This window comes from Roseibium aggregatum (assembly GCF_017309185.1).
GTDB classification, from domain to species: Bacteria; Pseudomonadota; Alphaproteobacteria; order Rhizobiales; family Stappiaceae; genus Roseibium; species Roseibium aggregatum_B.
The window spans coordinates 55736-112370 of sequence record NZ_JAEKJZ010000009.1 but is presented as its reverse complement, the minus strand read 5'-3'; the positions used below and the strand labels follow the sequence as shown (position 1 = coordinate 112370).

General features: G+C 61.4%; 55 protein-coding genes and 1 tRNA gene (2 of these 56 cut by a window edge). 26 read left to right on the top strand and 30 right to left on the bottom strand.

Translation table 11 applies throughout. From position 1 onward, the window contains the following. Positions 1 to 218, bottom strand: the start of a protein-coding gene (gene cyoA, locus JF539_RS27015) for a ubiquinol oxidase subunit II (RefSeq protein WP_207144333.1). 916 nt of this gene lie to the left of the window's left edge; only the first 218 of its 1134 coding nucleotides appear in the window; the start codon lies at positions 216 to 218; the stop codon falls past the left edge of the window. A 444-nt stretch (positions 219 to 662) separates the two neighbouring features. Between cyoA and JF539_RS27010 the strand changes: the two genes are divergently transcribed. Next, complete coding sequence (locus JF539_RS27010) at positions 663 to 1994, top strand: MFS transporter (protein WP_207144332.1); 1332 nt, start codon at positions 663 to 665, stop codon at positions 1992 to 1994. Further along, positions 1995 to 2969: an NADPH:quinone oxidoreductase family protein gene (locus JF539_RS27005; protein WP_207144331.1), complete on the top strand. Its 975-nt coding sequence runs from the start codon at positions 1995 to 1997 to the stop codon at positions 2967 to 2969. An 82-nt stretch (positions 2970 to 3051) separates the two neighbouring features. Here JF539_RS27005 and xth read toward each other — a convergent pair whose 3' ends face one another. Next, on the bottom strand, positions 3052 to 3861 hold the full coding sequence (gene xth / locus JF539_RS27000) for an exodeoxyribonuclease III (RefSeq protein WP_207144330.1): 810 nt from the start codon (positions 3859 to 3861) through the stop codon (positions 3052 to 3054). 258 nt (positions 3862 to 4119) lie between these two features. Here xth and JF539_RS26995 point away from each other — a divergent pair, with 258 nt between their 5' ends. Both JF539_RS26995 and JF539_RS26990 read left to right on the top strand, forming a co-directional pair. Further along, positions 4120 to 4851, top strand: a complete 732-nt coding sequence (locus JF539_RS26995; RefSeq protein ID WP_207144329.1) for a glycoside hydrolase family 25 protein — start codon at positions 4120 to 4122, stop codon at positions 4849 to 4851. 141 nt (positions 4852 to 4992) lie between these two features. Continuing rightward, the gene (locus JF539_RS26990) at positions 4993 to 5433 is read left to right on the top strand and encodes an SH3 domain-containing protein (RefSeq protein WP_207144328.1); all 441 of its coding nucleotides are present in this window, start codon (positions 4993 to 4995) and stop codon (positions 5431 to 5433) included. On the opposite strand, the gene JF539_RS26985 is transcribed toward JF539_RS26990, so the two are convergent. Next, a complete protein-coding gene (locus tag JF539_RS26985) occupies positions 5427 to 5918 on the bottom strand; it encodes a CAP domain-containing protein (protein WP_207144327.1) in 492 nt (163 codons plus the stop codon). The two genes, JF539_RS26990 and JF539_RS26985, sit on opposite strands and share 7 nt — an antisense overlap. Positions 5919 to 6234: 316 nt before the next feature. Here JF539_RS26985 and JF539_RS26980 point away from each other — a divergent pair, with 316 nt between their 5' ends. Further along, the gene (locus JF539_RS26980) at positions 6235 to 7038 is read left to right on the top strand and encodes a response regulator (RefSeq protein WP_207144326.1); all 804 of its coding nucleotides are present in this window, start codon (positions 6235 to 6237) and stop codon (positions 7036 to 7038) included. A gap of 96 nt (positions 7039 to 7134) precedes the next feature. Here the strand turns inward: JF539_RS26980 and ccrA are convergent, their stop codons facing one another. Further along, positions 7135 to 8430, bottom strand: coding sequence for a crotonyl-CoA carboxylase/reductase (gene ccrA, locus JF539_RS26975; RefSeq protein ID WP_207144325.1), 1296 nt, complete (start codon positions 8428 to 8430; stop codon positions 7135 to 7137). Between the two features lie 386 nt (positions 8431 to 8816). Between ccrA and JF539_RS26970 the strand changes: the two genes are divergently transcribed. From JF539_RS26970 to JF539_RS26950, 5 genes are all read left to right on the top strand, one after another. Continuing rightward, entirely contained in the window at positions 8817 to 10805 is a 1989-nt protein-coding gene (locus JF539_RS26970) for a protein meaA (protein WP_207144324.1), read from the top strand. Between the two features lie 167 nt (positions 10806 to 10972). Next, a complete protein-coding gene (locus JF539_RS26965; RefSeq protein ID WP_207144323.1) occupies positions 10973 to 11353 on the top strand; it encodes a hypothetical protein in 381 nt (126 codons plus the stop codon). A 77-nt stretch (positions 11354 to 11430) separates the two neighbouring features. Further along, positions 11431 to 12162, top strand: coding sequence for a carbonic anhydrase (locus JF539_RS26960; RefSeq protein ID WP_209017629.1), 732 nt, complete (start codon positions 11431 to 11433; stop codon positions 12160 to 12162). A gap of 20 nt (positions 12163 to 12182) precedes the next feature. Then, the gene (locus JF539_RS26955; protein ID WP_207144322.1) at positions 12183 to 12686 is read left to right on the top strand and encodes a DinB family protein; all 504 of its coding nucleotides are present in this window, start codon (positions 12183 to 12185) and stop codon (positions 12684 to 12686) included. Positions 12687 to 12985: 299 nt separating this feature from the next. Further along, entirely contained in the window at positions 12986 to 13699 is a 714-nt protein-coding gene (locus JF539_RS26950) for a DNA helicase (RefSeq protein ID WP_207144321.1), read from the top strand. Positions 13700 to 13786: 87 nt separating this feature from the next. On the opposite strand, the gene JF539_RS26945 is transcribed toward JF539_RS26950, so the two are convergent. The 4 genes from JF539_RS26945 to JF539_RS26930 all read right to left on the bottom strand — a co-directional run bounded on the left by JF539_RS26945 (position 13787) and on the right by JF539_RS26930 (position 19174). Continuing rightward, a complete protein-coding gene (locus tag JF539_RS26945) occupies positions 13787 to 15502 on the bottom strand; it encodes a methyl-accepting chemotaxis protein (RefSeq protein WP_207144320.1) in 1716 nt (571 codons plus the stop codon). A gap of 293 nt (positions 15503 to 15795) precedes the next feature. Continuing rightward, the gene (locus tag JF539_RS26940; protein ID WP_207144414.1) at positions 15796 to 16830 is read right to left on the bottom strand and encodes an aspartate-semialdehyde dehydrogenase; all 1035 of its coding nucleotides are present in this window, start codon (positions 16828 to 16830) and stop codon (positions 15796 to 15798) included. Between the two features lie 365 nt (positions 16831 to 17195). Then, positions 17196 to 17942 (bottom strand): Asp/Glu racemase, encoded by a 747-nt coding sequence (locus JF539_RS26935; RefSeq protein WP_207144319.1) that lies wholly within the window; start codon positions 17940 to 17942, stop codon positions 17196 to 17198. Positions 17943 to 17959: 17 nt separating this feature from the next. Beyond that, entirely contained in the window at positions 17960 to 19174 is a 1215-nt protein-coding gene (locus JF539_RS26930) for a Xaa-Pro peptidase family protein (protein WP_328809329.1), read from the bottom strand. A gap of 160 nt (positions 19175 to 19334) precedes the next feature. On the opposite strand from JF539_RS26930, the gene JF539_RS26925 reads away from it, so the two are divergent. Together JF539_RS26925 and JF539_RS26920 are read left to right on the top strand one after the other, a co-directional pair. Continuing rightward, positions 19335 to 19667, top strand: coding sequence for an ArsR/SmtB family transcription factor (locus tag JF539_RS26925; protein WP_207144318.1), 333 nt, complete (start codon positions 19335 to 19337; stop codon positions 19665 to 19667). 20 nt (positions 19668 to 19687) lie between these two features. Beyond that, positions 19688 to 20185: an arsenate reductase ArsC gene (locus tag JF539_RS26920; RefSeq protein WP_207144317.1), complete on the top strand. Its 498-nt coding sequence runs from the start codon at positions 19688 to 19690 to the stop codon at positions 20183 to 20185. Between the two features lie 48 nt (positions 20186 to 20233). Here JF539_RS26920 and JF539_RS26915 read toward each other — a convergent pair whose 3' ends face one another. Continuing rightward, positions 20234 to 21433 (bottom strand): multidrug effflux MFS transporter, encoded by a 1200-nt coding sequence (locus JF539_RS26915; protein ID WP_207144316.1) that lies wholly within the window; start codon positions 21431 to 21433, stop codon positions 20234 to 20236. Positions 21434 to 21712: 279 nt separating this feature from the next. Here JF539_RS26915 and JF539_RS26910 point away from each other — a divergent pair, with 279 nt between their 5' ends. The 4 genes from JF539_RS26910 (at position 21713) to JF539_RS26895 (ending at position 26659) form a co-directional block, all read left to right on the top strand. Beyond that, entirely contained in the window at positions 21713 to 23926 is a 2214-nt protein-coding gene (locus JF539_RS26910) for an esterase-like activity of phytase family protein (protein WP_207144315.1), read from the top strand. Between the two features lie 259 nt (positions 23927 to 24185). Next, complete coding sequence (locus JF539_RS26905; RefSeq protein WP_207144314.1) at positions 24186 to 24965, top strand: tetratricopeptide repeat protein; 780 nt, start codon at positions 24186 to 24188, stop codon at positions 24963 to 24965. Between the two features lies 1 nt (position 24966). Continuing rightward, positions 24967 to 26466: a hypothetical protein gene (locus tag JF539_RS26900; RefSeq protein WP_207144313.1), complete on the top strand. Its 1500-nt coding sequence runs from the start codon at positions 24967 to 24969 to the stop codon at positions 26464 to 26466. Positions 26467 to 26515: 49 nt separating this feature from the next. Beyond that, positions 26516 to 26659 (top strand): hypothetical protein, encoded by a 144-nt coding sequence (locus tag JF539_RS26895; protein WP_207144312.1) that lies wholly within the window; start codon positions 26516 to 26518, stop codon positions 26657 to 26659. Between the two features lie 12 nt (positions 26660 to 26671). On the opposite strand, the gene JF539_RS26890 is transcribed toward JF539_RS26895, so the two are convergent. Further along, a complete protein-coding gene (locus JF539_RS26890; protein WP_207144311.1) occupies positions 26672 to 27988 on the bottom strand; it encodes a mechanosensitive ion channel family protein in 1317 nt (438 codons plus the stop codon). A 221-nt stretch (positions 27989 to 28209) separates the two neighbouring features. Here JF539_RS26890 and JF539_RS26885 point away from each other — a divergent pair, with 221 nt between their 5' ends. Continuing rightward, entirely contained in the window at positions 28210 to 28644 is a 435-nt protein-coding gene (locus JF539_RS26885) for a MarR family transcriptional regulator (protein ID WP_207144412.1), read from the top strand. 7 nt (positions 28645 to 28651) lie between these two features. On the opposite strand, the gene JF539_RS26880 is transcribed toward JF539_RS26885, so the two are convergent. Continuing rightward, positions 28652 to 29389 (bottom strand): SDR family oxidoreductase, encoded by a 738-nt coding sequence (locus tag JF539_RS26880; RefSeq protein ID WP_207144310.1) that lies wholly within the window; start codon positions 29387 to 29389, stop codon positions 28652 to 28654. A 93-nt stretch (positions 29390 to 29482) separates the two neighbouring features. Here JF539_RS26880 and JF539_RS26875 point away from each other — a divergent pair, with 93 nt between their 5' ends. Further along, positions 29483 to 30379, top strand: a complete 897-nt coding sequence (locus tag JF539_RS26875) for a LysR family transcriptional regulator (RefSeq protein WP_207144309.1) — start codon at positions 29483 to 29485, stop codon at positions 30377 to 30379. On the opposite strand, the gene JF539_RS26870 is transcribed toward JF539_RS26875, so the two are convergent. The 12 genes from JF539_RS26870 to tsaD all read right to left on the bottom strand — a co-directional run bounded on the left by JF539_RS26870 (position 30374) and on the right by tsaD (position 39944). Beyond that, entirely contained in the window at positions 30374 to 30793 is a 420-nt protein-coding gene (locus tag JF539_RS26870) for a VOC family protein (RefSeq protein ID WP_207144308.1), read from the bottom strand. The genes JF539_RS26875 and JF539_RS26870 overlap by 6 nt on opposite strands. A gap of 4 nt (positions 30794 to 30797) precedes the next feature. After that, positions 30798 to 31217, bottom strand: a complete 420-nt coding sequence (locus JF539_RS26865; RefSeq protein WP_207144307.1) for a hypothetical protein — start codon at positions 31215 to 31217, stop codon at positions 30798 to 30800. A gap of 93 nt (positions 31218 to 31310) precedes the next feature. Beyond that, entirely contained in the window at positions 31311 to 32423 is a 1113-nt protein-coding gene (gene leuB, locus JF539_RS26860) for a 3-isopropylmalate dehydrogenase (RefSeq protein ID WP_207144306.1), read from the bottom strand. A gap of 112 nt (positions 32424 to 32535) precedes the next feature. Next, positions 32536 to 33306: a sulfite exporter TauE/SafE family protein gene (locus JF539_RS26855; RefSeq protein ID WP_207144305.1), complete on the bottom strand. Its 771-nt coding sequence runs from the start codon at positions 33304 to 33306 to the stop codon at positions 32536 to 32538. A gap of 3 nt (positions 33307 to 33309) precedes the next feature. Next, positions 33310 to 34104, bottom strand: a complete 795-nt coding sequence (locus tag JF539_RS26850) for a helix-turn-helix domain-containing protein (protein WP_207144304.1) — start codon at positions 34102 to 34104, stop codon at positions 33310 to 33312. 225 nt (positions 34105 to 34329) lie between these two features. Then, a complete protein-coding gene (locus JF539_RS26845) occupies positions 34330 to 35502 on the bottom strand; it encodes a M20 aminoacylase family protein (protein WP_207144303.1) in 1173 nt (390 codons plus the stop codon). A 154-nt stretch (positions 35503 to 35656) separates the two neighbouring features. Next, positions 35657 to 36316 (bottom strand): class I SAM-dependent methyltransferase, encoded by a 660-nt coding sequence (locus tag JF539_RS26840; protein ID WP_207144302.1) that lies wholly within the window; start codon positions 36314 to 36316, stop codon positions 35657 to 35659. Between the two features lie 111 nt (positions 36317 to 36427). Then, complete coding sequence (locus JF539_RS26835) at positions 36428 to 36853, bottom strand: EVE domain-containing protein (protein WP_207144301.1); 426 nt, start codon at positions 36851 to 36853, stop codon at positions 36428 to 36430. Then, positions 36854 to 37144, bottom strand: a complete 291-nt coding sequence (locus JF539_RS26830) for a YciI-like protein (RefSeq protein WP_207144300.1) — start codon at positions 37142 to 37144, stop codon at positions 36854 to 36856. Between the two features lie 162 nt (positions 37145 to 37306). Beyond that, a complete protein-coding gene (locus JF539_RS26825) occupies positions 37307 to 38314 on the bottom strand; it encodes an NAD(P)H-dependent glycerol-3-phosphate dehydrogenase (RefSeq protein ID WP_207144299.1) in 1008 nt (335 codons plus the stop codon). Further along, positions 38301 to 38777: an NUDIX hydrolase gene (locus JF539_RS26820; RefSeq protein WP_207144298.1), complete on the bottom strand. Its 477-nt coding sequence runs from the start codon at positions 38775 to 38777 to the stop codon at positions 38301 to 38303. The genes JF539_RS26825 and JF539_RS26820 overlap by 14 nt, the downstream gene beginning before the upstream one ends. 96 nt (positions 38778 to 38873) lie before the next feature. After that, positions 38874 to 39944: a tRNA (adenosine(37)-N6)-threonylcarbamoyltransferase complex transferase subunit TsaD gene (tsaD, locus tag JF539_RS26815; protein ID WP_209017637.1), complete on the bottom strand. Its 1071-nt coding sequence runs from the start codon at positions 39942 to 39944 to the stop codon at positions 38874 to 38876. Positions 39945 to 40079: 135 nt separating this feature from the next. Between tsaD and hemC the strand changes: the two genes are divergently transcribed. Further along, the gene (gene hemC, locus JF539_RS26810; RefSeq protein WP_207144296.1) at positions 40080 to 41006 is read left to right on the top strand and encodes a hydroxymethylbilane synthase; all 927 of its coding nucleotides are present in this window, start codon (positions 40080 to 40082) and stop codon (positions 41004 to 41006) included. A gap of 3 nt (positions 41007 to 41009) precedes the next feature. After that, positions 41010 to 41726: a uroporphyrinogen-III synthase gene (locus tag JF539_RS26805; protein WP_207144295.1), complete on the top strand. Its 717-nt coding sequence runs from the start codon at positions 41010 to 41012 to the stop codon at positions 41724 to 41726. On the opposite strand, the gene JF539_RS26800 is transcribed toward JF539_RS26805, so the two are convergent. Further along, positions 41712 to 42452 (bottom strand): hypothetical protein, encoded by a 741-nt coding sequence (locus JF539_RS26800; RefSeq protein ID WP_207144294.1) that lies wholly within the window; start codon positions 42450 to 42452, stop codon positions 41712 to 41714. The two genes, JF539_RS26805 and JF539_RS26800, sit on opposite strands and share 15 nt — an antisense overlap. Here JF539_RS26800 and JF539_RS26795 point away from each other — a divergent pair. The 6 genes from JF539_RS26795 (at position 42424) to JF539_RS26770 (ending at position 49985) form a co-directional block, all read left to right on the top strand. After that, positions 42424 to 43725: a COG4223 family protein gene (locus JF539_RS26795; protein WP_209017628.1), complete on the top strand. Its 1302-nt coding sequence runs from the start codon at positions 42424 to 42426 to the stop codon at positions 43723 to 43725. The genes JF539_RS26800 and JF539_RS26795 overlap by 29 nt on opposite strands. Before the next feature lie 78 nt (positions 43726 to 43803). After that, positions 43804 to 45801: a heme biosynthesis protein HemY gene (locus JF539_RS26790; RefSeq protein ID WP_207144293.1), complete on the top strand. Its 1998-nt coding sequence runs from the start codon at positions 43804 to 43806 to the stop codon at positions 45799 to 45801. Between the two features lie 174 nt (positions 45802 to 45975). Next, a tRNA-Thr gene (locus JF539_RS26785) sits at positions 45976 to 46051 on the top strand. Between the two features lie 351 nt (positions 46052 to 46402). After that, the gene (locus JF539_RS26780; protein ID WP_207144292.1) at positions 46403 to 47998 is read left to right on the top strand and encodes a sensor histidine kinase; all 1596 of its coding nucleotides are present in this window, start codon (positions 46403 to 46405) and stop codon (positions 47996 to 47998) included. A gap of 18 nt (positions 47999 to 48016) precedes the next feature. Beyond that, complete coding sequence (locus JF539_RS26775; RefSeq protein WP_207144291.1) at positions 48017 to 48835, top strand: response regulator; 819 nt, start codon at positions 48017 to 48019, stop codon at positions 48833 to 48835. A gap of 325 nt (positions 48836 to 49160) precedes the next feature. After that, complete coding sequence (locus JF539_RS26770) at positions 49161 to 49985, top strand: hypothetical protein (RefSeq protein ID WP_209017627.1); 825 nt, start codon at positions 49161 to 49163, stop codon at positions 49983 to 49985. A gap of 70 nt (positions 49986 to 50055) precedes the next feature. On the opposite strand, the gene JF539_RS26765 is transcribed toward JF539_RS26770, so the two are convergent. The 6 genes from JF539_RS26765 to JF539_RS26740 form a co-directional block, all read right to left on the bottom strand. Then, positions 50056 to 50844, bottom strand: a complete 789-nt coding sequence (locus tag JF539_RS26765) for a crotonase/enoyl-CoA hydratase family protein (RefSeq protein WP_207144290.1) — start codon at positions 50842 to 50844, stop codon at positions 50056 to 50058. Beyond that, a complete protein-coding gene (locus JF539_RS26760) occupies positions 50841 to 51701 on the bottom strand; it encodes a hydroxymethylglutaryl-CoA lyase (protein ID WP_207144289.1) in 861 nt (286 codons plus the stop codon). The genes JF539_RS26765 and JF539_RS26760 overlap by 4 nt, the downstream gene beginning before the upstream one ends. Before the next feature lie 200 nt (positions 51702 to 51901). Next, on the bottom strand, positions 51902 to 53530 hold the full coding sequence (locus JF539_RS26755) for an acyl-CoA synthetase (RefSeq protein WP_207144288.1): 1629 nt from the start codon (positions 53528 to 53530) through the stop codon (positions 51902 to 51904). Beyond that, positions 53520 to 55514, bottom strand: coding sequence for an acetyl/propionyl/methylcrotonyl-CoA carboxylase subunit alpha (locus JF539_RS26750; RefSeq protein WP_207144287.1), 1995 nt, complete (start codon positions 55512 to 55514; stop codon positions 53520 to 53522). Before JF539_RS26750 ends, JF539_RS26755 begins: the two co-directional genes overlap by 11 nt. Beyond that, on the bottom strand, positions 55514 to 56029 hold the full coding sequence (locus JF539_RS26745; RefSeq protein ID WP_207144286.1) for an O-acetyl-ADP-ribose deacetylase: 516 nt from the start codon (positions 56027 to 56029) through the stop codon (positions 55514 to 55516). Before JF539_RS26745 ends, JF539_RS26750 begins: the two co-directional genes overlap by 1 nt. Before the next feature lie 3 nt (positions 56030 to 56032). Further along, positions 56033 to 56635: the final stretch of a carboxyl transferase domain-containing protein gene (locus JF539_RS26740; protein ID WP_207144285.1), read on the bottom strand. Its footprint extends 1005 nt past the window's final position; 603 of the gene's 1608 nt are visible here — the last part of the coding sequence; its start codon lies beyond the right edge, outside the window; its stop codon occupies positions 56033 to 56035.

The following is a 56635-nucleotide window of genomic DNA, read 5'->3' as shown; positions in this document are numbered from 1 at the left end:
TGATATTCCGCTTCCTCGTTGGAGGCTCTGTACTTGATGGCGAAAATGACCGTGAGAGCCATGACCGGCACGATGACGATCAGCATAAGGATCGTCGAATAGACGATCAGCTGCGCCTGTTGACTGGCAATGTCCCCGGCGGGGTTCATCACCACCAGATTGCAGCCGCCGAGAAAGGGGGATGCCGCCAAAAGGGGCACGAATTTGGAAAGTCTCATGTGATATCACCGCTGGACGGAGAGGTCTGGCTGAGCCTGGCCAGGACTTGCGCCTGGGTTGGCGCATCCGGCGGGGTAGCCTGATCGCAAGGTGGGACCACCTGCACGACGAGACGTACCGCGACCGCCGCAGCTTGACAAGGGTATATTGCGTCGCAGCATAATTAGAGCTGAAATAAATTCGTATATATACTTATAGGTGTCTTGCGAGTTCCGGTGCGCAGGCCATAGTGCAAGCTGAGGAAATCATGTTAGATTTTCCTTCCGGGGCTTCCATGCGCGGCGCCAGGGCGCAGCGGAACCCGACTGCGCGCGGGACGTTGGCGGGAGAGGAGACCCATCATCCGGCGTTCGCCGCAGGGCGCGGAACCTCGAAGACCGGCCGGAGTTCCGGTCACGCACAACCTTTCGTATGCAAAGTACGAAACGACACAGGGAATCCGAATGACCGATGCCACGAATGTCCAGGGTGGCTTTGCCCCGGGCGCCGCGAAACAACTCGATCTCGACGAGTACATCATCACCGTCGTCATGGCGCGCGTGACGGATCATTTCGGGTTCTTCGTTTACGCCTTCGCCTCCGTCCTCGTGTTCCCCGCGGTCTTTTTTCCGTCCCACGAGCCGGCCACCGCGGTCATGCTGTCCTTTGCCGTTTTCCCGCTGGCCTTTCTGGCGCGCCCCTTCGCCAGTCAGGCCTTCAAGCGCCTCGAACGCAGGATCGGACGGTCGGGCAAGATCACGCTCGCGCTTTTCATCCTCGGCGGATCGACCATGGCGATCGGCCTGCTTCCCAGCTACGAGACTGCCGGGGTGCTCGCGCCACTGCTCCTGATCCTCATGCGGATCGGACAGGGGATCGGCCTTGGCGGATCCTGGGACGGACTGACACTGTTGCTGCAGACCAACGCTCCGGAAAACCGCCGGGGCTGGTATGCCATGATCCCGCAGCTTGGCGCGCCGATCGGCCTGTGTGTCGCCGCGGCTATCTTCTACGTGCTGACCGGCTTCCTGACGGAGGAAGAATTCGTGAGCTGGGGCTGGCGCTGGCCGTTCTTCGCCGTTCTGGCGGTGAACGTCGTGTCGCTGTTCGCGCGGCTGCAGCTCATTCACAGCGCGGCGCACGAGATGTTCAAGGAAGAGGCGCTGCTGAAGTCGAGCCCCTTCTTCGAGATGCTGTCCGTTCACTGGAAGGACGTCTTGCTGGCCACCTTCCTGCCGCTTGCCAGCTACGCCATTCTGCACATGGTCACCGTGTTCCCGCTGGCGGTCGATTATCTGGAGGTGCAGCGGCCGATCTCGGACCTTCTTCTTCTCTTGTTGCTTGGAAGCGTGGTGTCGATCCCGTCCGTGGTCGTTTCCGGGGTGTTGTCCGACAGATTCGGCCGTCGCAGAATGCTTGCGATCGTCTCAGTCGCGATCGCCCTGTTCAGTTTCATCGTGACCAACCTGCTGGACGGCGGGGCGCTTTATGTCCTTGTGGGCTATGTCCTGCTCGGGTTGTCCTATGGACAGGCGAGTGCGATTCTGCCCAACCGGTTCCAGAAACAGTACCGCTACACGGCCAGTGCCCTTTCGGTTAACCTCTCCTGGATTTTCGGGGCGGCATTCGCACCGTTGGTTGCCCTTAGCCTGTCACTTAATTTCGGACTGGCTTTTGCCGGGGGCTACCTGTTGTCGGGCGCCCTGGTTACGCTTGCGGCCCTTGCGGTTCTCAGCTCACGCGAAAAGCGCGCCGCACGAACCGTTGCGGCATCACCGGACAACGGGAATTTTTGAGTGAAAGCCTGTCTTTGCAAAACCTTCGGCCCGCCCTCCAGTCTGACGGTTGAAGAGATCCCCGAACCGGCGCCCGCCGCCGGGGAAATCACCGTGCGGGTGAAGGCCTGCGCCCTGAATTTCTTCGATACGCTGATCATTCAGGGAAAATACCAGTACAAGCCCGACATGCCGTTTTCGCCGAGCGCGGAGTTCGCCGGTGTGGTCGAAACGGCCGGTCCCGATGTCACCGGTTTTCAGCCCGGAGACCGGGTCATGGGCTATATCCGCTGGGGCGCGGCGCGGGAAAAGGTCGTCGTCCGCGAACAGGATCTCGTCAGGCTGCCGGACGGCGTGTCTTTCGATATCGCCGCCGGCCTGACGGTAACCTACGGAACGACGCTGCATGCCTTCCGGGACCGGGCAAAGCTGAAACCCGGTGAGACCGTCGCCGTTCTGGGCGCGTCCGGCGGGGTCGGCCAGGCCGCGGTCGAGATTGCCGCGCTCATGGGGGCAAAGGTGATCGCCTGCGCATCGTCGGAAGACAAGCTCGCCTTCGCCCGCTCGCTTGGCGCGGAGCTGACGGTCGATTATTCCAGTGCGCCGCTGAAAGAAACCTTGAAAGATCTCACCGGGGGCAAGGGCGTGGACGTCGTCTACGATCCTGTCGGCGGAGAGCTTTCCGAACAGGCGCTGCGGGCTACCGCATGGGAAGGCCGCTTTCTGGTGATCGGTTTCGCCGCCGGCGACATTCCGAAAATTCCTCTCAACATCGTCATGCTGAAAGGCTGTGACGTGTGCGGCGTCTTCTGGGGCGAGGCCGCCAGCCGCGATCCGGACGGGCACCGGGCCAATATGGCTCAACTGCTTGAGTGGGTGGAGCAGGGCAAGCTGAAGCCGCATGTGCACGGTACGTATCCGTTGGAAGACATTTCCACCGCGCTGGAGGAACTCGCGGCCCGGCGGGTGCGCGGCAAGGTCATCCTGAGACCTTGAAGCCCTGGGGAGGGCGGTCAGGCTGCCGAGCAGTGAGCAGGCGCGCGCGTGGAGAAGGCCGTCTCCTCTGCCGAACCGGTTCTCAGACCGAGAATTCCGCGATGACCGGTGCGTGGTCGGACGGTTTTTCCCAGCCGCGCGCGTCGCGCAGAACCGACGTCTTCCTGATGTGCGGGGCAAGCGGCTCTGAAACCCAGACATGATCGAGGCGGCGGCCCTTGTCGGCGGCCGACCAGTCCTTCGCCCGGTAGCTCCACCAAGTGTAGAGCTTTTCCTCCATCGGCGTGAACTGGCGCATGGCATCCAGCCAGCCCCCGGTCTCGCGCACCTTTTCGAAAAGCTCCGTTTCCACAGGCGTATGGGAGACGACCTTCAAAAGCTTTTTGTGGGACCAGACGTCATGCTCATAAGGCGCGACGTTGAGGTCGCCGACCAGAACGGCCGGGCGCGCCGTTTCGTCACCCTTCAGCCAGTCCTGCATCTCCGCCATGAAGTCGAGCTTGTGGCCGAATTTCGGGTTGATCTCCCGGTCCGGTTCGTCGCCGCCTGCCGGTACGTAGAAATTGTGCAGTCTGAGGCTGGCGCCGTTGAAGGGCACGTCGACGGCTACATGGCGGCTGTCGCCGACATTGCAGAAATCGCGTTTTTCGATGTTGGAAAGCGGCAGCCGGGACAGGGTCGCAACACCGTGGTAGCCCTTCTGGCCATTGATGGCCATATGTTCGTAACCCGCCTTGCGGAATGCGTTTTCGGGAAAATTCGCGTCCGGGCACTTGGTTTCCTGCAGGCAGATCACATCCGGTGCGGTTTCCTCGATCAACTGTTCCACAATCGGCATGCGCAGACGCACGGAATTGATGTTCCAGGTAACGAGTTTCAGCCGGTCGGTCATAGTTGCCCTGCCAGGATCGTGTTTCGGTGAGCCGAGTCATAAGGATTCGGGTCTTGAGTGCAATCGAATTCGGCTGCGGTCTTCCGTGCGACCCGGCGAAGCCGTCTTTGATCCGCCGCAATCCCGCCCTAGTTCCAGTCGGAGGACCGGTCGTTACGTGTTTTTGCTGAGAAACCGTGAATTTGTCCACGTTCCGTTAGGAAATCCCGCGCATTTTGGGCGCGAGTGGAAAGTTTTTCTTAACCTGTCGAGGATGCTGTGCTGGAGCTGGTGAAATCGTTTTGCTCGGTCGTCGGGTTCGTTTTTCTAGGATCTTGTTCCGCCTATGATTTTCCGGATCCGACACCGGACGACTATGCCGTACACGGTATCGATATTTCGCGCTGGCAGGGCGATATCGACTGGCACGAAGTGAAACGTTCGGGCGTCGAATTCGCCTGGATCAAGGCGACGGAAGGCGGAGATCATGTCGATCCGCGCTTCCTCGACAACTGGATCGCCGCGCGCCAGGCCGGCGTGCCAAGGGGGGCCTATCACTTCTTCTATTTCTGCAGACCTGTGGAAGAGCAGATCGAGTGGGTTAAGGAAATCATTCCCGTCGACCCGAAGGCTCTGCCGATCGTGCTGGACATGGAATGGAACGCCCATTCCAAGACCTGCCAGAAGCGGCCGGGGCGAACCCATATTCACCGGGAAATGAAGCTGTTTCTGGATGAGATGGAAAAACACTACGGCAAGCGGCCGGTCATCTATTCCTCCGTCGATTTCCATCGGGACAGGCTGGTCGGAGCCTTCAAGAACGAGCAGTTCTGGCTGCGTTCCGTCGCAAGCTACCCGAACAATATCTACGAGCAGCGCAACGACTGGGTGTTCTGGCAGTATACCGCGGAAGGCCGGGTTCCCGGGATCAGGGGCGACGTCGACAGAAACGCCTTCTTCGGCACCAAGTCGCAGTTTCGCGACTGGCTCAACGGCAAGCTGAGGCGCTAGGCGAGCGGACAGGCTCTGCCCGGCGCCAGTGGCGGCGCATCGCATCGGGCGCAAGGTTCGCGCTGCGGCGGTGTTATATTTTTGCCATCATCTGTCCCCACACCTGTAACTCAACGGGATAGGGTTGTCGGAGTTGTCTGAATGTTGATCCGCTTGTCACTGGCGTTCATCGCACTTGGTTTCATGGGGTTCGCGTCCGCCGCCCAGGCCGCTGGACCTGCCATCGCCTATACGACGGCCGACCTGAACATGCGCACGGGTCCGGGAACCAACTACCCGGTCATCACCACGCTTCCGCGCAGCGCAGGAGTCACCGTTTTCGGCTGTACGGCCGACTACAGATGGTGTGACGCGGCGTTCGCCAACGTGAAAGGCTGGGTTTCCGGGCGCTATCTGGCCTATGGAGGCAACGGGGCCTATTACGGGCAACCCATTCCTCATGCCGGCACCTATATCGGCGTGCAGCGCTACTACCGGAACTACCCGATCTACGGCGGGCCGCGCATCGCCGTGCCGCCTTATCCCTACCGTCCCTACAACCCGGGTTACCCGCAGCGTTACTTCGAGCCGCGGGTCTACTGAGGCGCCGGCGCCGCCAGAACGAGCGACCAGAACACCTTGTGTTTTGTCGCCGGCGCGTAGGACGTCGCGATTCCGAGCCTTGTGGCGTCTTTCGTAAGAAGTACCTGATTGTGTTTGGGGGATTCCCGCCAGCCGGAGAAGGCCTCGGCGAAGGTCCGGTATCCGGCGCTGACATTTTCGGCCGCGGCGGTTTTCGGTTCGCCGATCGACGCCATACGGGTGGCCAGTTGCTGAGCGGGGGCAAGAGAGGCTTTGACGGTTCCCTCCGCCGCCATTGCGTCGGCCTGCGATTGCGCGATCCCCGTCAGGCGCGGATCCGGCGAAACCGGCGGCAGGCCGTTGTTGGCGCGGTACTGGGAAATCATCTGCGCCGCCGTGGCCGCGTCGACCTGAACCCCGGCACTTGCCTGATCCTGATAAAAGGGAGGGGTCTTGAAGCGTTCGCTCTGGCAGGCGGCGATCGTCAGGGTCGCGAGGGCGGCCATAGCCAGCTTTGCCCTGCGGGTGGCCGGTCTTGTCGTCGGAGCGGAATGTCGTGCCATAGCGGGCATGGGTGCAGGTCTGTCCGGGAAAGAGGGAACGAATCGGTTGGCGGTTCGAAGCCTGCGTTTCAATCGCAGCAGAATTGGGGCCGCAAAGTTAAACGGCGCCGCGACCGTATGTTCTCTGGGGATTTTCCGGACCAAAAGGAACTCTGAATTTCTCCAAAGATCTTTTTGTTCTAAAATCTGGTGTTAACGTTGTTGTTTGCATATAGCTTGGCGCTTGGACTTGAGCGACATCTCGGGAAGAACGGTCAGTATGACAGACAGCGAAGACGGACAGATCATCCGGACAATCATTGCCGATGATTCTTCTACGGTCTGCAAGTTTGTGGAAAGAGCTTTGCTGCAAACCGGCCGGAAGTTTGACATATCGATGGTTCACGACGGACAACGGGCCGTCCAGCTTCTGGGCAAACAGGCCTTCGATCTCGCGTTTCTCGATATCAACATGCCGCAGATGAACGGCGTGGAAGTAATGGCGGCCATTCACGTGATGGGCGGCAAGACCTTTGCGATATCGATGTCGAACGAGTTGAACGCGACCGCCGAGGAAAAGCTCAAATCCTTCGGAGCCTATGATTTTCTGGAAAAGCCTTTCTCAAACAAGCAAGTCCATCAACTCGTCCGGACCTTCGACGCGATTCGTACCCGCCACAAAGCGCTTATTGTCGACGATTCGGCAACCGTGCGCCGCATCGTCGAAAAGGTGCTGATGAAGAGCATCTTCGACTTGGAGATCGATCAGGCCGAAGACGGGCCGTCTGCCCTGGAGAAGGTCAAGGACTGTGAATACCGGATCATTTTCAGCGATTTCAACATGCCCGAAATGAACGGTATCGAACTGGCTCAGAAGCTGGCCGCTTACAAGAAAGGGGCTGAAACCGTTCTGATGTCGACCGAGATGACCGACGCCTTGAACCAGGCGGCGGAACAGGTTGGTGCAACGGCCTTTTTGCGCAAGCCTTTCTATCCGCAGGACGTCGACACGATCCTCCATCATGTTTTCGGGCTGAAGCACTCCCGTTTTTCAAAACAGGTGCGGGTTTTCGCGACGACTTGATCCGGCTCGCCATGCGGTGGCCATCGAAAAACCGGCCCGCGAGTGCGGGCCGATTTGCCGGTAAGATTTTCCGCCGGTCTTGCGAGGGACTGTCAGTCAGCGCTTGCAGGCTTCCTGAACGTCCTCGAAGGTTCTGAGCCCTGTCGTCGGAGCGCAGACCAGAACTGACATGTTGCCCGGTGCATGCTGGTTCTTCCACATCTTGGTGTGGGCCTTCGGGATCTGGTCCCAGGGGAACACTTCCGACATATACGGGTCGATGCGCCGCTCGATCATCAGCTTGTTTGCAGCCGATGCCTGTTTCAGGTGGGCGAAGTGGGAGCCCTGAAGGCGCTTCTGGTGCATCCACATGTAGCGGACGTCAAAGGTGCAGTTGAAGCCAGAGGTGCCCGCGCAGATCACGACCATGCCGCCCTTCTTGCAGACGAAGGTCGAAACCGGGAAGGTGGCTTCGCCCGGGTGCTCGAAGACGATGTCGACATTGTTGCCCTTGCCGGTGAAATCCCAGATCGCCTTGCCGAACTTGCGCACTTCCTTGAACCACTCGCCATATTCCGGCGAGTTGACCTTGGGCAGCTGGCCCCAGCAGTTGAAGTCCTTGCGGTTGAGCACGCCCTTGGCGCCGAGGTCCATGACGAACTGGCGCTTGTCCTCGTCTGAGATCACGCCGATGGCATTGGCGCCGGCCGCGGTGATCAACTGGATCGCATAGGAACCGAGACCGCCGGAGGCGCCCCACACCAGGACGTTCTGGCCGGGCTTCAATTCGTGCGGATGGTGGCCGAACAGCATGCGGTAGGCGGTGGCAAGCGTCAGCGTGTAACAGGCGCTTTCCTCCCAGGTCAGGTGTTTCGGACGCGGCATGAGCTGCTGCGCCTGAACGCGGGTAAACTGGGAGAAAGAGCCGTCCGGCGTCTCGTAACCCCAGATACGCTGGGAGGTGGAGAACATCGGGTCGCCGCCATTGCATTCCTCGTCGTCGCCGTCATCCTGGTTGCAGTGAACCACGACCTCGTCGCCGACTTTCCAGCGCTTGACCTTGTCGCCCACCGCCCAGACGATTCCGGAAGCATCCGAGCCGGCAATGTGATAGGCCGCGCCGTGGCCGTCGAACGGGCTGATCGGCTCGCCGAGCCCGGCCCAGATGCCGTTGTAGTTCACGCCAGCCGCCATCACGAGAACCAGCACTTCGTGGCTGTCGAGTTCCCAGGTCGGAACGACCTCAAGCTGCATGGCTTCTTCAGGCGGACCGTGGCGTTCGCGCCGGATCGCCCAGGCATACATGTTCTTCGGAACATGGCCGAGCGGCGGGATCTCTCCGATTTCATAAAGATCTTTCACCGGGGCACCCTCCCGCGTTTGGTTGTCGTTGGCTTCGGCCGATGCCGTCATTCTACCCTCCCAGGGCTGTTTTTTGTTGCCGCAGATTTTCGCAATTGCACAAAGCTTGACCGGGTCAAACCCGGATTTGCGCAACTATTGTTCAAAAAATGACGTCGATCTATACGACTATTGCTTAACTTGCCTTTTGGCGCCAGCCATATTTTGCATTGCGAGAGAGGGGTTTCGCGGACGCGCAAACTCCGGCACACTTTCTCCTGTCCGCAAGGCATCGCCGGAAGTGTGTCGCAGGAACGAATAACGCAGGCACGAGAACGCCTTAGGGCATTCCGCACCGGTCGGATGCGGGTGGCGTGCCCTTGGAAGACAAGACCGATCAACCGGAGGGCTTTCCGGGAATGAAGCGGAAAACAGGTTGATCAAGGAGGAGAGTTGGCATGAGTGAAACGCGCGCAGAACGGGATCGTCCCTGGATCTTCCGGACCTATGCGGGTCATTCGACGGCCGCCGAGTCGAACAAGCTTTACCGCGGCAACCTCGCCAAGGGTCAGACCGGCCTGTCCGTTGCCTTCGATCTGCCGACACAGACCGGCTATGACCCGGACGATCTTCTGGCGCGCGGCGAAGTCGGCAAGGTCGGCGTTCCGGTCGCGCATCTGGGAGACATGCGCGCGCTGTTCAGCGACATTCCGCTGGAGCGCATGAACACCTCCATGACGATCAACGCGACCGCGCCGTGGTTGCTGTCGCTTTATATCGCGGCGGCGGACGAACAGGGTGCGGACCGCAAGCTTCTGGCCGGGACGACCCAGAACGACCTCATCAAGGAATATCTGTCGCGCGGCACTTACGTCTTTCCGCCAGCACCGTCCCTTAAGCTGACGACCGACGTGATCGCCTGGACCTATTCCAACATGCCCAAGTGGAACCCGATGAATGTCTGCTCCTACCATCTGCAGGAGGCGGGCGCGACGCCGGTTCAGGAACTCTCCTTCGCGCTGGCGACCGCCGTCGCCATTCTGGATTCGATGAAGGCGAGCGGCGCCATTCCGGAAGCGGATTTCCCGAAGGCGGTCGGCCGGATCTCCTTCTTCGTCAACGCGGGCATGCGCTTCATCACGGAGATGTGCAAGATGCGCGCCTTCACCGAACTCTGGGACGAGATCTGCAGGGACCGCTACGGCGTCGAGGACGAACGTTACCGGCGCTTCCGCTACGGGGTTCAGGTCAATTCCCTGGGACTGACCGAACAGCAGCCGGAAAACAACGTTTACCGCATTCTCATCGAGATGCTCGCGGTTGTCCTGTCGAAAAACGCCCGCGCCCGTGCCGTGCAGTTGCCGGCCTGGAACGAGGCGCTCGGCCTGCCGCGGCCCTTCGACCAGCAGTGGTCGCTCAGAATGCAGCAGATCGTGGCCTACGAGACCGACCTGCTGGACTATGCCGACATTTTCGAGGGATCTACGGAGATCACCAACAAGGTGGAAGCATTGAAAGACGCCGCGCGCGAGGAGCTTGCGCGGATCGATGCCATGGGCGGTGCGGTCGCTGCGGTTGATTCCAGCTACATGAAACGGCAGTTGGTGGAAGCGAATTCCGCCCGGCTCGCAGCGATCGAGGCCGGGGACCAGATCGTCGTCGGCGTCAACAAATGGACGGAAAGCGAGCCTTCGCCGCTCTCCTCCGGCGAGGACGGCGCCATTCTGACCGTTCCCGAGCATGTTGAAGAAGAGGCGATTGAAAAGGTCAAGGCCTGGCGGGAGGCCCGTGACGCGGCCGCCGTGGAGGCCGCCCTCGGCGAGCTGAAGCGGGCCGCCCAGGAAGGCCTCAACATTATGGAACCGTCGATCGCCGCCGCCAAAGCCGGTGCCACGACGGGCGAATGGGGCCGCATTCTGCGCGAGGTGTTCGGGGAATACCGTGCGCCGACCGGCGTCGGCCAGTCGGTGCGGGACGATACCGGCAATCTCGATGCGGTCCGCCAGGACGTGGAGGCGGTTTCGAAAAAGCTCGGCCGGCGGCTGAAGTTCCTGGTCGGCAAACCGGGGCTTGACGGGCATTCGAACGGCGCCGAACAGATCGCGGTGCGCGCGCGCGATTGCGGCATGGAGGTGGTCTACGAAGGCATCCGGCTGACGCCCGCCCAGATCGTCAACGCGGCGGTCGAGGAAGACGTGCATGTCATCGGCCTGTCCATCCTGTCCGGCTCTCATCTGGCGCTGGTGCGCGACGTGGTGGACCGGCTGCGGGTGGCCGGCGCGGACGACATTCCGGTCGTGGTCGGCGGCATCATTCCCGAAGAGGACGGCGCGCTGCTACTGGCGATGGGGGTCGCAGCAGTCTATACGCCGAAGGATTTCCAGCTGACCGATATCATGGCTGATGTGGTCAGGATCGTGGGAAGCGCTGCCGAAAAGGCGGCGTGACACCCGTTTGCCGCAACTTGTAGCTGGCCTAGCAATGGGTTACCCTTAGGTAAAGCTTCGTTAACCCTTTGTTGAGAGACTCAGGGAATTCCACCAGAAAGGTGGGAAATACCAAGGGCCATAATCAATGATCCTTGATATTCTTCTCTGAGGGCCAGGAGGCCGAAATGGCTACGACGATTGAAAGGCCGCAAGCGGCCCAAGTCGTGGCGCATGCGACAGAGTACCCGGCAGATCGCGACGGTAACGGAACCGGCGGCGATCGCCACAAGAAAAGTAGCACCGCAGAGCGCCATGAAACCGGTACCGGGCAGACGGAAGAAAGTCCGGCCGTCCTGATAGACGCGCATCATCTCGAAAACCACACGCTGGACGGCGTGGCGGCCTATCGCGCCACCGCGCTGCAGGCTCTTGAGCCCGGCATAGATCACGGCCCGGTACGCCCCCTTCCAGGACCGGCCAACCGGGTTCCTCCCGACGAAATCCGGCACGCCTACGAGGATCATGCGGACGGCGAAACGCCACACGAGGTGAATGTGGCGACCTGAGGCCGAAGAGGCGGCAACAGCCGGGCCATAGTCCGATTGGCTAAGGCCCTTGGCGTGCTAGGTGGAAACCCTTATCTATGTCTTCCGGAAAAGGTCTTCCGCCTGTCTGGAGGCAGGAGACCTTGCGGCACGGTCTGGAGGCAAGGGTCTTGAAATTTCCGGCACATCTCGTTGCGGGCTACGGCCGCTATCTGAACAAGGCGTTCGTGCGGCACAAGGAAACCCACGAGCGTCTCGCGGTCTACGGACAGACGCCGGAGGTGATGGTGATCTCGTGCTGCGACAGCCGGGTCACGCCGGAGGGGATCTTCAATGTCGGCCCCGGCGAACTGTTCGTTGTGCGCAACGTTGCCAACCTGGTGCCGCCTTACGAGGATACGGAAGGCCAGCACGGCACCAGCGCCGCCATCGAGTTCGCGGTGAACGGCCTGAAGGTGAAGCACATCGTGATCCTGGGCCACGGCCAGTGCGGCGGCGTAAAAGCCTTCCGGGAGAACGCCAACGCGCCCATGGCCACGGGACAGTTCATTGGACGCTGGATCAAGCTGCTTGAGCCGGCGGCGATCGCCATGGCCTGCATGCCGATCGACAAGGCGGACGACCCGCAGCTTGCGATGGAATATGCCGGCGTCAGGCAGTCGCTGAAAAACCTGATGACCTTTCCATTTATTGAACGCGCTGTGCAGCAGGGCGTTCTGGAGGTGCACGGGGCCTGGTTCGACATCGGGTCCGGCGAGCTCCGCGTCATGGATCCGGAAAGCCAGCGATTTGAAAGGGCTGAACCGGACACCGCCGAAGCCACCGAATAGGTTCGGAATTGGAAGAGAAAATGCAGATCGATCCGGCTCTTTACCGCCGTATGGCCGTCTACAACACCTGGATGACCGGGAAGGTTTACGAAGCCGCCGGGAAAATGGACGACACGGAGCGCAAGGAAGACCGGGGGGCTTTCTTCCGTTCGGTACATTCGACGCTCAATCATATCTTGTGGGCGGACCGGATCTGGATGGGCCGGTTTACTGGCCGGTCCTACGCGGTCAAGGGCATGGGCGTCGACCTGTTCGATGAGTTTTCAGAGCTGAAAGACGCCCATCTGGCGATGTGCGCGGAAATCGCGGATTTCACGGAACAGGTGTCGGCGGACTGGCTCGCCGGAACGCTCGAATGGACCAGCGGTCAGGACGGCACCGCACGGCGGCGTCCGCGCTGGCTGCTTGTGACTCACATGTTCAACCATCAGACCCATCACCGGGGCCAACTCTCGACGCTGCTTACCCAGGCCGGGCAGGATATCGGCGTAACAGACCTTCCGTTCATGCCGGACCTGGTCTGACGGCACCGAGCGGCCTGACAGCAAGAACTTGTCCGCTCGGTGCGACTCACATACGCTTTGCCGACAGGCGTGGCCCGCGCCTCCTCCCTCCGTTCGGGGAAGCTTTTCCATGCAGGGCATTTAGAGCAAATCGCGTTTTTTCGGGTTCGCTTTTCGCTTTCTGAAATCAAAGATTTCAACGCAAAAGCGAAGCAGGATATTTCCAGTAAAACGCGATACGCTCTAATTGACCGTACCGGCTGTTCGAGCGTTCACATGAGGAGGGATTGTGGTTCCGGCTCGCAACGGAGGGTCCGTCCATGAAACTGTCCACCCCGATTTTCCGGCTGAAGCGCCGTGCCAGGTTGCTCGCTCGCGCCGAGAATATTCCCCTGAATCAGGCACTCGACAGGGTCGCCAGAGAGGAAGGCTTCGGCCGCTGGAGCCTTTTGTCCGCCAGAGTTTCGCAAGACGAGCCGCCCGGATCCCTCCTGCCGCGGCTGCAAAACGGCGATCTGATGCTTTTGGGAGCGAGACCGGGACACGGCAAGACGACGCTTGGTCTGCAATTGCTGCTCGAGGCGGCCCGGCAAGAACGGCGCGGGTTTTTCTTCACGCTGTTTCATACCGAGCGCGAGGTTGCCGGGTTTCTGAGAGCTCTTGCACCCGGGCGGAAAGACCCGTTGCGGGGACTTGAGATCAGAACGTCCGAAGAAATCGGATCCGACTATGTGATCCGCCAGATGGCGGACGCCGAACCCGGCACGCTGGCGGTGATCGACTACCTGCAAATCCTGGATGAGGGCGGCGACAAGCCGGAGCTTGCGGTGCAAATGCGGGCGCTTCGGGATTTCGCGGCAAGACGGGGGACCGTGTTCGTGTTTCTGTCGCAGATCAGCCGGTCGTACGATCCGGCTTTGAAGCGGCTTCCCGACATGGCGGATGTCATCCAGTCGGGCCGCATTGAAGACGGGGTCTTCTCTAAGACCTGTTTCCTGCACGAAGGCGAGATGCTTCTTCGGGAGAGCGCGTGACCGCCACCGCATAACAAAAAAGCGCGAAACCCTGGTTCCGCGCTTTTTCGATTGTTGAGACGAAGGGCCCTTTGCTGCGCGGTGCGATCAGGCCGCCGCGACGCTGCTCAGGAAGTTCTCGACTTCCTGCTTGAGATCCTCTGTCCGTGCGGCAAGCAGGCCGGAGGCGTCCAGCACGGTCCGGGAGGCTTCCGAGGTCTGGTTCACCGTTCCGGACAGGTCCGACATGCGCGAGGAAACGAAGGTCGTGCCTTCGGCGGCCTTCTGGGCGTTCTGGGAGATTTCGCTTGTCGCCGAGCCCTGCTCGTTCACGGCTGCCGCGATCGTTCCGGTGTAGGAATTCACTTCTTCCATGATCGTCGTGATTTCGGCGATCGCGCTGACGGATTCCTTTGTGGCGTCCTGGATCGCGGCGATCTGGCTGGAGATTTCCTCCGTCGCCTTGGAGGTCTGGGTCGCCAGTTCCTTGACCTCCGCGGCCACGACGGCGAAGCCCTTGCCGGCTTCTCCGGCACGGGCTGCCTCGATGGTGGCGTTCAGTGCCAGCAGGTTGGTCTGTTCTGCGATCGCCTGGATGAGCGTCACGACCTCGCCGATCTTGGATGCCGAGGCAGCGAGGCCCTCGACCTTCTCGTTGGTGATCCGCGTTCCTTCGGTTGCGCGGCCGACGACGTCGGTGGTCTGCGCGACCTGGCGGGAGATTTCGCTGATCGAGGCGGTCAGCTCTTCGGCGGCGCTCGCAACGGTCTGAACGCTTGAGGTGGCGTCATCCGCTGAGTTCAGCGTTTCGACCGCGTTTGAGGCGCTTTGGCCGGACAGGTCGGAAAGGTGTCCGGCAGTTCCTTCCAGGCCGTTGACCGTCTCGCCAACCGTGTCGAGAACGTTCGATACGTTGCCGCGGAAGGTTGCGATCAACTCACCGATATGCTCCTGACGGGTGAGCGCTTTCGCATCATTCTGGCGCTGCTGATCCGCCAGTTCGAGACGCTCCACGGCCCGCGATTTGAGCGTGCTGACCGCTTGTGCGAGTACACCGATCTGATCGGTGCGCTCCACGAAGGGAACGTCGGCACTCAACTGGTCCTGAGCGATCTGGCCGGTAATTTCGGCGAGGCTGGTGATCGGGCGTAGCAGACGGCTGATGGCAAAGACCAGGATACCTACCGAGATCAGCACCACCGGCAGAGCCAGCAGAATGTAGCGGTTCATCAGCTCGGAGACACTCGCCAGCACGGCGGCCTTTTCCACGCCGGCATAGAGGATGCCGACGATATCTCCGCCGGGATTGAAGATCGGCTGGTAGACGGTGAAGTAGTCCTTGCCCAGGATGGTTGCCTGGCCGTGGAAGGTCTTGCCCTTGGTCACGACCGGATAGACGGCGCCGTTCTGTCCAAGCGGCGTTCCGACCGCGCGCTTGCCGTCACCCTTGATAATGTTGGTCGACTTGCGCCAGAAATCCTTCGTTTCCGGGTCCCAGGCGAAAACGGTGACCGTTTCGCCCGTCATGCGGCCGATTGCATCGATCATCTCGTGATTGGCGAATTCCGGAATGTCGGCGAGCTCAATCCGGCTCACGTTGCCGTCGCCGTTCCACGACACCTTGGTGCCCTCGAGACGTTCACCGAGCAGGGTCGCGGCAACACGCAGATTGACATCTTGCTTGTTGATCGCTCGCTGTTCGGCCTGCCCGAGGGCGACTTCGTAAAGAATGACGCCGACGACGACCATGGAGACGGCGAAGACGCCACTTGAGATGACCGCAAGTGTTGAAGTGACGCTCATGCGAGCAAGAAGGTTCTTCATTCCAAGCCCCGATTGGTTAGGTTTGAGGCCACTTTACGCAAAGGTAGTAAATTAATACCCAAGAAAAACAATCTTAGATAGATTTCTGAGTTATGCTTCCTTTGGTTGAAAATTTCGGTAAGTAATTGATTTCATCAAAATAATTTTCTCGTGATGAATTGGTGCGACCTGCCTCTCGGTAAAAATCACTGGGCCGCGATAAATCATTTTGTCGTGTTGTCGTCCAAACAGCAAAACGGGCGCTCTCGGGCGCCCGTCAGGAGATTTGCAGGAAAGATTCGGAGCCGCTGAACTCAGGCAGCGGCCTTTTTCGGCGTGATCAGGCCGCGGTTGACCAGAACTTCCGCGATCTGAACCGTGTTGAGCGCGGCGCCCTTGCGCAGGTTGTCCGAGACGACCCAGATGTTGAGCCCGTTTTCGATCGTGGCGTCCTCGCGGATGCGGGAAATGTAGGTGGCGTCCTCGCCGGCACTTTCATAAGGCGTGACGTAGCCGCCGTCTTCCTGCTTGTCGATGACAAGGCAGCCGGGAGCCTCGCGCAGGATGTTGCGGGCTTCCTCGGCGGTGATCTCGTTTTCGAACTCGATGTTGACGCTTTCCGAGTGGCCGATGAAGACGGGAACGCGGACGGCGGTGCAGGTCACCTTGATCGCCGGGTCGAGCATTTTCTTGGTCTCGGCCAGCACCTTCCATTCTTCCTTGGTGTAGCCGTCTTCCATGAAGGCATCGATATGCGGGATCACGTTGAAGGCGATGCGCTTGGTGAATTTTTCAGGTTCGATGGGGTCGTTGACGAACACCGCGCGGGTCTGGTTGAAGAGCTCTTCCATCGCCTCCTTGCCGCCGCCGGAGACGGACTGGTAGGTGGAGACGACCACGCGCTTGATCTTTGCATGATCGTGAAGCGGCTTGAGCGCGACCACAAGCTGCGCGGTGGAGCAGTTCGGATTGGCGATGATGTTCTTCTTGGTGAAGCCGACAATCGCGTCCGCATTGACCTCCGGCACGATCAGCGGCACGTCGGCGTCGTAGCGCCAGGCGGAGGAATTGTCGATCACGACACAGCCCTTGGCGCCGATCTTCGGCGACCATTCCCTGGAAACGTCGCCACCGGCGGACATCAGGCAGATGTCGGTGTCGGAGAAGTCATAGTTCTCCATGGCCTGGACCTTCAGCGTCCTGTCGCCAAAGGAAACTTCCGTGCCCTGGGAGCGGCGGGAGGCAAGGGCCACGACTTCGTCCGCCGGAAAGCCGCGTTCCGCAAGGATGTCCAGCATCTCGCGGCCGACATTGCCGGTGGCGCCTGCAATTGCGATTTTGAAACCCATGTTCGATTTGTCCTTGTCCGTCTCCCCGCTGCGCCGGCCGCCCTGGTCTATGGGCATGGCCGGCTCCCGGCGCCTCCCATCCCCGGGGAGGCGGGATGAGCGGCACCGTCAGGCGGTGGTCTTGGTGGTCTTGGTTGTGCGTTTGAATGCGGTCGCGGCAGCCGTCCGGGTCTCGCCGCGCAGGAACATCGCGCCGGCAAGGGGTTCAGACTTCATATCCAGATTTTCGGCGGTCGGCCGGTTCATCGGGGCTCGCAATCGTCAAAACTTGAGACGGCGGAGTTTTTGCCCGGAATTTTCCCCGAGTCAACAAGGAAAGCGACGGTTTGGCGGCATCGGCCGTCAACTTGTTGGCCGATTGCCATTCAAGTGCCGTTGAAAAGCCGGCCGGGGCCGCGTCCTTCGGTGGGGCATCCGGCGAGCGTCAACATATGCCAGGCGAGCGCCAGGTTCGAACTGATGACCGGTTTGCCCAGTCTTTTCTCGCATGCCTCGATGACGGCAAGGGCGTGAAGATTGGTGCAGGAGGCAAACACGGCCTCAATGGCCGGGTCGCTGCCGATTTCGCAAATGGCCGCCTCGACGGAGCGAAGCGAAATCCGCGCGACCACCGTTTCCTCGGCCTGGCCGAAAGAGCCGACGGTCACCGGCGTAATGCCTTCCGTTCGCAACAGGCCGCACAGCGCGTCGGAGACTTCCTCCACATAGGGCGAGACGAGACCGATCCGGGAGACGTTCAGATGCCGGAGCGCCGCCACGACGGCCATGGCCGGATTGGTCACGGCGGCTTTCGGGTGGGCTTCGCGAACGGCCGCCGCGACCTGGTCCGATCCGATCACCGTCGAGCCGGAGGTGCAGGCGTAGCCGATAACGTCCATGGATCCGTTGCCGGGCAGCAGCCCTGCCGACTGGGTCAGCCGCGCCTTCATCTGCATCAGTTTTTCGTATGTCACCTCCGGCGCGCTTTCGATCCTGGTGTGGAGGAGCGAAACACCGTCCCCGCTGAAAACGGGCCGGAGCTCATCTTCGACCGTCTCGTCCGTTGAGAGCACGATCAGGCCGAATGCCGCCGTCGAACCGGGGCCGGTGTCGCAGTCAAAAGGCAATCTCACGCAGGTGTCCTTTCCGTTCAGGCGGGTATGACGGGGATGTCGGGACCGGCGCGGCTGGTCAGGAACTCCGGCTCGCCGTCGCGCACGACGATGTTTTCCTCATGCACCATCATCTTGCCCGGGCCAAGCGTCAGGCTCGGTTCGAGCGTCAGAACCATGCCTTCCTTCAAGACGGTTTCGTCGAAACCGGTGAGTGATGGCGCTTCGGTAAGCTGCATCCCGAGCCCGTGGCCCAGCCGGCCGACGTCGCCTTCAGCCTGGCCGATCCCGGCGGCCATGGCCCGGTAGAGATCGGCGCAGGTCCGGCCGGGCCGGGCAATCGCCGCAGCGGCGGATACGGCATCGACCAGTGTCGCGTGGCCGCGCTTTACGGGCTCGCTGGCCGTGCCAATCGCGTAGTTGCGATCGAAATCGCAGAAATAGCCGTTTCTGGTCGCGCCGGTGTCGAGCATGAGAACGTCACCGGGCTGCAGGGTTTGATCCGTCGCTGGCGAGATGACGTCGCCGTAGCCATCCCTGCCGGCACCGCCGACCAGATAGGGCACGTCGTCGGCGCCCTGGGTCAGCAGTTCGATCCGGAAGGCGCGGAAGACCTCTTTCAAGGGTTGGCCGGCCCGAAAGAGGGCCGGCGCACGGGTAAAGCCGGCCGATCCGATCCGGCAAATCTCTCGCAGTTGAGCGATTTCGTTTTCCGACTTCACCATGCGCAAGCCCTGCACCAGGGAACTGGCGTCCAGGAACTCAGCTCCGCTCAACCTGTCCCGCAAGGACTGAAAATCCTTGAGCGGCATGCGCAATGCGCTTTCGCGGCCCATGGGCACGCCGATGGCGCTGTAAGGTGCCAGAACTTCGGCGAGCAGGCCGATGCCGTCGTCCACCGGATGCGGCGCGGAGAAGGTCCGGATATCGTCAATCCAGGTCGAGGCCATCAGGCGGGCGCCGATTTGCGGGATGACCGCGACCGGTTTGCCGGACGCCGGGACAACGAGAAACCAGGGGCGCGTCGGGCTCTGCCAGAAGAGCGTTCGGAACCCGGTGAAATACCGGACTTCCGGTTCCGTGGTGAAAAAGAGCGCGTCCATCCCGGCAGCGGCCATCGCGCGCTGTGCCTTTTCGGTGCGCGTGGCAAATTCCTCTTCGGGAAAGTCCGCCTCATCCATCCCCGGCGTTCCCGCGGCCTGTCGCCCGTGCGGCGTTTTCCGGCAGGCCCCTGCCTTTCTGTCGGCTTTCACGCGTTTCCATGGACTGTCCCGATCCGGAGTGGACTGTCAGGTCAGCAGCAGTCGCGGGCAATTGCAAGAGGGGAGATGAAAATGCCTGAACCGCCACCCTCATCATGCGCTGTGAAACAAAAGGCTTGTGAAAAGGATTCATATCCATATATCATGAATTATGGATATGAATGAGGCATTAAGCGCTTTCAGCGCGCTCAGTCAAAAAACCCGGCTGGAGGTTTTCCGACTTCTTTTGAGTGCCGGTCCCGAAGGCATGAACGCCGGCGAGATCGGGGAGGCGCTGGGCGTGCGCCAGAACACCATGTCGGCGAACCTGTCGGTTCTGTTGCAGGCGGGGCTGGTCCGCAACGAACGCGAAGGAAGATCCATCCGCTACTTCGCCGATCTGCACGGAACGCGGGAACTGCTGACCTTCTTGATGGCTGATTGCTGTGGAGGGCATCCCGAACTCTGTGCGCTGGTGTTTGAAGCGGTTACCTGCCGGAAATAACCAGACCCAAGGAGAAACCGATGTCTGAAAAAGAGTACAACGTTCTGTTTTTGTGTACGGGAAATTCCGCTCGCTCGATCATGGCGGAAGCGATTCTGAACCGGGAGGGACAAGGGCGGTTCAAAGCCTTTTCGGCGGGCTCGCATCCCGCGGGCGCCGTCCGGCCGGAGGCATTGCAATTGCTGCACAAACTGAACTTCAACACGGACGATGCCCGGTCCAAGGACTGGGCCGAGTTCGCCGTGCCCGGCGCGCCGGAAATGGATTTCGTGTTCACGGTCTGCGACAACGCGGCGAAGGAGGTCTGCCCTGTCTGGCCGGGACAGCCGATGTCAGCCCATTGGGGTGTGCCGGACCCGGCGGCTGTCGAAGGCAACGAGAGCGAAAAACAGGTTGCTTACAACGATACCTTCCGGATGCTCAACAACCGGATTTCGATCTTCGTGAACCTTCCGATGTCCTCGCTGGATAAGGTTTCCCTGCAGAAAAAGCTCGAGGACATCGGAACGTCCGTTTGACGGTCGCACACGCCGACCGAGGTTCTTGTTCTCCGCCTGCACCTCGTTTCAGGCGGGGGCCTTTTCCGGGGACGCGGGACGGATCGTCAGCAAGGCGAAGACCAGCGCCAGCAGCGAGCAGGATGCGATTGCGCCGGTCAGCGGCAGCGCCGTTCTGTCGAAAAACGGGCTGCATACCAGGATCATTACGCCCCCGGACACCATTTGCAGCGTTCCTCCCAGCGAGGAGGCCATGCCCGCGTGTTCGCCGTGCGCTTCCAGCGCCATGACCATCGTGGGTGCGATGACCAGACCCAGAAAGGCGTTACCGATGAAAAGAAGTGCTATCAGAACCGGCAACTGGTCGATGCCTGCAAAGACCAGCCCGAAGAGAAGATTTGTCGCCGCGGCAAAACCGCAAACCGCCCAGAACGCGACCCTGGCCATGCCGTATCTCTGGCCAAGGCGTGCCGCGAACTGAGAGGCTCCGAAAAAGCCGACGGCGCCGATCGCGAAAACGAGGCTGAAACCGGTCGGCGAAAGTTGGTACTGCGTCATGTAAACCATCGGCGCCGAGGCGATAAAGACAAAGAAGCTGGCAAGGGAGAAGCCGGCGATCAGGGTCAGGCCGACGAATTTCGCGTCGCGGATCAGGTAGATGGTGCTGCGGACAAGCCCGGTCAGGTCGATCCGGCTGCGGCTTTCGCGCGGCAGGGTCTCCGGAAGGAGGAAGACCGTGACCGCCAACGCCGCGACCGCGATCAGGCCGAGCGCGTAAAAAATCATCCGCCAGCTCGCGAAGCTGATGATGACGCTGCCGGTAAGCGGCGCCAGCAGGGGGGAAATGCTGATCACCAGCATGACCAGCGCCATCAGACGGGTCGCCTCGGTGCCGGTGTGCATGTCGCGCACCACGGCACGGGCGATCACCATCGTCGATGCCGCGCCGAGCGCCTGAACGAACCGGCCGGTCGTAAGCATCGCGATGTCCTGGGCGGTCGCGCACAAGACCGATCCTGCAATGAAAACCGCCAGACCCATGAACACGGGAGCCTTGCGACCCAGCCAGTCGGCGAGGGGACCGTAGATGAGCTGAGCCAGGCCAAAGGCCAGAAAATAGACCGTGAATGTGAGATGGGCGCCTGCGTCATCCGTATTCAGGTCCTGCACGATCTCGGGGATCGCCGGCAGATAAAGATCGATCGCAAACGGACCGACAACGGCTAAAAGCCCCAGCACGATGGCGGAGCGGGCAAATCCGATTTGCATGAGTTTGTCCGGTAGAAGCGCGGGAGCGCGCAAAAGAGCTGGATAAAGAGACACCTGACGCAGCAGGTACACTTTGCAGTTTACTCCGGCCCGAAGTGTCTGGCAAGAGGCGGCGGCAGAGGTTCCGGTCAATCGGGCCTGCCGCGAGAATCCAGAGGAAACGCTCGCGCACCCGTCGCCGGCTCGTCAAAAAAGCTTCATCATTCCGTCACTTGTTTTGAGTCCAGGAGAACTAGTTTGCCGCCACCTCAAACCCTAAGCAACAAGGGAGTTAGTGGAATGGCGACACTTCGCGGGCATTTCTTGAAAGGGGCCGGCCTGGCTGTCCTGTTTGGACTGGGCGCGGTCTCGTCCGCTCAGGCGGATTTCTTCGAGCGTATCAATTCCTACCCGGTCTACAAGACCCTGCCGGATGGAGCCGACAAGGCGACCGAGACCGTCGCCGAGATCATCTACGCGTCCAAGGACGGCCGCACTCTGGCCTTCACGGACAGCCCCGGCGAGGCCATCGTGTTCGTCAACGCCGCCAATCCGCTGAACATTCAGCCGGCAGGCCGCGTGGCGCTGGGCGGCGAACCGACGTCCGTTGCCGTTGGCGCCTACGCCGCCTATGCGGGTGTGAATACCAGCGAAGACTTCATCAACGTGTCCGGCAAGATGACCGTGATCTCGCTGAACGGGTATGAAGTCACCGCCGAGTGCGACGCCAAGGGACAGCCGGACAGCGTTGCGATTTCTCCGGATGGCAAGTTCGTCGCCATCGCGATCGAGAACGAGCGTGACGAAGAGCTAAACGACGGGGTTATCCCGCAAATGCCTGCGGGCCATCTGGCGATCTTCGATCTCGACGATAACGGCGCGCCGACCAATTGCGACGCGGTCCGCATCGTCGACATGACCGGCCTGGCCGAAGTCGCCCCGAGCGATCCGGAGCCGGAATTTGTCTCCATCAACTCTAAAAACCAGGCCGTCGTCACCCTGCAGGAAAACAACCACATCGCCATCGTCGATCTGGCGAGCGGCAAGGTCGTCGCGAATTTCTCCGCGGGTACGGCAACGGCAGAGAACGTTCCGGTGAAAAAGGCGCGCATGAGCGACGCATCCGGTTCCAGTGTCGATGTCCGCCGCGAGCCGGACGCGGTTGCCTGGATCGACGACGAGCGTTTCGTGACCGCCAACGAAGGCGACTACGAAGGCGGCTCGCGCGGCTTCACCATCTGGAACGCGAAGGGCGACGTGCTCTTCGACAGCGGCAACCAGATGGAGCATCTGGGAATGGCCCACGGCCACTATCCGGCCAAGCGCGCTCACAAGAAAGGTACCGAGCCGGAAGGCGTGGCGGTCGGGGACTTCGGCGGCGACACGCTGATCTTCGTCAACTCCGAACGCGGCAACTTCGTCGCCGTTTACAAGGACACCGGCGGCACGCCGGAATTCGTCCAGCTCCTGCCGACCCATGTCGGCCCGGAAGGCCTTCTGGCGATCCCGAGCCGGGATCTCTTCGCGGTGGCCAACGAGGTCGACGAAGACGGCGTGCGCGCGCATGTCTCGCTCTATCAGTTCGGCGCCGAGGCCCCGTCCTACCCGTCCATCGTTTCAGCAATCGACGAGGAAAAGCAGGCTCCGATCGGTTGGGGCGCACTCTCCGGCCTGGCCGCCGACCCGGAAGACGAAAACAAGCTCTATGCGGTCAGCGACAGCTTCTATGACGATGCCCGGATCTATACCCTGGACATCTCCTCCAGGCCGGCGAAGATCGTGTCCTATGCCACCGTTCAAGGCGGCAAACAGGCGAAGCTGGATCTGGAAGGCATTTCCGTCGCCAGGGATGGCGGCTTCTGGCTGGCATCCGAAGGCAACCTGGAAAAAGACCTGCAACACCTTCTCCTGAAGGTTGGCAAGGACGGCACCGTCGAGCAAGAGATCACCTTGCCGCAGGCCCTGATCGATCAGTCCGACCGCTACTCCTTCGAGGGTGTCGCCGAGTTCGAAATGGACGGTCAGACGCGGGTCGCCGTTGCCGTTCAGCGCGAATGGAAAGACGATCCCAAGGGCATGACCAAGATCGCCATTTATACCCCCGCGGACAAGTCCTGGGGCTTCGTGCACTACCCGCTCGACGCACCGAAAAGTGCGGCCGGCGGCTGGGTTGGCCTGTCCGAGATCGTCTCTCTCGGCGACGGCGCTTTCGCGATCCTGGAACGTGACAACAAGGGTGGTGAAGACGCCGCGATCAAGCAGATCACGACGGTTTCCCTGAAAGGTGTCACTCCGGCCGCTTATGGTGAGACGCTGCCGGTGCTCGAAAAGCACTTCGCGATGGACATCCTGCCGGCGATGGCGAAAAGCAAGGGCTGGGTTCTGGACAAACCCGAAGGGCTGACGGTTACGCCCGGCGGACGCCTGATCCTGATCACCGACAATGACGGTGTCGACGATGCGCCCGGCGAAACCCAGCTTATCGACCTCGGCCCGGCAAGCCGTCTGAACTGATAAAAAGACAAGGCAAGTCAAGTCTCCCAAGACCTGACCCAGGGCCCGGAAGTCTTTGGCTTCTGGGCCTTTTTTCGAACTGATTTTCGAATTGCGGATGCGGCGCGTCCAGCGGCCTTTGCGCAGACGAAGAGCGGGAACGTCTTCACCGCAGGAAACCTGCGTTCCCGCAAGACGCCGTATTTCCCTCGCCATTAATGTCATCTTCAGGGTTCGAAGTGATTGTGAACCATCGATTTTTGTCAATTTGCGAGTGAATATGCTCAGGTTTCTTTGTTCGGCCGTTCTTCTGTTTCCTCTCCTGGTATCGTCCGTCGGCGCTCAGGTTCCCCCGGAGTGGCGGGAGCGTTACGACGCGATCGTGGACAGGGGCGTGAAGTCCTGCAAGGACAACAAGGTTTTCGAGAACCTCCGACGGGAAGCCCAGGAGGGCGACCCGCTGGCCGCCTATTGGGTCTATAACAGCATGAGCCGGAAGACGTGCGTCAGATACAGCTCAAACCCGTTTAACCGGACTTCCTATCTCGAACAGGCCGCCAAGGCGGAATACCCGGATGCGGTTCGGCTTTACGGCAAGAACATGCTTTACGGATACGGCCTCAAAAAGAATCCGAACAAAGGTATCGGCTACCTGAAAAAAGCCTACGAGCTCGGCAGTCCCTACGGGGCCTCTGAGCTGGCCTATGCCTACGGCAAGGGAAACGTGGTCCGGCGCAATCCGAAGCTGGCGCTTGAATATCTGGAAAAAGCGATCAAGGCGGGCATCGATCGGAAACAGATGACGGTCATTGCCAGCGCGATGCCCTACGATCTGTCGTTGAAGGCCTGGGCGGTCATCGACAACACCAAGCCCGATCCGAACTGGCATGCCGCGGTAGTCGCGGTCAAGCCGGCGGCACAATCTGCCGAAGCGGCGGTAAAGCCCGTGGCGCTTTCGAGTTTTTCCTTCAAGCCTCTGTCGGCGTATGACACGGGGAAAAGCCCCGGCCGCTCCCAAAAAAGACAATCGCGATTTACCAAATGGCTGGAGGGACGCTGAGATGACTTTTGTTCGCAGGCTCTTTTCCATTCCAGTGATCGGTCTCTGGCTCGCGCTCACCATGAGTCCGCTCGCCAGTGCGGAGACGATGGACTTCAAACTCAACGGCACCGACGAGGTGCGAGGGGCCGGACGGTCGGAAAAAGGCGCTTCCCTGCCTTTCAAGTGGAACGCCGATCTGAAGCTGGGTCTTCTTGGCGGTGAACCGGTCGTTTCCCTGCGTTTCAGGTTCGATGCCTCGGGAGGCACCGTCACGCTTCCGGTTCTGGAAGCCGGTATCCGGGACGAAAAATATCAGACAATGAGTTTCGCCGTGCTGCCCCAGGGCCTGCGGGACAAGGTCAGGCTGACCGAGGTGAAACTCCGGATCAGCTTTTTCAGTGAAGTCGGGATCGTCGACCTCGTGGCGGACGTCGGTGCGACCGGGGCGCCGGGGCAATGGTCGTTCAATGTGCCGGGAAGCCCGGACTGGGACCATTTGTTCCTGAAGGAAGGGTCACGGAGCATGTGGCTTTCAGCAGGTGTCGCAAAGGCTGCCTGGGCGAAGGGACTGACAGTCAGTTCGGTCAGGGTCGAGGCAGCGGACCTTAATCTCTACCTGCTCCACAGCGCCTATATGAAAGACTATGGCCGCGAACGTTACCGTGCGATGGGACCGGCCTACAGCCGTCTCCGGGATGCGATCGAGCGCAGCTACGACATCGAAGTCGGCAATGTATCCGGTGCCTGGAGCGGTGCTTACCTGAGCAAGACGGATCTCGGCAGCGCGGCCGACTGGTCCCGGCGCAACGGCGAGCTTGACGCCTTGCTGAAAAAGCTCTCAAGCCTCCCGGACGGGTTTCGGGACGGGAGTAACCACGGTCCCTACCTGCAAGCCGTCAAGGAAGTCGCCATTCTGCAGAAGAGCCTCGACGCCGCTGTCGCGAGCTTCAAGGCTGACGGGCGCGATCCGAACTCGTTTGAAAAGGGGAGAGAACCGAAATTTGATCGCGAGCGTCCGGCTCTTTCGGAAAACGCAATGTATGTGCAGTGCTTTAGAATATGCGAGGGAGACGGGCTCATCTTCGCCGTCACGGAGAACGGTTTGAATAAAGAACCGGTGCTGCGTCTCAAGGGCGACGAAAAACTCAGGCACAAGTCTGTCATTGTCGACAGCCGTGACTTTCCGTGTGCGACAATAGTCTCAGGCGGAACCGTCGACGGTGTGACGATGGCGCGGCACGTCAGTGGTGCTCCCATCGATTTCAGCATGATCGAGTGTAAAAAGGGCTATAGGCTCCGCCTTCTACCCGATAATCCACAATTTTTCCGGTATAAGCCGAAGTATAATGAGTTCGATACACGCGTTACATCGCATTATAGGCACGAAGGTTACGGAAAATTTGAGAATTATGCGAGGAGTGGCGGCTATTATACGGTGTTGTTGTTGAATGAGGCCGGGCATTCAATCGCTGAATTTCTTTTTCGCGAAGGTTTTAGGTTTAAGAAAAAGAAAGACTAGAGTGGGTGTTGCCAATCGATTCTGATTGACCTGTCGTGGAACTGTATGTGTGGAGAATCTGCGATCTAGCCTCGCGGCGGCGCCGGCGATACCGCCCGGCGTGATCAAGGGCCTTGCCAAGCATGTTTTGACGGCAAAGGGGCTGGACCAGTTCAACGCGGACCGGAAGGTGACCGGTCAGGCGGTCCTGTAACGGACATCGAGGTTAGTCTTCGAGCTCACCTTTCGTCTGAAACGCCTCTCCCGGCGGGGTTTTCAGGATGACCTCGCGATGCGGGTAGGGGATGGCGATGTTGTTTTCCTTGAACGTGTCCCATAGCGCGAGGAGGACCTGTCCGCGGATGTTGGTGAGGCCCTGCTGCGGGTCGCTGATCCAGAAGCGCAGGACGAAGTCGAGGGACGAATCTCCGAAGCCGGTCAGCCAGCAGACCGGGTTTTTCGAGAGGTCGACCCGGGCAACCGATCTGGCCGCGGCGATCGCCAGCGCGCTGACCTCATGCGGGTCGCAGTCATAGGAAACGCCGAAATTCACGTCGAGGCGAACCAGGTCGTCGCTGAACGACCAGTTGATCACCCGGTGGGTGATGAAGTCCTCGTTGGGGATCAGGTATTCGCGCCCGTCCCTCGTGACGACGGAGACGAAGCGCGCCCGGAGTTCCCGGATCCATCCAAAGGTGCCTTCCAGCGAGATCGTGTCGCCCGGCTTGATCGACTTGTCGAGCAGGATGATGATCCCGGAAATGAAGTTGGAGATCACCTTTTGCAGACCGAAGCCCAGGCCGAGCCCGACGGCGCCGGTGAAAACGGTGAAGGCGCTGAGGTCGATGCCGACGGAGGACAGCGCGACCGTTGCCGCGATCAGCACCAGTCCGAATTTGACCACCTTGCCGATCAGGACCCGGATCGACGGGGTCAGTTCCTCCGACTTCTGCACCTGCTCGTCGAGAAAACGGCCGGTGACGACCGCGAGCCAGATGGTGGCGATCAGGAGTGCCGCGGCCTTGAGAACGATCAGGGCGGAGAGGCGCAACTCGCCGAGCGGCAGCGCGTAGCTGTCCAGAAACGTGGCCGCTTCGTCGTCGAAGTTGAGGATCACGAGAGCCGCGTAGATCCAGGCGAGCCATGTCAGAATGCGCGCGGCCAGGCGGTTGCGGATGATCCGCGAGAACACGGAAACGAACAGCCACACGAGCGACAGGGAAAAGACGATGTAGATGAAGTGGCTGCGGCTCGGCCAGGTGACGGCGCGCATGACCGTCAGAGTGAGGAACAGGAACAGGTTGAAAAAGATCCAGTCGAGTCGCCGCAAAAGCGCGATGACGACCCGCAACAGGCCCGGATGCCCTTCGATGCGGCGGGCTCTTTCTTCCAGTCTTGGCTCGATGCGCCATTTCAGGAGCCTGGCGGCCGCAAACAGCACGGCGATGATCGCGATCTGGTAGAACATCCACGGTGTCAGCAGATAGTTGAGAACGCCCCGGGCCAGGGATTGTCCTTCCGCGATTGCGTTCTCGATTTCCATGTACCTGTCCGTGTCGGCGGCGGGTCTGCCCGGTTCTTGAGCGGTGCCGCAATTCTGATCGGTTGGGCATGAGCTTAACAGACCTTCGAATTCACAGCCATGTTGCCTCGAAAAGGCGACGCCGACGGAAACGGGCTACGTACGACGGACAGGACTGGCCTTCGCACCCGTTGTGCTGAAAGCTTGTTCATATAGCGCGCTATATGTCCTATAACCCGGTCATGACCTTTTCGAAGGAAACCTCCGCCGGCTATCTGGCGAACCACATGGCACGGCTTTTCGCCATCGGCCTGCAGCGGCGCATCAAGCCGCTCGGGCTGGCGACCGGTCAGTTTCCCGCCTTGCTCGCCCTTTGGGCGGAAGAAGGCCAGACCCAGAAGGAGCTGGTGAGTCAGCTCGGTATCGAGCAGGCGACGCTTGCCAACACGCTGTCGCGCATGGAGCGCGACGGCCTGATCGTGCGGAAATCCTGTCCGGAGGACGGACGCGTGCAGCGGATCTTTCTGACCGACAAGGCGAAGGCGCTGGAGGCGGAGGCCATCGGCTCGGCGCGGGCGCAAAACGCCGTGGCGCTGAAAGACTTTTCAGACACGGAAGTCCGGCAGTTCCTCGACTTCATGCACCGGGCGATCGCCGCGATGCAGGGTGAGGGCTGAGGGCGCGTCAGGCGATGCCGCCATTGGCTCTGAGAACCTGGCCATTGATCCAGGCGCCGTCCGGGCCGGCCAGAAAGGCGACGGCGGCGGCGATATCCTCGGGCTGGCCGAGGCGGCCGAGAGGATTTGCGCCCTTGATGGTTTTCACCAGCTCGTCCGGTTTGCCGGAGAGAAAAAGCTCCGTTTCGACGGGCCCCGGAGCGACAGCGTTGACACGGATTCCGCGCGGTCCGAGTTCCTTGGCCAGAATGCGGGTCATCGCCTCGACCGCTGCCTTGGTCGCCGCATAGATCCCGTAGCTCGGCGGGTAGAGGCCGACCACGCTGGACGACAGACTCACAATGCGCCCGCCGTCCTGCAGGCGCCTGGCCCCTTCGCGCATGCCCTGAAACACTCCGCCGATATTGACGGCGCACTGGCGTTCGAAGTCGGCGTCGCTGGCCTCCGCGAGCGGGGCGTTGGCCATTACTCCGGCGTTGTTCACAAGAATGCCGACCGGACCGAAAGCCTCCTCGGCGGCGTCGAAAAGGGTCTTGAAGGCTCCGGGTTGTGCCACATCCGCCGGCAGGGCGATTGCCCTGCCGCCCGCGTTCCGGATGGTTTCGACGATGCCGGCGGCGGCTTCGCCGTCCTTTCCGTAGTTGACCGCCACGGGGTGACCGTCCCGGGCGAGCCGGGCCGCAATCGCGGCGCCGATCCCCTTGCTGGCTCCGGTGACAATTGCGGTGTTCAGGTCGTGTGTCATGTTCTTCTCCTTTGATCGAAGGCGAAGATAGACATCCCGATTATCCGGATAATCTCTCTATTCATGGAAAGATAATCCGGATATTACGAATAAATGTATGATCGTCTGGAAGCCATGCGTCTGTTTGTCCGGGTGGTTGAGCGGGGAAGTTTCACCGCCGCAGCCGCGGATCTTGGTGTCGCCCGGTCGACGGCGACCGACGTCATCCGGCGGCTGGAGAGGAGCCTGGCCTGCCGGCTGCTGGAGCGCACGACGCGGCACGTTTCGCCGACGCCGGATGGAGCGGCCTACTACAAGCGTTGCCTGTCCATTCTCGCCGATATCGAGGACGCGGAAGGCGCGCTGCGCGGAAACGAGCCTTCCGGCGATCTGCGCGTCGACGCCCACGGCATGCTGACCCGCACTTTCCTGCTGCCGCATCTGCCCGGTTTTCTGGAGCGGTATCCGAAACTCAGACTGCAACTGGGGCAGGGGGAGCGGCTGGTCGATCTGGTGCGCGAGGGTGTCGATTGCGTGCTCAGGGCCGGTGTGCCGGAAGACAGCAGCCTGATCATGAAAAAGCTGGCGGACATTCCGGAAATTACCTGCGCGAGCCCCGATTATCTGAAACGGCATGGGATGCCGCGGAGCCTTGAAGACCTTCAGGGCCATCAGACCGTGGGCTTCCTGTCGTCGCGCACGGGCGGGGTGCTGCCGCTGGATTTTCAGGTGAACGGGGAGGTCCGCGAAGTCCGGCTGCCGAGCCGGGTGGTCGCCAATGACGCGGAGACGGTCCACGATCTGGCGCGGCTCGGTTTCGGCCTCATTCAGGCACCGCGCTACCGGCTGCGGGAGCACCTGGAAAATGGCGGCCTCGTCGAGGTTCTGCCGAACCTGCCGCCGACTTCCCTGCCGCTTGCGGTCTACTACCCTGCGCACCGCCAGCTTTCGCCAGGTGTCAGGGCCTTTGTCGACTGGGCCTCGGAGGTTTTTTCAAAGGCAGAGTTATGATCCGAAGGTCCGGCCGGAGGCGCTGAACGTCGGCTGGATGAGATCCCACTTGTTGCCGAACGGATCCACAAAGACGGCAACCTTGCCATAAGGCTCCACGCGCGGGGGTTCGAGGAAGGTTACCCCGAAGTCTGTCATGGCACGATGGTCCCGGTCGAAATCGTCCGTATTCAAAAACAGGAAGACACGCCCACCGGTCTGGTTGCCGATGGCATCCGCCTGCCGCGGTCCGTCTGCTTTCGCGAGGAGAAGCCGGGTTTCGGAACTTCCCCTGGGCGCCACGAGAACCCAGCGCTTGTCTTCTGTCAGGCGGGTGTCCTCGATCAGGTCGAAACCGAGTTTGCCGACATAGAACGCGAGCGCCTCGTCGTAGTCCGGCACGACAAGGGCGACGGCGCCAAGATGCTGCGCCATGGGTCTACTGGGACTTGCGGTAGACGGAGATGTTCTTGAAGCTGGCCACATCGACCAGATGGACCGTCTGCGTGACCGTCAGCGTGTTGCCGTCCTCCGACAGTTCGCGTTCCGCCTTCATGATGGTCAGCCCGCCCCGGCGGGCCTCGGAGACGAGGTTGCGGTCACCCTGGAAGACCAGGCGCATGGCGTCGACGAGGCCGCTCTTGCCGAGCTTGACCTCCGGCCCGCCGGGCATGGCCTCGAAACTGTCGTTGGTCACCTCACCGTCGGCGGCCACCTGGTTCATGGTGAAGATGGCCATGCCGAAATTGTCCTCGATCCTGAGCGTCGCGCTTTTCGGCGGTTCGCCCTGTTCGAAGTCGCTTTCCTCGGTGTCGAGGATCCAGGTTCCGAGAAAGGGGGCAAGTTTGTCTTCGATCATCTGACCAGCGTGCGTCCGGTTGACAGGGTGTCAAAAATCAAAACCGCCACCGGGATAGCCGATGGCGGTTCTTCATGCAAACGGGTTTGCCGATCAGGCGCTCAGTGCGTCCAGTTCGGCAACGATCGCGTCGCCCATTTCCGAGGTCGACACGGTTGCCTGGCCTTCGGAGGCGATGTCCTTCGTGCGCAGGCCCTTGTCGAGAACGGCGGCGATAGCCTTGTCCAGCAGATCGGCGGCGGCAACTTCCTCGAAGGAATAGCGCAGCGCCATGGAGAAGCTGGCGATCATGGCGATCGGGTTGGCCGCGCCCGTGCCGGCGATGTCCGGCGCGGAGCCGTGGACCGGTTCGTACATGGCCTTGCGCTTGCCGGTGACGCCATCTGGGGCGCCGAGGGACGCGGAGGGCAGCATGCCGAGCGAGCCGGTCAGCATGGCGGCGACGTCGGAGAGCATGTCGCCGAACAGGTTGTCGGTGACGATCACGTCGAACTGCTTCGGCCAGCGCACGAGCTGCATGCCGCCGGCATCCGCCAGCATGTGTTCCAGCTCGACGTCCTGATAACCGTTCTGGTGGGTCTGGGAGACGACTTCGTTCCAGAGCACACCCGACTTCATCACGTTGCGCTTCTCCATGGACGTGACCTTGTTGCGGCGGGTGCGCGCCAGCTCGAAGGCAACACCGGAAATGCGCTCGATTTCGTAGGTGTCATAGACCTGGGTGTCGATCCCGCGCTTCTGGCCGTTGCCGAGATCGATGATCTCCTTCGGCTCGCCGAAATAGACACCGCCGGTCAGCTCGCGCACGATCAGGATGTCGAGGCCTTCGATCACGTCCCGTTTCAGGGAGGAAGCATCGGCAAGGGCCGGGTAGCAGATCGCCGGACGCAGGTTGGCGAAAAGCTCCATGTCCTTGCGCAGGCGCAGCAGGCCGGCTTCGGGACGGACGTCATAGGGCACGTCGTCCCATTTAGGGCCGCCGACCGCGCCGAAGATGACGGCGTCGCAGGCCATGGCCTTGGCCATGTCTTCCTCGGAAATCGCCTTGCCGTGCGCGTCGTAGGCCGAGCCGCCGACGAGGCCTTCATCGGTCTCGAAGGACATGCCGCCTTTGGCGTTGTACCAGGCGATGACCTTTTTCACTTCCAGCATGATTTCCTGGCCAATGCCGTCGCCCGGCAAAAGCAGAAGGTTTTGAGAAGCCATGGACGTTCCATCCCGTGTTTTTTGAAAACAGATGGCGGTGGGTTAGCGCGTCGGCCGCGCTGTTGCAAGGCAAAGCGGGTTGCGAAGAGTTCAAGCGAGGCCGACAGAAAGGTCAACTACCGGACAAGGATCTTGCCGCCTGCCAGAAAAGGTTCAGCGCAAGGATGGTCATCACCCATTTGAAACCGGTCCTGAAGGCCTTTTCGTCCATCTTGCCGAGAAGACGGCTGCCGGCGAGGGTGCCGAGGAAGCCGCTTGCGATCATCAGGGCGATCAGGCCGGCCCAGGGCGCGAAGGCAAAGCCGAGGGCGCCAAATGCGACGATCTTGAAGACATGCATGATCAGCGCGGTGACCGCCTGATTGGCGACGAAGCCGTGGCGCGTCAGACCGAGCGTCGACAGCACGGCCCCGCCGATCGGCCCGGCCGCGCCGAAAAACATGGACAGGAAGGTGGAGGCGAAACCGGCAGCGGTCATGGCGCGTTTGCGGACCCTGCCGAATTTCGGCTTGCTGCCCCAGACGACCCACAGGACGAAGACGCCGATCCCTGCCTTTAGCACGGCGCCGGGCAGTTCCACCGCAATCGCACCGCCGATGGCCGCTCCGAACAGCGCGCCGGCGGCAAACCAGAGCGCGATCAGCCAGTCGACATGTTTGAGCTGAACCAGGGCGCGGCCGGCATTGGAGCCGAGCTGAACGACGCCGTGCACCGGCACCAGTGCGGCCGGGGGCATCAGCGTGGCCATGGCGGCTATCAGGGCAACCCCGCCGCCGAGGCCGACGGCCGCCGTCAATGCGGAGGTGAAAAAGCTGGCGACGACCAGCGTTACGGTCGCCGGCACGCCGAGCGGGTCGGGGAGCAGAAGGCTCACAAGGTCCATCGCTTACGTCCAGCGTGTGTGCGCGTAGTTCAGCGCTTCGCGCACATCGAGCTGGCGGGTGGAATTGCCGCTGCGCACGTAGAAGACCGAGGCCTTGCCTTCTTCGAGATAGACCGCGCGGGGCGCCGGGCGAATGATGATCATCGCCACGTCCCTGGCCTGAACAGCGACAAAGACCGTATGGATATAGGGGCAGAGGTCGCCGCCCAGATATTTCGAAACGATGTCGTTGACCGTGCGCTCGAACGCATCGTGATCCGGACTTTTCAGTGTGGAAAGGTCTTTTTCTATGCCCAGCGGAGTGCCGCCGTCGTCCACGCCGATCAGCAGGTGCCCGCCATCGGCGTTGAAGAAGCCGGCGACGGTTTTGGCGATTACCTTTTCCAGACCCCGGTTGATCCGGTTTTCCTTGACGTCCCAGCGAAGCGAGGATTTGAACTCGACCCTCTCCGTTTCCCCCTGAGCCATCAGGTCGGGAATGAGTGCCGTTTGTTCCTCGCGCAAGGAGCGGTAAGCCTCGGACGTGCGCAGGTAGTTGCGTGTGAAGATGCCGAAGGCGAGACCGATGACGGCACCGATCAGAAAATAGGCGATCGCGACATCGAGATGCCTGGGCAGCAGTATCAGCCAGAGTCGCGCTGAAAGAAATTCAAAGAGGCCCGGTGCGGTTTCGGAGAAGCGGGACAGTTCCCACCAGACGACAATCAGGTTCAGAGGGTGAACCACCAGAACGCCGAAAATCGCCCCGACCAGGATATAGGCCGCCAGGAAGGAAAGCTTGAACGGGGAAAGGAACATCGCTGAAAGCCTGCATGAAAGCGCCGACGGAAACCGGGGTCCGTTATAAGCATTTTTTGCGCGACGTCACGACCCCTGGAATTCGTCATGCCTTGGCTTGACCATGGCATCCATGCCGTTTCCTCTCAACAATCCTTCGCATGAGGCAAGGCAACGGCACGGTTTGCAGGGTCAGGCCCTGCGATGACGTTGTGTGGTCGGCGTTGGGCGCTAACCGCTAGACCTTCACGCGACCGCGGGCAAAGCCGTTTCCACGAGCTTGACCCAATAGGAGCTGCCGTAGGGGATCAGGTCGTCGTTGAAATCGTAGGCCGGGTGGTGCAGGCCTGCACTGTCGCCGTTGCCGGCGAAGATCATCGCGCCCGGGCGTTCCTCAAGCATGAAGGCGAAGTCCTCGCCGCCCATCATCGGTTCGACATGCCGGTCGACCTTGCCCTGGCCGGCAATTCCTTCAGCCACGTCGGCGGCGAATTCGGTCTGGTCGCCGTGGTTCATGGTGACCGGATAGCCCTTGCGGAAATGCAGTTCGGCTTCGGCGTCGAAGGCTTCGGCGACCGAATTGACGATTTTTGAAAGGCGCTGTTCCGCCAGATGGCGCACGGTGGGGTTCAGGGTACGGATCGTGCCGGAGAGCGAGGCTTCCTGGGGAATGACGTTATAGGCGTTTCCGGCTTCAAACATCGTGACCGAGACCACCACGGAGTCCAGCGGATTGGCGTTGCGGCTGGCGATGGTTTGCAGAGCGGTGACCATATGCGCGCCGGTGACGACCGGATCGATGGTCTGGTGCGGTTTGGCGGCGTGTCCGCCCTTGCCCTTGACGACGATGCGGAATTCGTCGGTCGCCGCCATGATCGGCCCCGTGCGGATTGCGAACTCTCCCACCGGCAGGCCCGGATAATTGTGCATGCCGTAAACCTCGTCCATTGGCCAGCGGGTCATCAGACCGTCGTCGATCATGGCCTTGGCGCCGGCGCCGCCTTCCTCGGCAGGCTGGAAGATCACGACGACCGTGCCGTCGAAGTTCCGCGTTTCGGCAAGATATTTCGCAGCGCCCAGCAACATGGCCGTATGGCCGTCGTGACCGCAGGCGTGCATCTTGCCGGGCACCTTGGAGGCATAGGGCTTGCCGGTGATTTCCTCGATCGGCAGCGCGTCCATGTCGGCGCGCAGGCCGATGGCTTTCCCCCGGCCGCCGTGCCGTCCCTTGATCACGCCGACGACACCGGTCTTTCCTATGCCGGTCGCGATTTCGTCGACGCCGAAGCTTTGCAGCAGCTCCGCCACCTTTCCGGCCGTACGGACCGTTTCATAGAGAATTTCCGGATTCTCATGAATATCCCGGCGCCACGCCGTGATTTCGTCGGTCATTTCAGCAAGGCGGTTTACGATCGGCATGCACGGCTCCTAGAAACACCACGATACGAAAAAGCGTCTGACGCCCGAGCGGCAAACTATCGCAATTGGTCGAAAGGGGAAGCGGATCTGGAGGAAAATCCGCGTATCTCGGGACAATAGGTCAAATTAATCCTCACGAGAACTCTGGCAAGACCTATTTTTTCGTCAAACGGAAGATCCGAGTGTGTTTGATTTCGTTGTCTTCAAGGGCCCGGATCACCGGAACCCGATACTCGGCCAGCTCGGTCAACCGGGCTGTCGGCAGATAGGACCGGCCCGGGTCTCCGACGATCACTTCCTTCCCGGCGTCCACCAGCCGGTAGAGAAAGGAAAGCACCCTTTCCGCCATGGCCTTGTCGTAAAAGACATCGCCGCAAAAGACGATGCCGGCGTCCGGTGGAAGCCCGTCCGTGATGTCGGCCGTTTCCAGCGACAGGGAGACACCGTTGAGGTCCGCGTTGAGTCTTGCCGCCGCCAACGCCATGGGATCGACGTCGACCGCGTGGCAGCCGACCGCTCCGGCCTTCATCGCGGCGATGCCGACCAGGCCCGACCCGCAGGCGAAGTCCAGAACGTGTTTGCCGGCGACGAGTTCAGGAGTGTCGAGAATATAGCGGGCAAGCCCCTGGCCTCCGGCCCAGGCAAAGGCCCAGAAGGGCGGGTCGAGACCGAGATCGCCCAGTTCCTCTTCCGTCTTCTGCCAGAGACCGATCGCCTCGTCGGCCAGATGGAGGCGGATCTCCTCGGCGTGCGGAACCGCCTTGATTTTCGTTTCACGGCGGATGAAGGCGATCGGGTCCTTGATAGTAGGCATAACGGGTCCGGTTGAACGAGGTTTATCCCAATCGACAAACCTCATCCTGAGGGGGTGCTCAGATCCTCCTTAGGATGAGTTGCTGGGCAAGTCCGCTGGTGCAACTCGCCCCTAAGCGGGCTTTTTCATCCCGCCCATTTCGCAGACGATCTTCCATTCCTCGGCCGTGACCGGCTGGACGGACAGGCGCATGGAGGTCACCAGCGACATTTTGGCGAGCCGCGGCTCGGCCTTGACGTCGGCAAGCGTCACCGGCTTCGGCATGTCGCAGACGGCCTTGAAATCCACGCATTCCCAGCGCGTGTCGTCGGTCGTGGTGTCGGGATGTATCTCGCTGCAGACTTCCACCACACCGACAACTTCCTTGCCGATATTGGAGTGATAGAAGAACGCCTTGTCGCCGATTTCCATGGCGCGCATGTTGTTGCGTGCCTGGTAGTTGCGGATGCCGTCCCATTGTTCGCCGGCGTCGCCTTTTGCCTTCTGCTGGTCCCAGGACCACTTGTCCGGCTCGGATTTGATCAGCCAGTACTGCACTTACGATGCCTCCGGGTTCTTGACCGCCCAGTTCCAGGGACGGATTTCCACACTCTCGAACAGGCCGGCGCCGGCATAGGGATCCTCCTGCGAAATCGCAAGGGCTTCCTGCCGGTTGGCAGCCTCGATCACGACCAGGGATCCGGTCATGTTGCCGTCGTCGTCGAGGAAGGGGCCGGCGGCCTTCAGTCCGTCGCCGAGTCCCTTGAGAAAGTCCAGATGAGCGGCGCGATTGTCGAGTCGCGTTTGCAGGGCACCGGGCTTGTCGGTGCAGATCAGGGCATAAAGCATGGGTGTTCGTTCCAGGATTGCCAAAACTCGGCAGACCCTAGGGCGGAGAATCCTGAAACTCAATGGTGGATTTCGGGGAACCCGCGAAGTGTTCCAACCGGGTCATTGCGGACAGCGTCATATTGTGAGCCGAAATGACAATTCACTTCGTCCGTTGCGGCTTCAAACGCTTTCCGTTTCCGCCTTGAGCGGCCGTGCCATCAGCGTGTTGAGCGCGTCGTCGATGGTCTGGTCTTCGTCGATCATCCGGGCGACCGTCTCGCAGATCGGCAGCTCGATGCCGTGTTTTTCCGCCAGTTTGACCGCAACCCGCGCCGAATAGGCGCCCTCGGCCAGCTTGCCGCCGGCGGCGATCAGTTCGGAGCCCATGAAACCTTCGCCGAGCCTCAATCCGAAGGAAAAATTGCGCGACTGGCTGGAGGAGCAGGTCAGAAAGAGATCGCCGAGGCCGGACAGACCGGTGAGCGTTTCCGACTGGGCGCCCATTGCCGTTCCAAGCCGGGTCAGTTCGGCGAAGCCGCGCGCGGTCAATGCGGCCTGGGCGCTGGCGCCGAGCTTGCGGCCGACAACCGCGCCGCAGGCAATGGCGAGCACATTCTTCAAGGCGCCGCCGATCTGCGTTCCGAGAATGTCGATGGAGGCATAGGGCCGGAAGCAGGGGGACTGCAGGGCCTCACACAGACTGAGCGCGGTCTTGGCGGTGTTCGCCGCGACGGTCACCGCCGTTGGCAGGCCCTTTGCCACGTCATCGGCGAAACTCGGTCCGGACAGGACACCGGGTTCGACCCCGGGCAGTTCCTCGCCCATAACCTTGGACAGAAGCTTCCCGGAGGTTTGTTCAAGCCCCTTGGCGCAGAGCACCACCGGCCCGCGAACCTTGCCGGTTTTTTGAAGCGCGGCCAGCATGGCGCGCGTGGTCTGGGCCGGCGTAACGAGCAGGATCGCGTCCGCGTCGGCGGCGGCCTCAAGCGAGGTTGTCGGGTTCAGATCCTCATCGAAGGTGATTCCCGGCAGATACCGCGGGTTCTGACGTCTGGACCGGATCTCAGAAACGGTTCCGGGATCGCGCGCCCAAAGGCGGACCTCCCGTCCGGCGCGCGCCGCCGTCAGGGCCAGGGCGGTGCCCCAGGCGCCGCCGCCGATGACGCCGATCGAGTTAATGGCGCCCATTGTTCTGCCTTTCCATGCGCGACCGTAGTGCTTCAAGCTGCGCTCCAAAACCTTCAAAGAACCTCGTCTCGACCGGCGCATCGGAAGAAAACAGATCGACCCAGAACAGGCGGAACCGGATGGGCGGTCCGCCGGCGCTCGGCGAGGTTTCGAAATGTTCCCATTGTGCAGCGGGCTTTTCACGAATGCGACCGTGAAAATGCCGCCGCCGATGCAAGCCGGGGAGACTTCCGGCAGCATCCTTCACGATATGATCCTGGTCGGCGAACGATTCGAGCGCGATATCCAATGAAAGTCCCGTCTCTTCGAAAAATTCCCGCCTCGCGGCCTGAAGGTAGCTCTCCCCGGGGTCCAGGGTGCCTCCGGGCACCTGCAAATCCGGATTCGGATGGTCCGGTTCCAGAAACACCAGAAGGTCGGGTCCGCAGGTGAGATAAACATAGGCCTTGTGGTAGATGCGCATAACTGAAATCCGTTTCCTGAAAGCCCCGAAGCGGTTCCCTGACCTCGGCCACGCCGGAAAAAATGTCTGCGAATGGCGACGGCAATGCCACCTGGATCAGGCTTTCGCCCCTTTCTTGCCCGCCCCCAGAACACCGGCATTGGCTTCGTCGAGCGGCCAGCGCGGGCGCGGCGACAGCGACATGTCGTTGACCGGGCCGGCCTGAAGGCGCTCGATCCCGGCCCAGGCAATCATGGCCGCGTTGTCCGTGCAAAGTTTCAGTGGCGGTGCGACGAATTGCGCACCGGCGTCATCCGCCGCGGTGAGGAGGCTCGCACGGATTTCCTTGTTGGCGGCAACTCCGCCCGCCACGACGATGACCGGAGCGGTGCCGGGATACCGTTGGCGGAACATCTCCAGGGCGGACTTGGTCCGGGTGGCGAGCACGTCGGCCACGGAACGCTGAAAGCCGGCGCAGAGGTCGGCGACGGTCTGCTCGTCGATCGGCTCGAGTTTTTTCGCCTGGGTGCGCAACGCGGTCTTCAGGCCGGCGAAGGACATGTCGAGGCCCGGCCGGTCGAGCAGCGGGCGCGGCAGTCTGAAGCGCTCCACGTCGCCACGCGCGGCCATCTTCTCCACATGCGGTCCGCCCGGATAGGGCAGTCCAAGCAGTTTCGCGGTCTTGTCGAAGGCCTCGCCGACCGCGTCGTCGATGGTCGTGCCGAGCCGCTCATAGTCGCCAACACCTTTGACAAGCAGAAACTGGCTGTGGCCGCCGGAGACGAGCAGAAGCAGGAACGGAAACTCCAGGTCGTCGGTCAGGCGCGCGGTCAGGGCGTGGCCTTCCAGGTGGTTGACGCCGACGATCGGCTTGTTCGCGGCCATCGCAATCGCCTTTGCGGTCATGAAGCCGACGATCACACCGCCGATCAGACCGGGGCCCGCGGTCGCGGCGACCGCGTCGATCTCGTTCCAGCCGCAGCCGGCTTCCCGCATGGCCTGCGCCACGATCCGGTCGAGGATTTCAATGTGCGCACGGGCCGCGATTTCCGGCACGACGCCGCCGAACTCCGTGTGTTCGTCGATCTGTGAGCGGATGACGTTGGAGAGAATTGCCCTGTCGAAGGGGCCTCGAACCACGGAGGCCGCCGTCTCGTCACAGCTCGTTTCAATGCCCAAAACCGTCAGATCGGAGCCATTGTGGTGTGAATTGACAGAGGTCATTGGTGTTTGAGCGGCAGCCTGTGATAGGAGAACCTGAAAACATTCTAACGGAATGCCCGGATGTTTCGAGTGCCGGGCGTAGCATCTGGACGGTAAACCTTGCAATCAAATCCTTTGCGCATCGGAACGAGAGGCAGCCTGCTGGCGCTTGCGCAGGCCCATGAAACGCGCGACCGGCTGATGGCGGCTCACAAGCTCGACGAAGACGCATTCGAGATCGTCGTCATCAAGACGTCCGGCGACAAGATCCAGGACAGGCCTCTTTCGGAAGTGGGCGGCAAGGGGCTCTTCACCAAGGAGATCGAAGAAGCGCTGCTGGACGGACGGATCGATATTGCCGTTCATTCCTCCAAGGACATGCCCACCGTTCTTCCCGACGGACTTGCGCTGACCGCCTTCCTGCCACGCGAGGATGTGCGCGACGCCTTCCTGTCGCCCAAGGCGAAAACGCTGACCGACCTGCCGCAGGGCGCGGTGGTCGGGTCGAGTTCCCTGCGCCGTCAGGCGATGATCAAGCGACTGCGGCCGGACATCGAGGTGGTGATGTATCGCGGCAACCTGCAGACCCGGTTGCGCAAGCTTGCCGAAGGTGAAGTCGACGCAACGCTCCTGGCGGCCGCAGGCTTGAAGCGCCTCGGTCAGGACAAGGAAATCACCTGCCTTCTGGATACGGAGACCTTTCTGCCGGCCGTCGGGCAGGGTGCAATCTGTATCGAAAGCCGGGAGGCCGAAGAGAAGACACTGGCGTTGCTCGCCGCGATCCACGACGAGGAAACGCAGATCCGGCTCGACGCGGAGCGGGCGTTTCTCGCCGTTCTGGATGGCTCCTGCCGGACACCCATCGGCGGTCTTGCGACCATTGACGGTGGCACGCTGCATTTCAAGGGCGTCGTGCTGAAGCCCGATGGGTCGGAAGCCCATGACGTTCAGGAAAGCGGTCCGGTCGCCGACGCGATCCGGATCGGCACCGCCGCCGGCGAAGCGTTGAAAGCCAGGGTCGGGCCGGATTTCTTCGCGGACATCTGACGCATGCGCTTCCTGGTGACACGGCCGCAACCCGACTGCAAACGCACGGCGGACAAGTTGCGGGCATTCGGTCACATTGCCGACGAAGCGCCTCTGTTGCATTTTTTACCCGAAGCGCCGGAGCACTTCGATCTGACGGGGGTTGCGGCCCTTGCCTTTTCGAGCCGTCGCGCGGTTTCCGTAGTGGCGGATCATGTCCAGATGCCCGAGGTTGCCGGACTGCCCGTCTTCACGGTCGGACAGGCGACCGCGTCGGCCTGCCGCCTTGCGGGGTTCGCCGATGTCCGTACAGGAGAAGGCGACGTGGCCGCGCTTGGCGCGCTGATTTCAAGCCGGCGGGAGGATCTTGCGTCCGGAGCCGTCCTTTACCCGGCAGCGCGGGAGCGGGCCGGAGACCTTGAAGGGATCCTGACCAAAGGCGGGATAGCCTGCCGGACGGTGGTTGTTTACAGAATGGCGCCATCAACCGGGCTGGACGGCGACCTCATCGCGAGGCTCAACACGTCCGGGTATCGCGGTATACTGATATATTCGAAACGGACGGCGCAAACGCTGGCCGATCTGTTGAGAAGTCACCGGCTGGAACACATATTTTCCAGCGTGTCGATTTACGCGATCTCGCGTCAGGCCGCCGAGCCCCTGTCCGGGTTCAAGGATGTGCGGATAGCGGCGACGCCGAACGAGAGCGCGGTTCTGGATCTGGTGTTAGCGGAGTGTTAACCCGATCCGGGGGAGTCCATGTTTTGCGGCGCGAAAAAGACGCTGCCGCGCGGTACCGCTTCGCAAAGAGGCGTGTATAGTGAAGGTCTTGAGGCCTTGAGGGCCAGGAGGAGAGCAGATGGCGACGGACAAGAAATCTTCTGGCGGAGCATCGTCCTCAGCGGGAGGCAAGGGTCCCGGAGATTCGGATAAACCGGACACCGGCAAGTCATCCTCGACCGCCGGCTCCTCCAAGCGGCCGGTGACCATCGATCTGAAAGCGGAAAAGGTCGATGCCAAGCCGGGCAGCGCCACGGATGACAAAAGCTCGACCGGGTCAACGTCTTCGGCAAGCGGAACGAAACCGGACACGTCAGGGGCGTCATCAGGCAAGGCGGCCGGCACCGCGGCTTCGGCCTCGACGGGTGCCGGCGCGGCGAAATCCTCAGCTTCCTCCACGACCCCGAAGATTTCCCCGTCTGACACTAAAACCTCTGTAAATAAAACGGCTGATAGCAAATCGGTCGACAGCAAGAGTAACGCTTCGTCAACCCCGGGGATGTCCTCCACCTCCACCTCGTCAGCGGGTTCAGCATCCGCCACGAGCAGCAAGCCGTCGTCGTCAACATCTTCCACAAGCGCGGCGAAACCTGTTGGCTCCACGACTTTCTCCAGCCCCCCGGCGGCGGAAGACCGGGGCGGGGTCAGCGCGTTCGGCGTGCTGATCGCGGCCGTGATCGGCGGCATTCTGGTGCTCGGCGGCGGCTTCGGCCTGTATCAGGCGGGGCTCGTCAAATTGCCGGCGGAAACCGACCCGCAGCTTGCCAGCGCGCTGTCGGCGGCGGAACGGAAGATTGCCGATCTGGAGAGCAAGCTGGGTGCCCTGGGCTCAACGGTCGCCGGGCAGAACAACAGCGGCGATCTGGCTGCGCTTGAAGAGAAAGTCACTTCGCTCGAAGGCAAGCTTGAGGAGGCGCAGTCCGCCGCGTCCGCTGACGCCGCTCCGGACGTCTCGGCCTTGAAAAGCGATATCGAGGATCTGCGCGGCCAGTTGTCCTCCGCGGTTGCCTCCGCCACGACCGGCGGTTCCGGCGACGGCGCACCCGTTAACCTGAAGCCGCTGGAAGACAGGCTAGCCAAGCTGGAAAGCGAAGCAAGCGCTGCGACGTCCGAAACGGATACGCTGTCAGGCTCCGTCAGCGGCCTCGAAAAGCAGTTGAGCGGCCTGACCACGGACCTGAGCGGTCTCAAGACCCGGCTGGACAACACCGAGGCAACCGCCAAGGCGGCCCAGACCGCGGTTTCGACCTCCGACACATCCCTGAAAACCCTGGCTGACAGCCAGGCCCGCGCGACCGAGACGCTGACCAGCCTCTCGGCGGACATCAAGGCCGTCGGGGCCGCCAACGATGCTGCGCTCGAAGACATTCGCGCTGAGCTGAAGTCCCTGTCGGCCCGGCTTGAACAGGTCGAATCGACCATGGGCGATGCAACCGCGCGGGAAGTCGCCGCGCGGGCGCTGTCCGTTTCGGCGCTGAAGTCCGCGGTTGACTCCGGCCGCCCCTACGAGACCGAGCTGGCGGCGGTCAAGGCGGGGTTGCCCGCCGACATCGATCTTGCCGGGCTTGAAAGCCACGCCAAGACCGGCGTGGAGCCGGCCTCCGTGCTGATCGCAAAGTTCCCGCCGGTGGCACGCGGAATGTACCAGACCTTCGCCGAACCGGACCGGTCCGGCGACGTGCTGGACAGCCTTCTGGCCAGCGCAAAATCGATCGTGACGGTGCGCGGTCTCAATGACGGGGACGGTTCCGGACCGGAGGCAGTGCTGCAGCGCATGGAAAGTGCCGTATCGACCGGTGACCTGGAGGGCGCGCTCACGGCCTATGCGGAGCTGCCGGACGCGGCGAAGGCGGCCGGTGTGGACTGGGCCGACAAGGCACGCGCGCGCGTCGAAGTCGATGCGCTGACCGACAAGGCTTCGCAGGAGGTTCTCAATGAGCTTGCCGCGAAAGACAGTTAATCGGCCGCCGGAGTTCCGGCCGTTCGAACAAAACGATACCAAGCCGGATGGTTCCGGCAATCCTCGGGAGCGAGCCTGATGATCCGCGTCTTTCTCTTCTTTTTGGTGGTGTTTGGCCTTGCGGCAGGCTTTGCCTGGATGGCAGACCTCCCGGGTACCGTCTCGATCTCCTGGAACAGCGAAACGCCGGGGCAGTCCCCCATCATCTGGGAGCAGACGCCGGTTACGGCCGCCGTGGTCATCGGTGCGCTTCTGGCGGTCTTTCTCGGGATTGTCTGGGCGGTCCGGGTGGTCCTCAAGTCGCCTCAGATCGCAAGCCGCTTCTTCAGGCGGCGCCGGAAGGACAGGGGCTACGCGGCGCTGTCTCACGGTTTGATCGCGCTCGGCACCGGCAATGCCAAACTGGCGCGCCGTCACGCGCTGGAGGCGGACAAGCTGCTCACCGAGGAACCGGCAGCCAAGCTTCTGCTGGCGCAAACCGCCCAGCTCGCCGGCAAGGACGAAGAGGCGCGCCAGCGCTTCGAGGCGATGCTGGAAGAGCCTGAGACCAGAGCGCTCGGTCTGCACGGCCTGTTCGTGGAAGCCGAACGTCACAGGGAACCGGTTGCCGCCCGCCACTATGCGGAAGAGGCCGTCAAGACATCGCCGGGTCTGGAATGGGCCGGCAAGGCTGTCCTCGGCTATCAGGCCGTCGCGCACCATTGGGAGGAGGCCCTCAAGACGCTTGAGCGCAACTACGCCGCGAAACTTCTCGACAAGAAGGCCTATCGCCGACAACGCGCCGTGATCCTGACGGCGCTGGCGCAAAACCTGGAAAGCGGCGAACCGGACCGGGCCTATTCGCTCGCCAAGGAAGCCCACGGCCTCGCGCTGGACCTCGTGCCCGCCGCTGTTCTTGCCTCGCGTCTGGCGACCCGCCGGGGCGATGTCCGCAAGGCGTCGAAGGTTGTCGAAGCAACCTGGCGCCTGTTCCCTCATCCGGAGCTGGCGGAGACCTACGCCCATGTCCGCACCGGCGATTCCGCCGTCGACCGCCTGAAGCGGGTCAAGTCGCTGTCAGCGCAGCGGGCCAACACGCCGGAAGGCGCGCTTGCCATTGCAAGGGCTGCGCTGGAAGCGCGCGAATACACGGAAGCGCGCGCGCAGCTGAAGAAAGTGCTTCAATCCCAGCCGACCCGTCAGGCTTTCCTGGTCATGGCCGAGCTGGAAGAAGCGGAGCACGGCGACCGTGGCCGGGCGCGCGACTGGCTGGCGCGCGCGCTGAAAGCCCCGCAGGACAAGGCCTGGATCGCCGACGGCATCGTCTCGGCAGAGTGGCAGCCGGTTTCCCCCGTGACCGGAAAGCTGGACGCTTTCCGCTGGGAGACGCCGGAAACCCTGAGCGAGGGCGAAGGCGATGTGCTGGAAGACAGCCTGTTCGAAGCCCGGGCCCTCCCGGTCGTGCCGGCGGTCGAAGAAAACGCACCGGCCAAAAGCGCTGGGCAATCCGGGCCGGTCAAGGCCGAAGAAGCCGAAACGGTCGAGCTGAAGGCGGAAGAACCGAACGCACCTGTTGTCGAAACAGCGCCGGGTGTCCGGAAATCCGCCGGGAAAGCCGAGGCCGCCGTTCCGGTCGACACGTCCAAGAAGGGCTATGAAGGCACGACGGACGACGTCAAGTTCAGTCCGGCCCTCAAGGATCTTCCCGAGGCGCCGACGGCAGAGACGGCCCTCGAGCCGGCGGCTGTAAAGGAGCCGGTCCAGCCCGAAAAAGCGGCGGAACCGGATAAGATCTCCGAACCGGAAAAGACAGGTCAGGCGAAAGCCGGCGAGACGGACACGGCTTCGTCTTCCGAGCCGGGGGACAAAGCCGACGGAGACAGTCCGCCGGTGGCCCCCGCAAAGGCTCCGCTGACAGCGGCCCCGGGAAATGGCTCCGAAGTCGCGGAGGAGGCCAGGCATGCTCAGGAGGCCTCAAAGGACGATCTGAACCGCCCGATCGAGTTTCCGCTTTCCAGAATGCCGGACGATCCCGGGCCGGAGGAGGAAGACGAGGACAAGACGGCCAAGTCGCCGCGGCCGCGTTTCTTCAACTGATCGACCGAGCCGCTCCGCTGCCCGCGAGCGGCTCCCTGCCGGGCGGGCGGAGAAGATGTGATCTTGGCGACTTTGGCCCTTGCATCCGCCGCCAAGCTCCGGTAATTAGCGGCGCATCCGATCCTGATCGGGCTTTCGCGCCGGAGCGCGTTACCTGGTTCACCGCCAGAGATTGCCGCTGTAGCTCAGATGGTAGAGCACGTCATTCGTAATGATGGGGTCGTAGGTTCGAGTCCTATCAGCGGCACCAGCCTCCAAAATTTCCCGATTAGGCTTCCGTGAGTCGTCTGAGCGTCGCGCGGAATCCGGTTTTCTACCTCTGCGGAATGACCTTTTGCGTTGGCATTGCGAAATGCTGCCGACGGAATCTCATATATGTTCTTGGGTCAGGCAGTTTTGTAATTTTAAACAATAGTAATATTGTCACCTCCTTGCGCATAATAACGTGAAAGAAATGTAATTCTGGTGAATTATGTCGCGATTAATGCGAGCATTTATTCCGATGATAAAATAGTAAAACTTTATATCTTTTGAAATTTACGTTTTGTTATTTTGAAATCGGCAAAGATACAACTAACGAGAATGAAATGAATATAGGCAGATGAACAAGTCAAAGCATTTCATTTATGGCGATTTCGATCCAAGTTCCCTGCTCGACAGTTTGGCTTCATCGATGCATCAGGGTTTTTCGGTGATGGACGGAAATCTCGATCTGGTGATGATTAACCGGACCGCAATGGACCTTCTGGCGCTTCCCGTCGAGCTCCTTGAAAAAGACAGGAGCCTCGCCGGTGTTCTGCGGTACAATGCCGAGCGGGGTGACTACGGTCCGGGCAATCCCGAAGACTTGGTGCAGGTGCGCATTGACCTGGCCAAAATGTTCCTGCCGCACGATTTTGTGCGCACCCGTCCCGACGGCACTGTCATACGTGTTCAGGGTACGCCAATGGAAAATGGCGGTTTCATAACGATCTACAGCGACATTACTGTCGAGCATGAGCAGGAAATCGCGCTCAAGGAAGCCAGGGATCAGCTTGAGGCTTCTCTCGGGGAACGGACACGCGAACTTGCTGTTCATCACGACATGCTCGTGAATTCGATCAATGCCATCAAAGACGGGCTGGTGATCGCGGATCCCGATGGTCGCGTGGTTCTGGCAAACAACAAGATGTTCGAGATCTATCCGCAGTTTCCTGCGTTGCTTGTCCGGAAGGCAAGCTTGAGTGAGATTGTGCAGTCTGTTTTTCCTGATGAACCCGACAGGACGCTCGACGAACTCTCCGATTCCGCCATGTGGACCGAACGTGAATACCCTTTCGGCATCTGGTACAAGATTACAAGAACCAGGACCGATTCAGGCGGAATGCTGTGCGTCTATACGGATATCACCAAGTATAAAGAGCAGCATTCCATACTCCAGAGTCACACGGACGAACTCGTTCGGCATCTCAGAAAAGAAAAAGAATTGAACGAGATGCAGCGCGAGTTCGTGTCCATGGCGTCGCACGAATTCAGGACTCCCCTGGCGATCATTGACAGCAATGCACAACGCATTCTGAGAAAGATCGACAGGATAAAGCCGGAAGCTCTTTCAGAGCGGCTCGGCAACATCCGGGACTCGGTTCAACGAATGCAGTATCTGATCGACCGGTTCCTCAATTTTTCGCAATCGCAATCGGTCGGTATGGAGATCGAACGGGAACCCGTCAGCTTGGGCGATCTGGTGAAATCCGTTTGCGATCGCTATATCGCGATAACAAGAACGCATCTATTCGAGATCGACGTCGCGTTTCTGCCAGAGGAAATCGAGATCGATAAAAAACTGATCGAGCAGAGCGTCTCAAACCTCATTTCGAATGCGATCAAGTATTCCCCCGAGAACACAACCATATACGTCACCGGATCCGAGGCGGGCGGGCAGGCGATGATTACCGTCCGTGATCAAGGTGTCGGCATTCCGGCTGAAGAGGTCCCGAAAATTTTCAACCGTTACTTCCGCGCTTCAACATCGAGCGGCATCGCCGGCACCGGAATCGGACTCAACATGACAAAGATGATTCTGGAGAAACACGGAGGAAAGGTGCACGTCGAAAGCGAAGTTGGTCAGGGAACGGCCGTTACGGTTTCCTTGCCTGTTCTCAGTCGTGCGGCACGTCGGAAAAAAGGCCAAGGCAAGCTGAAAGCTGCAACGGTTTGACGCTATAGGTTAAGTAAAATGTCTGAAAAATCTACAATACTTTGCGTCGAAGACGAGGACATGCTTCTTCAGGATTTGAAGGAGGAGCTTGAAGACGAAGGCTATGAAGTGTGGACGGCCAAGAATGGCCAGGCAGCCCTGGAAATTCTGCAAGAAGAAAAGCCGGACCTTATCATCAGTGATATGATGATGCCAAAACTGGACGGACCCGGCCTTCTTAGGCATGTGCGCGAGAAACGTCCTGGCCTCAACGATGTTCCGTTCATTTTCCTGACTGCCAAAGCGACCCGGGACGATCTTATTGAAGGCAAACGGCTCGGTGTGGACGATTATCTCACTAAGCCTGTTGACTACGATCTGCTTCTGGCAACAGTCGAGGCGAGTCTCGGTCAGGTCTTGCGCGTCAAGAAACAGAACCAAGACAAGCTGCGACGCATCTACAACGCCATCCAGAAACAGCGTTCCGCCAGTGAGGAGCTCAGGGTTTCGTTCGTCGTGCAGAACCCGGCTTCCGTGCGACCGATTCTCGCCGCGCTCAATGAGCTGGGCTGCACTGTTTCGGTGATATCGGAAGACCAGTTGGTAAAGAAAAGCTTCTCCGTAGAAGGCTCGGATATCCTTTTTATCGTCTACAGCAAGATCGTCCACTATTACCTAAAGTACGTCACCGAAGGCATAGGCAAAGACTGGAAAGGTATATCGGTTCTTCTGGCTCCGTCGAACCTCTCGCAAGAACAAAGGGAATGTATAAAGGATGCGGGGATCAGCAATACCGTTGAGTATCCTTATCCTCCCATCGAAATATTCAAGCTTCTGATGCAAAAGATGAAAACATAGCGCGGATCGTGCGCGCGCTGTAAGCAGGCAGGTCTCGAAAAACAAGTGGCCTAACCGTCACCGGTGGCCGTGAGCATCAATCGGCCTGCGTTCCTGCAAACTTTTCCAATTGAACACTCTTCGACCTTAGAGCGTTTTGGAAGCGGGCTTTGCTTAAAATTTTCCGAAATTATCGGAGGAAAGGCTTCGCCTTCCGGTTACATTGATTTTGGATAGTTTTCGCCTTCGCTTGATTTCGGTGCCTTCAGTTGATTCAATGGGAGAATCAGTCAGTCTCCCGAGTTTTTAAGTAACGGTTCACCTGTTTGAAGGCGTGGAGAGCGTTTTGGGCAAATCGGCCAAGCTTGAATTTCTGCGCCGCCTCGTCCCCCTGACCCTTTGTGTCCTGGGCATCGTCGGCGGCTATTTTTTCATGTCTCTCTTGAGCAGTCTGCTGTGCCTTGTGGCGGCGGGTGGCATCTACGCGGCGCTGCCAAGGCCCCAGGCGCCCTCCGGCGCGGTCAGGCCGGTGGCCAATCCTCCGGTTGTCGTTTTCGACGCGATCGGCTTCGTGCTTGGCGTCGTCCTGTTTTCGCTGGCCTTTATCGGCATGGGCGCGACAACGGGCCCAAGCGCGTTGCTGGCGTTTTTCGCCCTGGTTCCGGCGTCCGCGTCGATCGTCTGCTTCACCGTCGCGGTTCGGCTGGAAACGTCCTGGGTTCGGTTTTTCAGCAATGGCTTCGAGTTCACCCAGTTCGGCCTTCGGGTCCGGGTGATGTATGAGGAGCTGAAAAAGGTCGAGGTTCTCGTCTGGGAAGCCGCCGGATGGGTGGCCTGGTTCCAGTCGACCATCGGTTCGGCCGGACCGCGCAAGGCGGTTCTTCTGAACGGCGCCCAAAGCACCAAGACGATCGTGTTCAAGCGCAAGGACAGCGCGAGTTTCACGATTTCCTCGGAACTCGTTCCCGACCTGCAGCGCATTCTCGTGGACATGGACCGGGCCGGGATCGAGCTGCCCGACGGTATCAGCGAGGGGCAGCGCAAGAAGATCCGCAAGCGCCGGGAACGTCTTTACGGCGCGGATGCCGAGCCGGAGCAGGAGGTCGAACAGGTGCAGGTCGCCCGCATCGCCGCGCTGATCGAACACGCGCGGCGGCAGTCCAGCGGGTAACCGGACGCGCCTCAAGCCGTTTTATGGCAGGTTTCGGCTCAGAGGTGCGGTTGATTTCGACCACGAAGCTTCAAGCGCTCACCCAGTTCGGCTTGCGTTTTTCGAAAAACGCCGCAATGCCCTCGTTGGCTTCCGGGGTTTCCCAGGTATCCGCGAGACGGCGAATCGTGTCCTCGATGACGTCCGCCGAGATAGTGGGCCCCAGGGCTCTCGCCAATGCCTTGGAAGCGGCAACGGCGGCGGGTGCGGCGGAGAGGTAAGGCCTGATTTCCTTCTCGACCGCCTCGTCAAGCTCCGTCTCGGGGGCGACCTTTGCAACCAGATCGAGGTCCCTGGCCTCGTCGGCGCCGAAGACACGCGCGGACATGAACACCCGGCGGGCCTTGCCTTCCCCCATGCGGGCCAGCACGTAGGGGCTGATGGTGGCCGGGATCAGCCCGAGGCGGACTTCTGTCAGACCGAATTTGGCGCTGTCGAGGGCAATCACCGTATCGCAGACGCTCATCATGCCGATGCCGCCGCCGAAGGCCTGGCCCTGGACCCGGCCGATCAGGGGTTTCGGCAGCTCGTTAAGGCTTTTCAGCATTGAGGCGAGCTTGCGGGCTTCCGCCATGCGGGTTTCCCGGTCGGCATGAAACTGTTCGCGCATCCAGCCGAGATCGCCGCCGGCGCAGAAACTTTCCCCGGCGCCGGTCAGGACCACCACCCGGACGGCGTCGTCGGAGGCGAGTTGCGTCGCGGCGGCCGTCAGTTCGTCGATCATGGCGGCGGACAGGGAATTGTGCTTGTCCGGACGATCCAGGGTGAGGGTCGCGACCCCGCGCGCATCGGTGTCAAGGGCAATGGTCTGAAACGTCATTCCGCAACACTCCTGAGCGTCTTGGCGAAGGCGGCGACTTCGGCCAGGGCGTCGGCCTTGATACCCGTCTCGTACCCCAGCCGGTTCATGAGATCGACGACCGCTTCGGTGGCGACATTGCCCTTGGCGCCGGGGGCGTAGGGACAGCCGCCGAGGCCGCCGATGGCGCTGTCGAAGGTGCGCAGGCCTTTCTCGAGGCTCACTTCGATGTTGTCGAGCGCGCGGCCCTTGGTGTCATGGTAGTGGCCGGCAAGCTTGTCCGCGGGAACGGCGCCGATAACGGCATCGAGCATGGCGGCGATGGTCTCCGGCGTTCCCGCGCCGATCGTGTCACCCAGGGAGATTTCGTAGCAGCCCAGGTCGAAGAGCATTTTCGCGACCTCCGCCACTTTTTCCGGCGGTGTCGGGCCGTCGTAGGGGCAATCCGTGACGCAGGAGACATAGCCGCGCACGGGCATCTCATCGTCTCGGGCCTTTTCCAGAAGCGGCTTGAACCGCTCGATGCTCTCGGCAATCGAGCAGTTGATGTTTTTTTTCGAAAAGCCTTCCGATGCCGAGCCGAAGATGGCGACCTCGTCTGCGGACGCCCGGCGGGCGGCCGTGTAGCCCTTCACGTTCGGCGTCAGCACCGAGTAGACCACCGCCGGATGCCGGTAGATCCCTTCCATCACCTCCTGGGCGTCCGCCATCTGCGGTACCCATTTCGGACTGACGAAGCTGGTGGTCTCGATCTTGCGGAAGCCGCAGGCCGACAGTTTGTCGACCAGCTCGATCTTCCGTTCCGTCGGCACGAACTGCTTCTCGTTCTGCAGGCCGTCGCGGGGCCCCATTTCAAAGATGGTTACGAAGTCGGACATGGGAATTTACTCGTTGAGGTGTTTGGAAAGGCCGGTGCGAGAACGCCTAGCAGAAATTTGTCATCCCGGCCAAGCGCACCCGAGCCGGGATCCGGTACGCCGCAGGTCCGGCGTTCGATCCCGAGCCTGTGCGGCTACTGGATCCCTGACTTCGCAGGGACGACAAAGACCAGGGAATGCGTTTGTTTCAGGCACAGGACTCACTCCTCCCGTTCCGATTTCGCGCGCAGTTCGCGTCGGATCACCTTGCCGGTCGTGGTCAGCGGCAGGGCGTCGACGAAATCGATCTCACGGGGGTACTCGTGGGCCGCGAGTCGGATCTTGACGAAGTCTGCGATTTCTTTGGCCAGTTCCTTCGTTGGCTCAGCCCCCGCCTTCAGCACCACATAGGCCTTGACGATCTCCGTGCGCTGTTCGTCGGGCTTGCCGACCACGCCCGCCATGGCGACCGCGGGATGCTTGATCAGGCAATCCTCGATCTCGCCCGGGCCGATGCGGTAGCCGGAGGAGGTGATGACGTCGTCGTCTCGGCCGACGAAACGTAGCCAGCCGTCCTCGCTGCAGATCCCGGTGTCGCCGGTGAGCAGCCAGTCGCCGGCGAATTTCTTTTCCGTCGCTTCGCTGTTGTTCCAGTAGCCGAGAAACATCACCGGGTCCGGGCGCCGGACGGCGATGTTGCCGAGCGTGTCCGCCGGAAGTTCCATTCCGCTGTCGTCGACGATGCGCACGTCGTGTCCCACCGCCGCGCGGCCCATGATGCCCGGCCGGGCCTCCATGATCCGCGAACAGCTGGAGACGATCATGTTGCACTCGGTCTGGCCGTAGAATTCGTTGATCGTCAGGCCGAAGGTCCTGCGGCCCCAGTCGATCAGCTCCGCGCCCAGCGTTTCGCCGCCGGAAGCGACCGAGCGCAGGTTCAGGGTCCAGCGTTTTTCGGGGTCTTCCACCTGCCGCATCATCTTCAGGGCGGTCGGCGGCAGGAAGCTGTTGCGGATCTTCTGGTCCTGCAGGAGCTGGAACGCCGCTTCGGCGGTGAATTTCTTGAAGCGGCAGGCGACCACGGGAACGCCGAGATAGAGCGCGGGCATGAGCACATCGAGGAGGCCGCCGATCCACGCCCAGTCGGCGGGCGTCCAGATCCGGTCGCCGGGCTGGCCGAGGAAATCATGGCTCATCTCGACCCCGGGCAGATGGCCCAAAAGCACCCGGTGGCCGTGAAGCGCGCCCTTGGGCTGCCCGGTGGTGCCGGAGGTGTAGATAATGATGGCCGGATCGTCGGCGGCCGTGTCGAAGGGCTGAAAGTCGGCCTGGTGACCTGCCATATGCCGGTTGAGATCCTCCGCGCCCGGTCTGTCGCCGTCAACGCAGAAGACGGTGGTCAGCTCGGGCAGCTTGTCGCGGATTTTCTCCAGTTTCGCGGCTCCGCTGGAGTCGGTGACGACGGCTTTGGCGCCGGAATTGTGCAGGCGGTATTCCAGCGCCTCCTCGCCGAAGAGCGTGAACAGCGGAATGGTGATCGCGCCAAGCTTCAGCGCCGCGATATGGGCGAAGGCGGTTTCCGGGCGTTGCGGCAGGAGCACGCCGATCCGGTCCCCGGGCTGAACGCCGCGCGCCGTGAGAAGATTGGCGAGCTGGCCGGAGAGCCGTTTCAGGTCGCCATAAGTGTAGGCGAGGGTGTCACCGTCTTCCTCCGCGTAGATCAGAGCTTCTCGATCGGGTTCACGCGCGGCCCAGTCGTCGCAGATCGCCGTTCCGATATTGAACCGCTCCGGTAGGCTCCACGTGAATTTCCCGGCGAGCTCCTCGTAACTCGAGGCTTCAGGCAGCATCGTCCTGCTCCTCCGCAAGGGCCAGAAGCACGGTGCCGTCGGTGACCTGTTCGCCCTCGGAGACGAGAACCTCGCCGATGACGCCGTCGCGCGGGGCCTTCAGCGTGTGCTCCATCTTCATGGCTTCCAGGATGATCAGGGGCTGGTCCTTGATCACGGTGTCGCCCGCCGAGGCGTTCAGAACCTTGACCAGGCCAGGCATGGGCGCGATGAGCTGGTCGCCGGCGCCGGCCGCGTCGTCATCCGCGCTCAAGGTATCGGTCAGGCCGAAAGTGAAGGCGTTGCCGTTGAGGAAAACCGTCAGTCCGCCATTCGCCTCCACGACGACGCCATGGGCGCGGCGTCCATCGGTCTCGAAAGTGATCCCGGATCCTTCGACCCGCACCAGGGCGTAGTCCCTGACGCCGTCTTCCAGATGAACCGCGAAGTGCTGGTGACCGAGAGCATGGACCTCCACATCCCGCCTTTCGCCGCCGATTTCCAGGAGGGCGAACTGCCGGGAGGCGCTCCACAATCGCCAGCCGGCCAGCGTGTCGTAGGGATCGGCGCCCGTTGCGGGCTTCGTCAGGCCGAGCGCCTTCAGTGCCGCGAGCGCGATCGCGTCGCCGGGCATCGCCGGTTGCGCGATCAGGGTTTCAAGGTCACGGTCGATCAGTCCGGTGTCTACATCCCCTTGCGAAAACCCGTCGTGGCGGCAGAGCGCTGCCAGAAAGCCGACGTTGGTGACGCAGCCGGCGACCTCGGTCGCTTCCAGGCTCGCCAGCAGCTTGCCGAGGGCAGCCTGGCGGGTCGGGCCGTGCACGATGATCTTGGCGATCATCGGGTCGTAATAGGGGGTGATCGCGTCGCCCGCGCGGACCCCGCTGTCGATCCTGGCGCTTGTTTCAGGAAGCGAGAGATGCTCCAGCGTGCCGATGGCCGGCAGGAAGCCTTTCGGCGCATCCTCGGCGTAGAGCCGGGCCTCGAAAGCCCAGCCGTTGAAGGATAACTCCTCCTGGGTCTTCGGCAGCGCGCCGCCGGCAGCGACATGAAGCTGCCACTCGACCAGGTCCTCGCCGGTGATCATTTCGGTCACGGGGTGTTCCACCTGCAGGCGGGTGTTCATTTCCATGAAATAGAAGCGGTCGGCCTTGAGGCCTTCCGAGACATCGGCGATGAACTCGATCGTGCCCGCGCCGGAATAGTCGATGGCTTTCGCCGCCTTCACCGCGGCCTCGCCCATGGCCCTGCGCATGTCTTCCGGCATGCCGGGGGCGGGGGCTTCCTCGATGACCTTCTGGTGCCGGCGCTGCAGCGAGCAGTCGCGTTCGAACAGATGCACGGCGTTGCCGTGGCTGTCGCCGAAGACCTGGATCTCGATGTGGCGCGGCTTGGTCAGATATTTCTCGATCAGTACCCGGCCGTCGCCGAAACTCGCCTCGCCCTCGCGCTGCGCCCCTTTCAGGGCGTCGGCGAAGTCCCCGGGGTCATCGACCCGGCGCATGCCCTTGCCGCCGCCGCCGGCGCGTGCCTTGATCAGAACGGGGTAGCCGATTTCGTCGGCCTGGGATTTCAGAAACTCCGGGTCCTGATTGTCGCCGTGATAGCCCGGTACCACCGGCACGCCGGCCTCGACCATCAGCGCCTTGGCGGCATCCTTCAGGCCCATGGCGCGGATCGATTTGGCGCTGGGGCCTATGAAGGCGATGCCGGCCTGTTCCAGGGCTTCGACGAAAGCCGGGTTTTCGGAGAGAAAGCCGTAGCCCGGATGAACCGCCTGAGCGCCGCTTTTCCGGCAGACCTCGATGATCCTGTCCGTCTTCAGATAGCTCTCGCCAACCGGCGCGGCACCAATCAGATAGGCTTCGTCCGCCATGGCCACGTGTTTGGCCTTCGCGTCCGCCTCGGAAAAGACGGCGACCGTCTCGATGCCGAGTTTGCGGGCCGTTGCGATCACCCGGCAGGCGATTTCGCCGCGGTTTGCGATGAGAATTTTCGTAAACATCAGTTTTCCGCCCTCCCGAGCGCGGTCAGCAGATGGGAATGGCTGCCTTCGTCGAAGGCGACCAGGGTCACCGTCTGAATGTCTGTCAGATCCGCCAGAACGCGGGTCAGGGTTTTGACGGCCACGGACGCGGCCAGATCGGCAGGATAGCCGTAGACCCCGGTAGAGATGGCCGGAAAGGCCATGGTCTTGCAGCCGTGTTCCGCGCCGAGGCGGAGGCTGGTCTCGTAACAGGAGGTGAGAAGCTCCGGCTCGCGACGGTTTCCGCCAAGCCAGACCGGGCCGACCGTGTGAATGACGTGTCTCGCGAGCAGTCGGTACCCGCCGGTGATCTTTGCCTGCCCGGTTTCGCAACCACCGAGCGTGCGGCATTCCGCGAGAAGCTCCGGCCCGGCGGCCCGGTGGATTGCGCCGTCGACCCCGCCGCCGCCGAGGAGCGTGGAATTGGCGGCGTTGACGATGGCGTCGACGTCAAGCGTCGTGATGTCCGCGACAAGTGTCTCGATCCGGGCCATGGCTTACATCCTGAACAGGCCGAAGCGGGTGTCCTCGATCGGGGCGTTGAGCGCGGCCGAGAGCGACAGTCCCAGAATGTCGCGGGTCTTGCGCGGGTCGACGATGCCGTCGTCCCAGAGCCGCGCCGTGGCGTAGAGCGGATGGCCCTGTTCCTCGAACTGATCGACGATCGGCTTTTTGAAAGCCTGTTCTTCTTCCGCCGACCAGGTTCCGCCCTTGCGCTGGATGCCGTCGCGGCGGACGGTGGCGAGCACGCCGGCGGCCTGTTCGCCCCCCATCACGGAGATGCGCGAATTCGGCCAGGTCCAGAGGAAGCGGGGCGAGTAGGCGCGTCCGCACATGCCGTAATTGCCCGCGCCGAAGGAGCCGCCGACCAGCATGGTGATTTTCGGAACGGATGTGGTGGCGACCGCCGTCACCAGCTTGGCGCCGTCCTTGGCGATGCCGCCGCTTTCGTATTTGCGGCCGACCATGAAGCCGGTGATGTTCTGCAGGAACACCAGCGGCACCTTGCGCTGGGAGGAGAGTTCGACGAAATGGGCGCCCTTGACCGCGCTCTCGGAAAAGAGAACGCCGTTGTTGGCGATGATGCCTACCGGCATTCC

Coding starts and splice junctions, on each gene's coding strand:
- JF539_RS27010 (WP_207144332.1), top strand. CDS start 663: ATGACCGATGCCACGAATGTCCAGGGTGGCTTTGCCCCGGGCGCCGCG.
- xth (WP_207144330.1), bottom strand. CDS start 3,861: ATGACCGACCGGCTGAAACTCGTTACCTGGAACATCAATTCCGTGCGT.
- JF539_RS26990 (WP_207144328.1), top strand. CDS start 4,993: ATGTTGATCCGCTTGTCACTGGCGTTCATCGCACTTGGTTTCATGGGG.
- JF539_RS26985 (WP_207144327.1), bottom strand. CDS start 5,918: ATGGCCGCCCTCGCGACCCTGACGATCGCCGCCTGCCAGAGCGAACGC.
- JF539_RS26980 (WP_207144326.1), top strand. CDS start 6,235: ATGACAGACAGCGAAGACGGACAGATCATCCGGACAATCATTGCCGAT.
- ccrA (WP_207144325.1), bottom strand. CDS start 8,430: ATGACGGCATCGGCCGAAGCCAACGACAACCAAACGCGGGAGGGTGCC.
- JF539_RS26970 (WP_207144324.1), top strand. CDS start 8,817: ATGAGTGAAACGCGCGCAGAACGGGATCGTCCCTGGATCTTCCGGACC.
- JF539_RS26965 (WP_207144323.1), top strand. CDS start 10,973: ATGGCTACGACGATTGAAAGGCCGCAAGCGGCCCAAGTCGTGGCGCAT.
- JF539_RS26960 (WP_209017629.1), top strand. CDS start 11,431: ATGTCTTCCGGAAAAGGTCTTCCGCCTGTCTGGAGGCAGGAGACCTTG.
- JF539_RS26955 (WP_207144322.1), top strand. CDS start 12,183: ATGCAGATCGATCCGGCTCTTTACCGCCGTATGGCCGTCTACAACACC.
- JF539_RS26950 (WP_207144321.1), top strand. CDS start 12,986: ATGAAACTGTCCACCCCGATTTTCCGGCTGAAGCGCCGTGCCAGGTTG.
- JF539_RS26945 (WP_207144320.1), bottom strand. CDS start 15,502: ATGAAGAACCTTCTTGCTCGCATGAGCGTCACTTCAACACTTGCGGTC.
- JF539_RS26940 (WP_207144414.1), bottom strand. CDS start 16,830: ATGGGTTTCAAAATCGCAATTGCAGGCGCCACCGGCAATGTCGGCCGC.
- JF539_RS26925 (WP_207144318.1), top strand. CDS start 19,335: ATGGATATGAATGAGGCATTAAGCGCTTTCAGCGCGCTCAGTCAAAAA.
- JF539_RS26920 (WP_207144317.1), top strand. CDS start 19,688: ATGTCTGAAAAAGAGTACAACGTTCTGTTTTTGTGTACGGGAAATTCC.
- JF539_RS26915 (WP_207144316.1), bottom strand. CDS start 21,433: ATGCAAATCGGATTTGCCCGCTCCGCCATCGTGCTGGGGCTTTTAGCC.
- JF539_RS26910 (WP_207144315.1), top strand. CDS start 21,713: ATGGCGACACTTCGCGGGCATTTCTTGAAAGGGGCCGGCCTGGCTGTC.
- JF539_RS26905 (WP_207144314.1), top strand. CDS start 24,186: ATGCTCAGGTTTCTTTGTTCGGCCGTTCTTCTGTTTCCTCTCCTGGTA.
- JF539_RS26900 (WP_207144313.1), top strand. CDS start 24,967: ATGACTTTTGTTCGCAGGCTCTTTTCCATTCCAGTGATCGGTCTCTGG.
- JF539_RS26890 (WP_207144311.1), bottom strand. CDS start 27,988: ATGGAAATCGAGAACGCAATCGCGGAAGGACAATCCCTGGCCCGGGGC.
- JF539_RS26885 (WP_207144412.1), top strand. CDS start 28,210: ATGACCTTTTCGAAGGAAACCTCCGCCGGCTATCTGGCGAACCACATG.
- JF539_RS26880 (WP_207144310.1), bottom strand. CDS start 29,389: ATGACACACGACCTGAACACCGCAATTGTCACCGGAGCCAGCAAGGGG.
- JF539_RS26875 (WP_207144309.1), top strand. CDS start 29,483: ATGTATGATCGTCTGGAAGCCATGCGTCTGTTTGTCCGGGTGGTTGAG.
- JF539_RS26870 (WP_207144308.1), bottom strand. CDS start 30,793: ATGGCGCAGCATCTTGGCGCCGTCGCCCTTGTCGTGCCGGACTACGAC.
- JF539_RS26865 (WP_207144307.1), bottom strand. CDS start 31,217: ATGATCGAAGACAAACTTGCCCCCTTTCTCGGAACCTGGATCCTCGAC.
- leuB (WP_207144306.1), bottom strand. CDS start 32,423: ATGGCTTCTCAAAACCTTCTGCTTTTGCCGGGCGACGGCATTGGCCAG.
- JF539_RS26855 (WP_207144305.1), bottom strand. CDS start 33,306: ATGGACCTTGTGAGCCTTCTGCTCCCCGACCCGCTCGGCGTGCCGGCG.
- JF539_RS26850 (WP_207144304.1), bottom strand. CDS start 34,104: ATGTTCCTTTCCCCGTTCAAGCTTTCCTTCCTGGCGGCCTATATCCTG.
- JF539_RS26845 (WP_207144303.1), bottom strand. CDS start 35,502: ATGCCGATCGTAAACCGCCTTGCTGAAATGACCGACGAAATCACGGCG.
- JF539_RS26840 (WP_207144302.1), bottom strand. CDS start 36,316: ATGCCTACTATCAAGGACCCGATCGCCTTCATCCGCCGTGAAACGAAA.
- JF539_RS26830 (WP_207144300.1), bottom strand. CDS start 37,144: ATGCTTTATGCCCTGATCTGCACCGACAAGCCCGGTGCCCTGCAAACG.
- JF539_RS26825 (WP_207144299.1), bottom strand. CDS start 38,314: ATGGGCGCCATTAACTCGATCGGCGTCATCGGCGGCGGCGCCTGGGGC.
- JF539_RS26820 (WP_207144298.1), bottom strand. CDS start 38,777: ATGCGCATCTACCACAAGGCCTATGTTTATCTCACCTGCGGACCCGAC.
- JF539_RS26805 (WP_207144295.1), top strand. CDS start 41,010: ATGCGCTTCCTGGTGACACGGCCGCAACCCGACTGCAAACGCACGGCG.
- JF539_RS26800 (WP_207144294.1), bottom strand. CDS start 42,452: ATGCCGCCGATCACGGCCGCGATCAGCACGCCGAACGCGCTGACCCCG.
- JF539_RS26790 (WP_207144293.1), top strand. CDS start 43,804: ATGATCCGCGTCTTTCTCTTCTTTTTGGTGGTGTTTGGCCTTGCGGCA.
- JF539_RS26780 (WP_207144292.1), top strand. CDS start 46,403: ATGAACAAGTCAAAGCATTTCATTTATGGCGATTTCGATCCAAGTTCC.
- JF539_RS26775 (WP_207144291.1), top strand. CDS start 48,017: ATGTCTGAAAAATCTACAATACTTTGCGTCGAAGACGAGGACATGCTT.
- JF539_RS26765 (WP_207144290.1), bottom strand. CDS start 50,844: ATGACGTTTCAGACCATTGCCCTTGACACCGATGCGCGCGGGGTCGCG.
- JF539_RS26760 (WP_207144289.1), bottom strand. CDS start 51,701: ATGTCCGACTTCGTAACCATCTTTGAAATGGGGCCCCGCGACGGCCTG.
- JF539_RS26755 (WP_207144288.1), bottom strand. CDS start 53,530: ATGCTGCCTGAAGCCTCGAGTTACGAGGAGCTCGCCGGGAAATTCACG.
- JF539_RS26750 (WP_207144287.1), bottom strand. CDS start 55,514: ATGTTTACGAAAATTCTCATCGCAAACCGCGGCGAAATCGCCTGCCGG.
- JF539_RS26745 (WP_207144286.1), bottom strand. CDS start 56,029: ATGGCCCGGATCGAGACACTTGTCGCGGACATCACGACGCTTGACGTC.